At 77.4% G+C, this 57,671-nt stretch carries 51 protein-coding genes and 1 pseudogene (2 of these 52 only partly in view); 36 read left to right on the forward strand and 16 right to left on the reverse strand.

Annotation, left to right across the window (positions count from 1 at the left end):
* From D0Z06_RS09060 to hpf, 11 genes are all read left to right on the forward strand, one after another.
* A protein-coding gene (locus D0Z06_RS09060; RefSeq protein WP_117377046.1) for an SIS domain-containing protein crosses the window boundary here: on the forward strand, positions 1-631 show its 3' portion. Its footprint begins 515 nt before the window's first position; 631 of the gene's 1,146 nt are visible here — the last part of the coding sequence; the start codon falls outside the window, past its left edge; the stop codon is at positions 629-631.
* Positions 632-877: 246 nt separating this feature from the next.
* Positions 878-1,927: a DUF808 domain-containing protein gene (locus D0Z06_RS09065; protein ID WP_117377047.1), complete on the forward strand. Its 1,050-nt coding sequence runs from the start codon at positions 878-880 to the stop codon at positions 1,925-1,927.
* A gap of 65 nt (positions 1,928-1,992) precedes the next feature.
* Complete coding sequence (locus tag D0Z06_RS09070; RefSeq protein ID WP_158579924.1) at positions 1,993-3,351, forward strand: FAD-dependent oxidoreductase; 1,359 nt, start codon at positions 1,993-1,995, stop codon at positions 3,349-3,351.
* Between the two features lie 127 nt (positions 3,352-3,478).
* Positions 3,479-4,654, forward strand: coding sequence for a mannose-6-phosphate isomerase, class I (gene manA / locus D0Z06_RS09075; RefSeq protein WP_117377049.1), 1,176 nt, complete (start codon positions 3,479-3,481; stop codon positions 4,652-4,654).
* Positions 4,655-4,674: 20 nt separating this feature from the next.
* On the forward strand, positions 4,675-5,571 hold the full coding sequence (locus D0Z06_RS09080; RefSeq protein ID WP_117377050.1) for a GmrSD restriction endonuclease domain-containing protein: 897 nt from the start codon (positions 4,675-4,677) through the stop codon (positions 5,569-5,571).
* 232 nt (positions 5,572-5,803) lie between these two features.
* Complete coding sequence (gene ahcY, locus D0Z06_RS09085) at positions 5,804-7,300, forward strand: adenosylhomocysteinase (protein ID WP_117377051.1); 1,497 nt, start codon at positions 5,804-5,806, stop codon at positions 7,298-7,300.
* Positions 7,301-7,564: 264 nt separating this feature from the next.
* Positions 7,565-8,272, forward strand: coding sequence for an MtrAB system response regulator MtrA (mtrA, locus tag D0Z06_RS09090; RefSeq protein WP_458339531.1), 708 nt, complete (start codon positions 7,565-7,567; stop codon positions 8,270-8,272).
* A 211-nt stretch (positions 8,273-8,483) separates the two neighbouring features.
* A complete protein-coding gene (mtrB, locus tag D0Z06_RS09095; RefSeq protein WP_233517550.1) occupies positions 8,484-10,058 on the forward strand; it encodes an MtrAB system histidine kinase MtrB in 1,575 nt (524 codons plus the stop codon).
* Entirely contained in the window at positions 10,055-11,773 is a 1,719-nt protein-coding gene (locus D0Z06_RS09100; RefSeq protein ID WP_117377053.1) for an LpqB family beta-propeller domain-containing protein, read from the forward strand. Before mtrB ends, D0Z06_RS09100 begins: the two co-directional genes overlap by 4 nt.
* Positions 11,774-11,838: 65 nt before the next feature.
* Entirely contained in the window at positions 11,839-12,600 is a 762-nt protein-coding gene (locus D0Z06_RS09105) for a ComF family protein (protein WP_117377156.1), read from the forward strand.
* 34 nt (positions 12,601-12,634) lie between these two features.
* Entirely contained in the window at positions 12,635-13,309 is a 675-nt protein-coding gene (hpf, locus tag D0Z06_RS09110) for a ribosome hibernation-promoting factor, HPF/YfiA family (protein WP_117377054.1), read from the forward strand.
* A gap of 45 nt (positions 13,310-13,354) precedes the next feature.
* Here hpf and D0Z06_RS09115 read toward each other — a convergent pair whose 3' ends face one another.
* Positions 13,355-13,927, reverse strand: coding sequence for a GNAT family N-acetyltransferase (locus tag D0Z06_RS09115; protein WP_199522219.1), 573 nt, complete (start codon positions 13,925-13,927; stop codon positions 13,355-13,357).
* Between the two features lie 4 nt (positions 13,928-13,931).
* On the reverse strand, positions 13,932-14,330 hold the full coding sequence (locus D0Z06_RS09120; protein WP_117377055.1) for a pyridoxamine 5'-phosphate oxidase family protein: 399 nt from the start codon (positions 14,328-14,330) through the stop codon (positions 13,932-13,934).
* A gap of 43 nt (positions 14,331-14,373) precedes the next feature.
* Between D0Z06_RS09120 and D0Z06_RS09125 the strand changes: the two genes are divergently transcribed.
* Together D0Z06_RS09125 and secA are read left to right on the forward strand one after the other, a co-directional pair.
* Complete coding sequence (locus D0Z06_RS09125; protein WP_117377056.1) at positions 14,374-15,075, forward strand: SDR family NAD(P)-dependent oxidoreductase; 702 nt, start codon at positions 14,374-14,376, stop codon at positions 15,073-15,075.
* Positions 15,076-15,141: 66 nt separating this feature from the next.
* The gene (secA, locus tag D0Z06_RS09130) at positions 15,142-18,273 is read left to right on the forward strand and encodes a preprotein translocase subunit SecA (RefSeq protein ID WP_117377057.1); all 3,132 of its coding nucleotides are present in this window, start codon (positions 15,142-15,144) and stop codon (positions 18,271-18,273) included.
* Positions 18,274-18,324: 51 nt separating this feature from the next.
* Here secA and D0Z06_RS09135 read toward each other — a convergent pair whose 3' ends face one another.
* A complete protein-coding gene (locus tag D0Z06_RS09135) occupies positions 18,325-18,855 on the reverse strand; it encodes an Rv3235 family protein (protein ID WP_117377058.1) in 531 nt (176 codons plus the stop codon).
* On the reverse strand, positions 18,852-19,673 hold the full coding sequence (locus tag D0Z06_RS09140; RefSeq protein WP_117377059.1) for a hypothetical protein: 822 nt from the start codon (positions 19,671-19,673) through the stop codon (positions 18,852-18,854). The genes D0Z06_RS09135 and D0Z06_RS09140 overlap by 4 nt, the downstream gene beginning before the upstream one ends.
* 97 nt (positions 19,674-19,770) lie before the next feature.
* Here D0Z06_RS09140 and D0Z06_RS09145 point away from each other — a divergent pair, with 97 nt between their 5' ends.
* A complete protein-coding gene (locus D0Z06_RS09145; protein ID WP_117377060.1) occupies positions 19,771-20,337 on the forward strand; it encodes a hypothetical protein in 567 nt (188 codons plus the stop codon).
* A 10-nt stretch (positions 20,338-20,347) separates the two neighbouring features.
* On the opposite strand, the gene D0Z06_RS09150 is transcribed toward D0Z06_RS09145, so the two are convergent.
* Positions 20,348-20,629 (reverse strand): helix-turn-helix domain-containing protein, encoded by a 282-nt coding sequence (locus D0Z06_RS09150; RefSeq protein WP_233517551.1) that lies wholly within the window; start codon positions 20,627-20,629, stop codon positions 20,348-20,350.
* A gap of 191 nt (positions 20,630-20,820) precedes the next feature.
* Between D0Z06_RS09150 and D0Z06_RS09155 the strand changes: the two genes are divergently transcribed.
* The 4 genes from D0Z06_RS09155 (at position 20,821) to D0Z06_RS09170 (ending at position 25,131) form a co-directional block, all read left to right on the forward strand.
* Positions 20,821-21,759: an SAF domain-containing protein gene (locus D0Z06_RS09155; protein ID WP_117377061.1), complete on the forward strand. Its 939-nt coding sequence runs from the start codon at positions 20,821-20,823 to the stop codon at positions 21,757-21,759.
* A complete protein-coding gene (locus D0Z06_RS09160) occupies positions 21,759-23,057 on the forward strand; it encodes an AAA family ATPase (protein WP_117377062.1) in 1,299 nt (432 codons plus the stop codon). Before D0Z06_RS09155 ends, D0Z06_RS09160 begins: the two co-directional genes overlap by 1 nt.
* A 79-nt stretch (positions 23,058-23,136) precedes the next feature.
* Entirely contained in the window at positions 23,137-24,519 is a 1,383-nt protein-coding gene (locus tag D0Z06_RS09165) for a WS/DGAT/MGAT family O-acyltransferase (protein ID WP_117377063.1), read from the forward strand.
* Positions 24,520-24,618: 99 nt separating this feature from the next.
* Complete coding sequence (locus D0Z06_RS09170; protein ID WP_117377064.1) at positions 24,619-25,131, forward strand: DUF6912 family protein; 513 nt, start codon at positions 24,619-24,621, stop codon at positions 25,129-25,131.
* A gap of 1,236 nt (positions 25,132-26,367) precedes the next feature.
* Here D0Z06_RS09170 and D0Z06_RS27095 read toward each other — a convergent pair.
* Positions 26,368-29,490, reverse strand: a pseudogene (locus tag D0Z06_RS27095) (FtsK/SpoIIIE domain-containing protein); the annotation flags it as partial.
* A gap of 50 nt (positions 29,491-29,540) precedes the next feature.
* On the opposite strand from D0Z06_RS27095, the gene D0Z06_RS09185 reads away from it, so the two are divergent.
* The gene (locus D0Z06_RS09185; RefSeq protein WP_117377065.1) at positions 29,541-29,834 is read left to right on the forward strand and encodes a WXG100 family type VII secretion target; all 294 of its coding nucleotides are present in this window, start codon (positions 29,541-29,543) and stop codon (positions 29,832-29,834) included.
* A 102-nt stretch (positions 29,835-29,936) separates the two neighbouring features.
* Here D0Z06_RS09185 and D0Z06_RS09190 read toward each other — a convergent pair whose 3' ends face one another.
* Positions 29,937-30,878, reverse strand: a complete 942-nt coding sequence (locus tag D0Z06_RS09190) for an MFS transporter permease (protein ID WP_233517552.1) — start codon at positions 30,876-30,878, stop codon at positions 29,937-29,939.
* Positions 30,875-31,363: a hypothetical protein gene (locus D0Z06_RS09195; protein ID WP_117377066.1), complete on the reverse strand. Its 489-nt coding sequence runs from the start codon at positions 31,361-31,363 to the stop codon at positions 30,875-30,877. The genes D0Z06_RS09190 and D0Z06_RS09195 overlap by 4 nt, the downstream gene beginning before the upstream one ends.
* Before the next feature lie 138 nt (positions 31,364-31,501).
* On the opposite strand from D0Z06_RS09195, the gene D0Z06_RS09200 reads away from it, so the two are divergent.
* Positions 31,502-32,008, forward strand: a complete 507-nt coding sequence (locus D0Z06_RS09200; RefSeq protein WP_117377158.1) for a MaoC family dehydratase — start codon at positions 31,502-31,504, stop codon at positions 32,006-32,008.
* A gap of 54 nt (positions 32,009-32,062) precedes the next feature.
* On the opposite strand, the gene D0Z06_RS09205 is transcribed toward D0Z06_RS09200, so the two are convergent.
* Complete coding sequence (locus D0Z06_RS09205; RefSeq protein WP_117377067.1) at positions 32,063-33,055, reverse strand: putative glycolipid-binding domain-containing protein; 993 nt, start codon at positions 33,053-33,055, stop codon at positions 32,063-32,065.
* A 74-nt stretch (positions 33,056-33,129) separates the two neighbouring features.
* Here D0Z06_RS09205 and D0Z06_RS09210 point away from each other — a divergent pair, with 74 nt between their 5' ends.
* From D0Z06_RS09210 to D0Z06_RS09225, 5 genes are all read left to right on the forward strand, one after another.
* Positions 33,130-33,753: a DUF6758 family protein gene (locus D0Z06_RS09210; protein WP_117377068.1), complete on the forward strand. Its 624-nt coding sequence runs from the start codon at positions 33,130-33,132 to the stop codon at positions 33,751-33,753.
* Between the two features lie 131 nt (positions 33,754-33,884).
* Entirely contained in the window at positions 33,885-34,043 is a 159-nt protein-coding gene (locus D0Z06_RS25720) for a hypothetical protein (protein WP_199522220.1), read from the forward strand.
* 33 nt (positions 34,044-34,076) lie between these two features.
* The gene (locus tag D0Z06_RS09215) at positions 34,077-34,772 is read left to right on the forward strand and encodes a PH domain-containing protein (RefSeq protein ID WP_117377069.1); all 696 of its coding nucleotides are present in this window, start codon (positions 34,077-34,079) and stop codon (positions 34,770-34,772) included.
* Positions 34,772-35,629 carry a PHP domain-containing protein gene (locus D0Z06_RS09220; protein ID WP_117377070.1) on the forward strand — a complete coding sequence of 286 codons (858 nt, stop codon included), beginning with the start codon at positions 34,772-34,774 and terminating at the stop codon, positions 35,627-35,629. The genes D0Z06_RS09215 and D0Z06_RS09220 overlap by 1 nt, the downstream gene beginning before the upstream one ends.
* Before the next feature lie 38 nt (positions 35,630-35,667).
* Complete coding sequence (locus D0Z06_RS09225; RefSeq protein ID WP_233517554.1) at positions 35,668-36,510, forward strand: RecB family exonuclease; 843 nt, start codon at positions 35,668-35,670, stop codon at positions 36,508-36,510.
* A gap of 15 nt (positions 36,511-36,525) precedes the next feature.
* On the opposite strand, the gene D0Z06_RS09230 is transcribed toward D0Z06_RS09225, so the two are convergent.
* The 4 genes from D0Z06_RS09230 to D0Z06_RS09245 form a co-directional block, all read right to left on the reverse strand.
* Entirely contained in the window at positions 36,526-37,407 is an 882-nt protein-coding gene (locus D0Z06_RS09230; RefSeq protein ID WP_233517555.1) for an oxygenase MpaB family protein, read from the reverse strand.
* A complete protein-coding gene (locus tag D0Z06_RS09235) occupies positions 37,404-38,369 on the reverse strand; it encodes an alpha/beta fold hydrolase (RefSeq protein ID WP_117377071.1) in 966 nt (321 codons plus the stop codon). The genes D0Z06_RS09230 and D0Z06_RS09235 overlap by 4 nt, the downstream gene beginning before the upstream one ends.
* Positions 38,370-38,401: 32 nt before the next feature.
* A complete protein-coding gene (locus D0Z06_RS09240; RefSeq protein ID WP_233517556.1) occupies positions 38,402-39,505 on the reverse strand; it encodes an outer membrane protein assembly factor BamB family protein in 1,104 nt (367 codons plus the stop codon).
* Between the two features lie 112 nt (positions 39,506-39,617).
* A complete protein-coding gene (locus D0Z06_RS09245) occupies positions 39,618-41,153 on the reverse strand; it encodes a DEAD/DEAH box helicase (RefSeq protein WP_117377073.1) in 1,536 nt (511 codons plus the stop codon).
* A gap of 422 nt (positions 41,154-41,575) precedes the next feature.
* On the opposite strand from D0Z06_RS09245, the gene D0Z06_RS09250 reads away from it, so the two are divergent.
* Positions 41,576-42,232, forward strand: coding sequence for a ferritin-like fold-containing protein (locus D0Z06_RS09250; RefSeq protein WP_199522221.1), 657 nt, complete (start codon positions 41,576-41,578; stop codon positions 42,230-42,232).
* 57 nt (positions 42,233-42,289) lie between these two features.
* On the opposite strand, the gene D0Z06_RS09255 is transcribed toward D0Z06_RS09250, so the two are convergent.
* Both D0Z06_RS09255 and D0Z06_RS09260 read right to left on the reverse strand, forming a co-directional pair.
* Entirely contained in the window at positions 42,290-42,526 is a 237-nt protein-coding gene (locus D0Z06_RS09255) for a DUF3107 domain-containing protein (RefSeq protein ID WP_117377075.1), read from the reverse strand.
* Between the two features lie 96 nt (positions 42,527-42,622).
* Positions 42,623-43,270, reverse strand: coding sequence for a TetR/AcrR family transcriptional regulator (locus D0Z06_RS09260; protein ID WP_117377076.1), 648 nt, complete (start codon positions 43,268-43,270; stop codon positions 42,623-42,625).
* A 185-nt stretch (positions 43,271-43,455) separates the two neighbouring features.
* Here D0Z06_RS09260 and D0Z06_RS09265 point away from each other — a divergent pair, with 185 nt between their 5' ends.
* The 9 genes from D0Z06_RS09265 to D0Z06_RS09305 all read left to right on the forward strand — a co-directional run bounded on the left by D0Z06_RS09265 (position 43,456) and on the right by D0Z06_RS09305 (position 55,710).
* On the forward strand, positions 43,456-44,397 hold the full coding sequence (locus D0Z06_RS09265) for an alpha/beta fold hydrolase (protein WP_233517557.1): 942 nt from the start codon (positions 43,456-43,458) through the stop codon (positions 44,395-44,397).
* 330 nt (positions 44,398-44,727) lie between these two features.
* The gene (locus D0Z06_RS09270) at positions 44,728-45,489 is read left to right on the forward strand and encodes a DUF3152 domain-containing protein (protein WP_233517558.1); all 762 of its coding nucleotides are present in this window, start codon (positions 44,728-44,730) and stop codon (positions 45,487-45,489) included.
* A 78-nt stretch (positions 45,490-45,567) separates the two neighbouring features.
* Positions 45,568-45,762, forward strand: a complete 195-nt coding sequence (locus D0Z06_RS09275; RefSeq protein ID WP_117377078.1) for a hypothetical protein — start codon at positions 45,568-45,570, stop codon at positions 45,760-45,762.
* A 112-nt stretch (positions 45,763-45,874) separates the two neighbouring features.
* On the forward strand, positions 45,875-47,035 hold the full coding sequence (moeZ, locus tag D0Z06_RS09280) for an adenylyltransferase/sulfurtransferase MoeZ (RefSeq protein WP_117377079.1): 1,161 nt from the start codon (positions 45,875-45,877) through the stop codon (positions 47,033-47,035).
* A gap of 94 nt (positions 47,036-47,129) precedes the next feature.
* A complete protein-coding gene (locus tag D0Z06_RS09285; protein ID WP_117377080.1) occupies positions 47,130-47,717 on the forward strand; it encodes a TIGR03086 family metal-binding protein in 588 nt (195 codons plus the stop codon).
* Positions 47,718-47,802: 85 nt separating this feature from the next.
* A complete protein-coding gene (locus D0Z06_RS25725; protein ID WP_199522222.1) occupies positions 47,803-48,798 on the forward strand; it encodes a hypothetical protein in 996 nt (331 codons plus the stop codon).
* Positions 48,795-49,127 (forward strand): MGMT family protein, encoded by a 333-nt coding sequence (locus tag D0Z06_RS09295; protein ID WP_199522223.1) that lies wholly within the window; start codon positions 48,795-48,797, stop codon positions 49,125-49,127. Before D0Z06_RS25725 ends, D0Z06_RS09295 begins: the two co-directional genes overlap by 4 nt.
* 65 nt (positions 49,128-49,192) lie before the next feature.
* Entirely contained in the window at positions 49,193-52,405 is a 3,213-nt protein-coding gene (locus D0Z06_RS09300) for an ATP-dependent helicase (RefSeq protein ID WP_233517559.1), read from the forward strand.
* The gene (locus D0Z06_RS09305) at positions 52,402-55,710 is read left to right on the forward strand and encodes an ATP-dependent DNA helicase (protein WP_117377081.1); all 3,309 of its coding nucleotides are present in this window, start codon (positions 52,402-52,404) and stop codon (positions 55,708-55,710) included. Before D0Z06_RS09300 ends, D0Z06_RS09305 begins: the two co-directional genes overlap by 4 nt.
* 93 nt (positions 55,711-55,803) lie before the next feature.
* On the opposite strand, the gene D0Z06_RS09310 is transcribed toward D0Z06_RS09305, so the two are convergent.
* Positions 55,804-56,640 carry an alpha/beta fold hydrolase gene (locus D0Z06_RS09310; RefSeq protein WP_117377082.1) on the reverse strand — a complete coding sequence of 279 codons (837 nt, stop codon included), beginning with the start codon at positions 56,638-56,640 and terminating at the stop codon, positions 55,804-55,806.
* 57 nt (positions 56,641-56,697) lie between these two features.
* Here D0Z06_RS09310 and D0Z06_RS09315 point away from each other — a divergent pair, with 57 nt between their 5' ends.
* Positions 56,698-57,671 carry the 5' portion of a M20/M25/M40 family metallo-hydrolase gene (locus D0Z06_RS09315; protein WP_117377164.1) on the forward strand. It continues 442 nt past the right edge of the window, so 974 of the gene's 1,416 nt are visible here — the first part of the coding sequence; the start codon lies at positions 56,698-56,700; its stop codon lies off the right edge, out of view.

Here is a 57,671-nt window from a genome sequence, read left to right on the forward strand (position 1 = left end):
GCTGTCCCTCGCCGCCGAGCTCGAGCTGCTCGACCCCGCCGCCGCCGACCTCGGTGCCATCGCCGACGCCCTCGACGAGGTGGCCACCGAGTGCGGCCCCGCTCAGGAGTCGTTCGTCAACCCGGCGAAGACCCTCGCGCTGGAGCTGCTCGACGCGCTGCCGGTGATCGTCGCCGAGGGCCCGCTGGCCGGGACCGCGGCCGCGCGCATCGCCGACCAGCTGGCCACGCTCGCCGGGCTGCCGGCCACCACCTTCCGGATGCCCGACCAGCGGGTGGCCGCGTGCGCGGTCCTGCGCGGCCCGCTGGCCCCGCGGGACGGCGCGGACGACTTCTTCCGGGACCGCGCCGAGGACACCGACCGCCGGCTGCGGCTGCTCACCGTCCGCGACACCCACGGCGGCGAGCACGACGGTGCTGGAGAGCGCGAGCCGCGCTCGGCCCGGGAGGCGCTGCTGGAGGCCCTGCACACGGCGCAGTCGGCCAACGTGCCGGTGAGCGGGCTGGCCGAGCACGGGGAGCCGGAGCGCTACGGCCGGCTGCCCCGCCTGGCCCGGCAGCTGGCGGTCGCGGACTTCACCGCGGTCTACCTGGCGCTGGTCCTGGACGCCGAGCGCGCCCACCCCGGGTGAGCACCCCCGCCGAGGTCGGAGCGCGCGGGCGCCGTCCCGGCGGGCCGGCGCCCGCCGGCTGACCCACCGGCGGGGCGCCGCTGCACCGGACGCCCCGGCCGGGGCGTTCGGGTCCCTGCCGCAGGGGTACCGCCCCCGCCGGGCGCCCGACGGGCGGCCGGGCGCGGCCCCCGCGCGCCGGACGGCCGCAGGGACCACCATCACCGAGACAGCACACCGGTGCTGACCGAACGGAAGGGACCTCCCGTGGCCGGTGGACTCGTGGCCCTCTTCGACGACGTGGCGACGCTGGCGCGGGCCGCCGCGGCCTCCGTCGACGACATCGGCGCCGCGGCCGGACGGGCCAGCGCGAAGGCCGCCGGAGTGGTCGTCGACGACACCGCCGTCACGCCGCAGTACGTGCACGGCCTGGCCGCCGAGCGCGAGCTGCCGATCGTCAAGCGCATCGCGATGGGCTCGCTGCGCAACAAGCTGCTCATCCTGCTGCCCGCGGTGCTGCTGCTCAGCCAGTTCCTGCCCTGGCTGCTCACCCCGATCCTCATGGTCGGCGGCGCCTACCTCTGCTACGAGGGCGCGGAGAAGGTGTGGCACAAGCTGCGCGGCGGGCACGACGACCACCACGCCGCCGCCGAGGGCGCGATGCCGGACGAGGACACCGTCGTCCGCGGGGCCGTGCGCACCGACTTCATCCTGTCCGCCGAGATCATGGTCATCGCGCTGAACGAGGTGGTCGACGAGGCCTTCTGGTCCCGGGCGGTCATCCTCGCGGTCGTCGCGGTCGGCATCACCGTCCTGGTGTACGGCGTGGTCGGCCTCATCGTGAAGATGGACGACGTCGGGCTGAGCCTGTCCCAGCGCCCGGGGAAGGCCGTGTCGCGGTTCGGCCACGGGCTGGTCAAGGCGATGCCCCGCGTGCTGGCCGTCATCACCGTGGTCGGGACCGCCGCGATGCTGTGGGTCGGCGGGCACATCCTGCTGGTCGGCAGCGACGAGCTGGGTCTGCACGCCGTCTACGGCGCCGTGCACCACCTGGAGGAGCTGGCGCACGAGGCCACCGGAGCCCTCGGCGGTCTCGTGGGGTGGCTGGTCAACACCCTCGCCAGCGCGGTCGTCGGGCTCGCCGTCGGGGCCCTGATCGTGCTCGTCCTGAACCTCACGATCCACCGGCGCAAGGCGCGGCCGTCCGGCGGGGCCGCGTCGTCCGGCGGGACCGCGTCGGCCGGCGGGGCCGCGTCGTCCGGCGGGGCCGCGTCGTCCGGCGGGACCGCGTCGTCCGGCGGGACCACGTCGCACTGAGCGACCGCACCCGGCTGTCCCCCGAGCGCCGCCGGGCCGACCGCGCGCGGCTGCCCGAGGAGGTCGTGGACCTCGTGGTGGCCGGCGGCGGGGTCACCGGGGCGGCCGTCGCCCTCGACGCCGCGAGCCGCGGCTTCGCGGTGGCCCTGCTGGAGGCCGCGGACTGGGCGAGCGGCGCCTCGGGCCGGCCCGTCGCGCTGGTCCCGGCCGGGGCGGCGGGGCCGCTGCGCGCCGTCGCCCCGCACCTGGCCCGGCCGGTGCCGGTCCTGCGCCCGTCGGGGCGGGCGGCGCTCGGGGCCGCCGCGGGTGCGCTGGCCGGCCTGCTCGGCGTCGGCGGGGGAGCGGCCGCACCCCGCTGGCTCCCGCCCCGGGCCGCGGCGGCCGCCCTGCCCGGCCTGCGGCCCGAGGTGCTGGCCGCCGGTGCGGTGCGCACCCGCGATGCCCGCGTCGACGAGGCCCGCCTGGCGCTGGCGCTGGTCCGGACGGCCGCCGGCTACGGCGCCCGGGTCCTCACGCGGGCCCGCGTCACCGGTCTCCTCGGCCCCGGCGGGCCGGTCCTGGGGGTGGGCGCCACCGACCGCACCGACGGGTCGGCGTTCCGGGTGCGGGCCCGGGCGGTGGTCTTGGCGCTGGGAGCGGCGGACCTGCCCGGCCTGCCCGGGCCCGGGGCGCGCACCACCGGGGCCGCGTCCCTGGCCCTCCTCCCCGGCGGGGCCGTGCCCGGGAGGAGCGCGGCCGTCGTCGGGACGCCCGGCGGGGAGCTGTCGCTCGTCCCGGCCGACGGCCGCTGGGCCCTGGCGACCACCGGAGCCGGCACCGGCCTCGCCGGGCTGCTGGACCTCGCCGCGCTGGTGCTGCGCCGGCCCCCCGCCGAGGAGGAGGTCCTGGGCGTGCACGCCTCGACCGTCGCGGCCCGGGAGCGCGGCACGCCCGCGCCCGGGCTGGTGCTGCTGCGCGGGATCCCGCTCGCCGAGGTCCGGGGCGCGGCCGCGGAGGCCGTGGACGACGCCACGGCCGGCCTGCCCGGGGTCCCGCCGTCCCGGACGGCGCACCTGCCGCTGGTGGGTGCCCGGGGGGTGGACGCCGTCCACCCGCTCCCGCCCGGCCTGCCCGCCGGGACGTCCGAGCGGCTCCGGGCCCGCCACGGGGACGGCGCGGTCGAGGTGCTCGACCTGGTGCGGGACGACCCGACCCTCGGCCGCCCGCTGCCGGGCGCACCCGGGGTCCTGGCGGCCGAGGTCGTGCACGCGGTGACCGCCGAGGGCGCGCTCGACCTCCGGGACGTGCTGCTCCGGCGGGCCCGCATGCCGCGGCCCACGGCGGCCGCCGCCCGCGCCGCCGCCGCGCTGGCCGCCGGACCGCTGGGGTGGGACGACGGGCGGGTGGCGCGGGAGGTCGCCGCCACGCTTCCCGCGTCGCGGTGACCCGGCGGCACCGCGATCCGGTGACGTGGCGTCACTGTGACGAAGCTCCCCGCCACCCGCGTACCACCACCCGCTCGTGTCACCGGGACACCGCCCGCCGGCGCGTCCGTGAGTAGCCTGCTCCTCGATGTGGCAGATGACGAACGCCGTGCGGCACTACCCCTGGGGGTCGCGCACGGTCATCCCCGAGCTGCTGGGCCGGCCCAGCCCGGCCGAGCAGCCCTGCGCGGAGCTGTGGCTGGGCGGGCACCCCGACGACCCGAGCGTGCTCTCGGACGGGACGCCGCTCGACAAGGCCATCGCCGCGGACCCGGAGAAGCTGCTCAGCCCGCGGGTGCGCGAGCGGTTCGGTGACCGTCTGCCCTTCCTCATGAAGGTGCTCGCCGCCGAGTCGCCGCTGTCCCTGCAGGCCCACCCGACGATCGAGCAGGCCCGCGCGGGGTACGCCGCCGAGGAGGCGGCCGGGGTCCCGGCGAACGACCCCACCCGGACGTTCAAGGACCCCTGGCACAAGCCGGAACTGCTGCTCGCGCTGACGCCGTTCGAAGCGCTGTGCGGGTTCCGGCCGGTGGAGGAGTCGCTGCACTGCCTGGCCAAGCTCCAGGTGCCCGAGCTCAAGCCGACGATCGCCGCGCTCGCCCGCGGGGGCCTGCGCGCCGCCGTCCCGCAGCTGCTGGCGCTCGACACCGAGCACCGCTCGGCCCTGGTCGGCGCCGTCGCGGCGGCGGCGGGCCGGTTCGTGGCCGCGGCCGACCCGGAGTTCATCAACACCTACCGCTGGGCCGCCCGGCTGGCCGACACCTACCCGGGGGACCCGGGCGTGGTGATCTCGCTGATGTGCAACCACCTCAAGCTGGCCCCCGGTGAGGCGGTGTTCCTGCCCGCGGGCAACCTGCACGCCTACCTGTCCGGCGCCGGCGTCGAGGTGATGGCCAGCTCGGACAACGTCCTGCGCGGGGGGCTGACCAGCAAGTACGTCGACCTCGCGGCGCTGATCGAGGTGCTGGACTTCTCCGACGGCCGCATCCCGGTGACGCACCCGGTGCTCGGGCCCGGCGGTCTGCGCTACCCCGTGCCGGTCGAGGACTTCGACCTCACCCGCGTCTCGCTGGACGACGGGTCCGGCGTGCTCACCACCCGCGGGCCGCAGGTGCTGCTGTGCACCGAGGGCCGCGCCGTGCTGGCCTCCGCGCACGACGAGCTGGTGCTCGAGCGCGGCGACTCCGCCTTCGTGCCCGCCGGGACGCCGGTCAGCGCCCGCGGCCCCGCACTGCTCTACCGCACCACCACCAACCTCCGCTGAGCCGGAGGAGGCGCAGTGGTGTGACCTCGACGGGCCGGGTCCGCACCGGGCGGGGTCCCGTGCTCCGCCGGGCCGTGGCGGCGGCGCTGGCCGTGGTCGCCCTCACCGCGTGCGACCCGCTGCCGGGCGGGCAGGACACCGGCAGCCCCGCCCCGGCCGGTGGCGGCGCCGCGCTCGCCGGGGAGGCCCGCCGGGCGCTGGAGGAGGTCCCCGTGCGCGGCCGGGCCCCGCGCACCGGCTACGACCGCGACCGGTTCGGTCCCGCCTGGGCCGACGTCGACCGCAACGGCTGCGACACCCGCAACGACGTGCTCGCCCGGGACCTCGCCGGCGTGTCGTTCCAGCCGGGCACCCGCGACTGCGTCGTGGCCGCCGGGACGCTCGCCGACCCCTACTCCGGGACGACCGTCGACTTCCGCCGCGGCCAGGAGACCAGCGACGACGTGCAGGTCGACCACGTGGTCGCGCTGTCGGACGCCTGGCAGAAGGGTGCGCAGCAGTGGGACGACGGCACCCGGCTGGTCTTCGCCAACGACCCGCTCAACCTGCTCGCCGTCGACGGCGCGCTCAACCAGCAGAAGGGGGACGGCGACGCGGCCACCTGGCTGCCGCCGGCCCGCGGGTACCGCTGCGCCTACGTGGCCCGGCAGGTCGCCGTCAAGCTGGCGTACGGGCTGTGGATGACGCAGGCCGAGCACGACGCGGCGGCGGGCGTCCTCGACGGCTGCCCCGACGAGCCCCTGCCGCAGCCCTCGCCGGTCACCCCGACCGGATCGGCGCCCCCCGGCACACCGGCGGAGACCACCTACGCCGACTGCACCGAGGTCCGGGCGGCCGGGGCCGCGCCGATCCGCCGCGGGGACCCCGGGTGGCGGGACGCCTTCGACGGGGACGGCGACGGCGTCGGCTGCGAGTGACCCCGCCGTTGCGCCGCTGACGGCCGCGCTGCCGACCGGCTGCCCGGCCGGCCGGCTGCCCGGCCGACCGGCGACGGGAGGCGGGTCCGGCCCGGCTGATTAGACTGTCCGGTGGCACGAGCCCCGCCGAAGCCTCGGCATGCTCGCTCTCCCCGCCGCGCGCGGGGATCGCAGCGACCCAGCATCCGACATCGAGGGCCCGGCTCCGGCGCCGGGCCGGACCTGGAGCGACATGACCGCCAGCACTGGCACCCGCCCCCTGACCACCCCGACCGGCGAGGCCGACTTCAAGGTCGCCGACCTCTCCCTCGCCGGCTTCGGCCGCAAGGAGATCCGCCTCGCCGAGCACGAGATGCCCGGCCTCATGGCGCTGCGCGCGGAGTACGGCGACGAGCAGCCGCTGGCCGGCGCCCGCATCGCCGGCTCCCTGCACATGACCGTGCAGACCGCCGTCCTCATCGAGACCCTGACCGCGCTCGGCGCCGACGTCCGCTGGGTGTCCTGCAACATCTTCTCCACCCAGGACCACGCCGCCGCCGCGATCGTCGTCGGCGACGGCACCCCCGAGCAGCCCACCGGCGTCCCGGTCTTCGCCTGGAAGGGCGAGACGCTGGAGGAGTACTGGTGGTGCACCCAGCGGCTGTTCGAGTTCCGGGACGAGCGCGGGGGCGTCGTCGGTCCCAACATGCTCCTGGACGACGGCGGCGACGCCACGCTGCTGGTCCACCTCGGCACCCGCTTCGAGGCCGACGGCGCCGTTCCCGAGGACGTCGACGCCTATTCCGACGAGTACAAGGTCATCCTGGCCGCGCTCCGCGAGAGCCTGGCCCGCGACGGGCGGTACTGGACCGGCATCGGGGAGGCCATCAAGGGCGTCACCGAGGAGACCACCACCGGTGTGATGCGCCTCTACGAGCTCGCCCGCGAGGGCCGGCTGCTGTTCCCGGCGATCAACGTCAACGACTCGGTCACCAAGAGCAAGTTCGACAACCTCTACGGTTGCCGGCACTCGCTGATCGACGGGATCAACCGGGCCACCGACGTCATGATCGGCGGCAAGGTCGCGGTGGTCTGCGGCTACGGCGACGTCGGCAAGGGGTGCGCGGAGTCGCTGCGCGGCCAGGGCGCCCGCGTGATCGTCACCGAGATCGACCCGATCTGCGCCCTGCAGGCGGCCATGCACGGCTACGAGGTGACCACCCTCGACGAGGTCATCGGCAAGGCCGACATCATCATCACCGCCACCGGCAACAAGGACATCATCACCGCCGAGCAGCTCGGCCGGACCAAGCACCAGGCGATCATCGGCAACATCGGGCACTTCGACAACGAGATCGACGTGGCCGGCCTGGCGCGCACCCCGGGCATCGAGCGCACGACCATCAAGCCGCAGGTCGACGAGTGGCGGTTCGCCGACGGCCACACGATCATCCTGCTCTCCGAGGGCCGGCTGCTGAACCTGGGCAACGCCACCGGGCACCCGAGCTTCGTCATGAGCGCCTCGTTCTCCAACCAGGTGCTCGCGCAGATCGAGCTGTGGACCAACCGCGCGGCCTACGAGGGGCAGACCCCCGGCGTGACCGTGCTGCCGAAGAAGCTCGACGAGCACGTGGCCCGGCTGCACCTCGACGCGCTCGGCGTGAAGCTGACCGAGCTCACCAAGGTGCAGGCCGACTACATCGGCGTGCCGGTCGAGGGCCCCTTCAAGAGCGACCACTACCGCTACTGAAAGGACCCCGCTGCCCCCCGCGACACGCTCCGCGCGCCGTGGGGCCCTGCAGCGGGGCCACGCTGCCCCCCGCGACACGCTCCGCGCGCCGCGGGGCCCTGCAGCGGGGCCGTTCCGGCGGGTCACCGCGCCCGCGGCGGGGCCCTGCAGCGGGGCCGTTCCGACGCCGGGGGCACGCCTCCGGGGGACCGGGAGGGCACCCGCCCGGTCGGCAGGCCGGGCGGGTGCCGTCTTTTCGGGCGCGACCAGCGCAGAATGGTCGGCGTGCCACCCACCGCTCCCCAGAACGGGTCCAGCCGCGGCCGAGTCCTCGTGGTCGACGACGACGCAGCCCTCGCCGAGATGCTCGGCATCGTGCTGCGCCGGGAGGGCTACGAGCCCGCGTTCGTCTCCGACGGCAACCGGGCGGTCGGGGTGTTCCACCAGACCCGGCCCGACATCGTGCTGCTCGACCTGATGCTGCCCGGCCGCAACGGCCTGCAGATCTGCCAGGACATCCGCACCCAGTCCACCGTGCCGATCGTGATGCTGACCGCCAAGGGCGACACCATCGACGTCGTCCAGGGCCTGGAGGCCGGCGCCGACGACTACGTCACCAAGCCGTTCAAGCCCGTCGAGCTGGTGGCGCGGGTGCGCGCCCAGCTGCGCCGCGGGGAGAGCGGGCAGGCCGAGAACCTGTCCATCGGGGACGTGCAGATCGACGTCCCGGCCCACCAGGTCACCCGGGACGGCGTCCCCGTCGCGCTGACCCCGCTCGAGTTCGACCTGCTGGTCGCCCTGGCCCGCAAGCCACGCCAGGTGTTCACCCGCGAGCTGCTGCTCGAGCAGGTGTGGGGCTACCGGCACGCCGCCGACACACGCCTGGTCAACGTCCACGTGCAGCGGCTGCGCGCCAAGATCGAGCGCGACCCCGAGAAGCCCGAGATCGTGCTCACCGTGCGCGGGGTCGGCTACAAGGCGGGGCCGCCGTGAGCCACGGGGACCCGCGGTGGGCCGCGCGCCCGTGACCCCCCGGCCGGCGGCCCCCGAGGCCGCTCCCGCACCACTCGCGCCGCCCGCCCCGGGCAGAGAGCGCTCGACCGGGACGGGCGCGCCCGTCCCCGGCCTGACCGCCGCACCGGGGACCGGCTCGCGAGCGGCCGCGCTGCGCCGCCGGGCGCGCCGCCACACCGTCCGCGCCCGCGTGCTGCTGCGCCGCCACGGCGCCGGCCTGGCGCAGGCCTGGCGGTCGTCGCTGCAGCTGCGCATCGGCGCGATCACCATGCTCGTCGCCGGCACCGTCGTGGTGATCGTGAGCATGGTGCTGTTCGTGCAGATCCGCGACCAGCTGCTCTCGGTCAAGCGGCAGGCCGCCGTCGACCAGGCCCAGGCGGGGGTGTTCTACGCGCAGAGCGAGGTCGCCGGCATCGCCACCGGCGACGCGGCCAGCGTCCGCGCGACCCTCGACCGGACGGTGCAGCAGCTGACCAGCCGCAGCGGCTCCGCCGGTGACTTCGACGTGGTCATGGTGCAGCGCTCGGGGTCGGTCGAGCGCAGCGCCACCAGCCGGCGCTACCTGTACCCGGCCATCCCCGCCGACCTGCGCGAGGACGTCGCCGCCGGGGGCCAGTACCTGCGCTACGCCATGGTGCCCAACGCCACGGGGGACCCGCGGCCGACGCTGCTGATCGGCGCCCCCGTGCCGAGCGACGGCTCGTCGGCCGACCGCATCGAGCTCTACTACGCCTTCCCGCTCGACCAGGAGGCGGAGAGCCTCTCGCTGATCCGCAGCACCGTCGTCATCAGCGGGGTGGCGCTCACCCTGCTCGTCGTCGGCATCGCGGTGCTGATCACCCGGCTGGTGGTCGACCCGGTCCGGCGCGCCGCCGGGACCGCCCAGCGGCTGGCCGAGGGTCAGCTGGAGGAGCGGATGACCGTCCGCGGCGAGGACGACCTCGCGCGGCTGGCCACCAGCTTCAACGCCATGGCCGACAGCCTCCAGCGGCAGATCACCCAGCTGGAGGCGCTCTCCCAGCTGCAGCAGCGGTTCACCTCCGACGTCTCCCACGAGCTGCGCACCCCGCTGACGACGGTCCAGATGGCCGCCGAGGTGCTGCACGAGTCCCGCGAGGACTTCCCCGCCCACGTCGCCCGCTCGGCCGAGCTGCTGCACACCGAGCTCGACCGCTTCGAGGCGCTGCTGAGCGACCTGCTCGAGATCAGCCGCTACGACGCCGGCGCCGCCGTCCTGGACTGGGAGCCCACCGACCTCGGCGCGCTGGTCGACCGGGTCGTCGCCGGGATGGCCGCGCTGGCCGAGCGGCACGGCTGCGAGCTCACGGTCAGCGGGCCGCCGGAGGAGGTCATCGCCGAGGTCGACGCCCGCCGGGTGGAGCGGATCCTGCGCAACCTCGTCGGCAACGCCATCGAGCACGGCTCCGGCAAGCCGGTGGAGATCACCTGGGCGGCCAACCGCACGGCGGCCGCGGTCACCGTGCGCGACCACGGGGTCGGCCTGTCCTCGGCGGAGGCGCAGCACGTCTTCGACCGGTTCTGGCGGGCCGACCCCTCCCGCGTGCGCACGGTGGGCGGCAGCGGGCTCGGGCTCTCGATCAGCCTCGAGGACGCCCGCCTGCACGGCGGCTGGCTGCAGGTCTGGGGGCAGCCGGGGGCCGGCGCGCAGTTCCGGCTGACGGTCCCGCTGACCGCCGGCGCCGACCTCACCAGCTCACCGCTGCCCCTGCGGCCGGTGGTGCGCCGGGTCGGGGAGCGGCGGTGAGCCGCCCGGCCGCCGTCCGCGCGGCGGTGCTCGCGGTGCTGCTGGCGGTCCTGACCGCCTGCTCCACGGTGCCGACGGCGTCCCCGACGGTGCAGATCACCCAGCCGCCCACGCGCCCCGACGGCCTCGTCGGCATCGAGCCCCTGTCGCCGGAGCCCGGCGCCGCCCCCGAGGAGGTCGTGCGGAGCTTCCTCGACGCCGCGGCCAGCACCGTGCGCGGCCACCCGGTCGCGCGCGAGCACCTCGCCCCCGAGGCGGCCGGGTCCTGGTCCGACGAGGCCGGCATCACCGTCATCGGGCAGGACTACGCCACGGTGACCACCGACGCGGGCACGGTGGCGGTGACCGCGGACCTGGTCGGCACCATCGACCAGCGGGGGGTGTTCAGCGTCGCCGGCCAGGAGGTCTACACCCGCGACTTCACCCTGCAGCAGGTCGAGGGCGAGTGGCGGGTCACCAACCCGCCGGACGGCCTGGTGATCCTCGAGCCGGACTTCGAGCGGCTCTACGAGCGGCGCGACCTGTACTTCCTCGACCCCACCGGGCAGCGGGTGGTCCCCGACCCGCGCTACCTCATCCGGGGCGAGGCCCAGCCCAGCCAGCTGGTGGGGCGGCTGGTCGACGGGCCGTCGGCGGTGCTCGCCGCCGGGGTGCGCAACGAGCTCGCCGGCGCCTCGCTGCGCAGCACCGTCGACGTCTCCGGGCAGACCGCGACGGTCGACCTCAGCGGCCTCGGCGACCTCTCGGCGGCCCAGGTGGCCGGGTTGTCGGCCCAGCTGGTGTGGACGCTGCGCCCGCTGGCCCGCTCGGTCGAGGTGCGCCGGGACGGCGAGCCGCTGCGGCCCGAGGGGGTCCCGGTGGTGCAGACCGTCGACGACTGGGCCGCCTACGGCCCCGACGGCGTCCCCGTCGACGCGGTCGGCCACTTCCTCCGCGACGGCGCCCTCCTCACCGTCGCCGACGCGCCGGCGCCCGGGCCCGCGGGTGCCGGCGCCTACGGGCTGACCAGCGCCGCGGTGGCCGCGGACGTCCGCACCGGTGAGCTCACCGAGATGGTCGGCACCGCGGTGGCCGGCGACCAGGTGACGCTGCTGGCCGGCGACTACGGCGGCGAGCTGTCGCCCGTGCTGTCCGGGGGCAGCTTCACGGCGCCGACGGTGGCCGCCATCCGCTCGGAGTTCTGGCTCGTCCGGGACGGCGCCGCCGTCGTCCGGCTGCCCGCCGACGGCACCCCGCAGGCCGTGAGCGCCCCGACCCTCGCCGGCCTCGGCCGCACCACGGTGCTCCAGCTGTCCCCCGACGGGGTGCGGGCCGCCGTCGTCGTCGCCGGGCCGCAGGGGGACACCCTCTACGTCGGCACCGTGGTGCGCGCCGAGGACGGCCCGGTCGCCCTGCGGGACCTGCGGGCGGTCGCCCCCGGCCTCACGCAGGTGGTCGACGTGTCCTGGCGGACGGCGGGCAGCCTCCTGCTGCTGGCCGGCGACAGCGCCGAGGGGCGGGTGGTCCCGTACCTGGTGGGGGTCGACGGCTGGGACCTGACCAGCGTGGCCACCGCGGGGCTGCCCAGCCCACCCGGCCGGGTGGCGGCGGCTCCCGGCCGGCCGCCGCTGGTCAGCGCGGACGGGACCATCTGGCAGTTCGTCAACGGCACCTGGGTGACCATCCTGCGCGGGCAGCAGCCGCTGCGCGGCGACGAGCCCTTCTACCCGGCCTGAGCCCGCCGTCCACAGATCCCGTGCGGGCCTGGCCCGGCTCCCGGCCGGTGGGGACGCTGCCCGCCGTGCGGACGGGGCTGGCGGCGGCGCTGGCCGACCTGCTCCTCCCGCGGGTCTGCGCCGGGTGCGGGGTCCCCGGCGCGGTCCTCTGCCGGCCGTGCGCGTCCTCGCTGGCCGTGCCGCACCTCGCCCAGCCGCGCCGCTTCCCGGCCGGCTTCCCGCCCACGGTGGCCGCCGGCCGCTATGCCGGCCCGGTCCGCCCGGCGGTGAACGCCTTCAAGGAGCACGGCCGGGCGGAGCTCGCCCGGCCGCTGGGCGCGGCGCTGGCCCTGGCGGTCGCCGCCGTCCGCTCCGGCCTCGACGACCCCGGCGCGCCGGTGCTGCTGGTGCCGGTGCCCAGCAGCGCCGCGGCCCTGCGCGCCCGCGGCCGCGACCACGTCCGGGAGCTGGCCGCGCGGGCCGCGACGGAGCTGCGCGCCGCGGGGGTGCCGGCCTCGGTGGCGCGGCTGCTGCGGCGCGTCGGCCGGGCCCGCGACTCGGCCGGGCTGACCGCCGCCGAGCGCCGGGCCAACCTGGCCGGGACGCTCCGGCTGCGACCCGGCGCCCTGCCGCCCGGCGCCGCCCTCGTGGTCGTCGACGACGTCGTGACCAGCGGCGCGACGCTCACCGCGGCGGCCGGCGTGCTCGCCCCGCTGGCCGCCCCGGGCGGGCCGCCGGTGCTCGCCGCGGTGGTGGCGGCGACCCCGCGACGCACCCCGCGCGGCACCTCGCCGGGGAAGCCGCACCGGGCTCGAGATCGACTGTCGGGGCAGGGGGGCGGCGACTAGCGTGGACCAGATCACAACCCGACCGGGAGGTCTCATGGAGATCGTGGTCCGTGGCCGCAACGTCGAAGTGCCCGAGCACTACCGACAGCACGTGGAGGACAAGGTCGGCTCGCTCGAGCGGTTCGACGGCAAGCTGAAGATCCTGCGCATCGACGTGGAGCTCTTCCACGAGAAGAACCCGCGCCAGTCCGAGAAGTGCCAGCGGGTGGAGATCACCCTCCGGGGCAAGGGCCCGGTCGTCCGCGCCGAGGCGGCCGCGGCGGACTTCTACGCCGCGCTCGACCTGGCGACCGGCAAGCTCGACCACCGGCTGCGCAAGGCGGCCGACCGCCGCCGCGTGCACCACGGGCGGCGCACCCCGGCCACCGTCCGGGTCGGCGGGGGCGGTGACGCCGGCGTCCTCGAGGCCCTCGACCGGGACCGCCGGCTCGCCGAGGGCCCGCACGTCACCGACCTCGACGAGCACCTGCCGGGGCGGATCGTCCGGGAGAAGCACCACCCGGCCACCCCCATGACCGTCGACCAGGCCCTCCACGAGATGGAGCTGGTCGGCCACGACTTCTTCCTCTTCCAGTGCGCCGACACGGGGCAGCCGACGGTCGTCTACCGCCGGCACGCCTACGACTACGGCCTCATCCGGCTCGTCGACCCCGCGCTCGACGGGACCGGCGCGCAGCGTGCGGCGCAGCCCGCCGCCGCTCCCCTCTGACCGGCCGGGGCGGGCGCGCCGGCGGTGCGCCCGCCCCGGTGACCGTCACCCGCCGGGCAGCCGCCCGTAGAGCACCGCGTCGGCCCGGCCGCCGCCCCGGAGGTCCAGGGCCGCGCGGACCACGCCCTCGCGGACGAACCCGGCGCGCACCGCCACCGCCTGCGACGCGGTGTTGCCCACGTCGACGAACAGGTGCACCCGCGGGGCGCCGAGCCCGAGCGCCCAGTCGGCCAGGGCGTGCGCGGCCTCGGCCGCGTAGCCCCGCCCGCGCGCCCACGGGGCGGTCCAGTAGCCGATCTCCGGTCCGAGCCGCCCCTCGCGCAGGTGCACGCCCGCCGAGCCGACCAGCCGGCCCCCGGCCTCGACGACGACCGGCATGCCCCGCCGCCCGGCGCGCTCGGCCGGGGCGGCCTCGGCCACCCACGCCCGGGCGTCGGCCCGCGTGTAGGGCACCGGCAGCGCGCTGAGCCAGCGCTGCGTCTCGGGGTCCTGGCAGGCCGCGAGCACGGCGTCCTCGTCGTCCGGCCGGTGGGGGCGCAGCACCAGCCGCGCGGTGCGCACCACCTCGGTCGTGAGGTCGATGCCGTCGAGGTCCACGCCGCCGGGGTCGAGGGTCACCCGGTCATGCTCCGGCGTTGCCCAGGACCCGGTCGACCGATATCTCCAGCACCACCCGCGCCGGGTTCTCCCGCGGCTGCCGGTACCGGCGGGCGTAGCGCTCCTCGGCGTCGGCCACGGCCGCCGGGTCGTCCCGGACCACCGCCGTCCCCTCCAGGGTCAGCCACCGGCGGCCGTCGACCTGGCAGACGGCCACCCGGGAGCGCCCGCCGCGGACGTGCCGGGCCTTGGCCGAGGTGCCCGAGGTGATGACGCGGGCGGTGCCGGTGTCGGCGTCGTAGGTGACCCCGACCGGCACCACGTGCGGGCTCCCGTCGGCGCGCAGGGTGGTCAGCGTCGCCAGGTGCCGCTCGGTGAGGAAGTCCAGCGCCGCGGGGCCGAGGGTGCGGGGGTCGGAGGCCACGGGGACGAGATTAGATCGTGCGCCACCTGGGCATCCGGCGGTCGTGGAGCTCTCGGGTGCACGGGTCCTCGTGGCCGGGGCCACCGGGGCGCTGGGCGGGGCGCTGGCCCGGGGCCTGCACGGCGCCGGCGCGCGCGTGGCGCTGACCGGCCGGGACGCCGGCCGGCTCCGCGCCCTGGCCGACGAGCTGGGCGGGGCGCCCACGGCCACCGCCGACGTCGTGGACGTGGCCGCGGTCCGCGCCGCGGTCGAGGCCGGGGTGACGGCGCTCGGGGGGCTGGACGCCGTCGTGGTCGCCTGGGGGGTCGTGGCCTTCGGCCCCGCGGCCGAGGCCGACGACGCGGTGACCGAGGAGCTGTTCGCGGTCAACACGCTGGCGCCGATGAGCCTGGTGCGGGCGGCGCTGCCGCACCTGCCCGACGGCGGGGCGGTGGTCCTGCTGTCCGCGGTCGTGGCCGACGCGCCGACGCTGCAGATGGCGGAGTACTCGGCGAGCAAGGCGGCGCTGTCGGCCTGGGCCGGGGTGCTGCGCCGGGAGGTGCGCGCCCGCGGGGTGGGCGTGCTGGACGTCCGGCCGCCGCACATCGACACCGGCCTGGTCGACCGCGCGCTCGCCGGGCGGCCGCCGCGGCTGCCGCCCGGGCACGACCCGGAGGAGCTGGTCGGCGCGGTGCTCGAGGCGCTCCGCCAGGGCAGCCGGGAGGTCGTGCTCGACCCGCGGGCGGGGCAGTTGGTGCACCGCTGAGCAGCGCCGGGCGCGACGCCGGTCCGGCGTCGGCAGCCCGCGGCCCCGGCCGCCTACTCTGGACCGGTGGTGTTCTCGAAGATCCTGCGAGCCGGTGAGGGCAAGCTCCTCCGACGACTGAACAAGATCGCCGACGCGGTCGAGTCGCTGGCGGACGACGTCGCCGACCTCACCGACGCGGAGCTGCGGGCCAAGACCGACGAGTTCCGCGAGCGCCTGGACGAGGGGGAGACCCTCGACCACCTGCTGCCGGAGGCCTTCGCCGTGGTCCGCGAGGCGGCCACCCGCACGCTCGGCCAGCGCCACTTCCGCGTGCAGGTCATGGGTGGCGCGGCGCTGCACCTCGGCAACATCGCCGAGATGCGCACCGGTGAGGGGAAGACGCTCACCGGCGTCCTGCCCGCCTACCTCAACGCCCTGACCGGCGAGGGCGTGCACGTCATCACGGTCAACGACTACCTCGCCCGGCGCGACGCCGAGTGGATGGGCCGGGTGCACCGCTTCCTCGGGCTGTCGGTCGGCACCATCCTCTCCGGGGAGAAGCCGGCGCACCGCCGCGAGCAGTACGCCTGCGACATCACCTACGGCACGAACAACGAGTTCGGCTTCGACTACCTGCGCGACAACATGGCCTGGAGCAAGGCCGACCTGGTCCAGCGCGGGCACCACTACGCGATCGTCGACGAGGTCGACTCCATCCTCATCGACGAGGCCCGCACCCCGCTGATCATCAGCGGGCCGGCCGAGTCGGCCGGGAAGTGGTACGTCGAGTTCGCGCGGATCGTGCCGCTGATGCGCCGCGACGTGCACTACGAGGTGGAGGAGGCCAAGCGCACGGTCGCGGTCACCGAGGAGGGCGTGGAGTTCGTCGAGGACCAGCTCGGCATCGAGAACCTCTACGAGGCGGTCAACTCCCCGCTGATCAGCTACCTGAACAACGCGCTGAAGGCCAAGGAGCTCTACCACCGCGACCAGCAGTACATCGTCACGAACGGCGAGGTGCTGATCGTCGACGAGTTCACCGGCCGCGTGCTGGCCGGCCGCCGCTACAACGAGGGCATGCACCAGGCCATCGAGGCCAAGGAGCGGGTGCAGATCAAGGACGAGAACCAGACCCTCGCCACGATCACCCTGCAGAACTACTTCCGGCTCTACGAGAAGCTCTCCGGGATGACCGGCACCGCCCAGACCGAGGCGGCCGAGCTGCACCAGACCTACAAGCTGGGAGTCGTCAGCATCCCGACGAACCGGCCGATGATCCGCGCGGACCGCTCCGACGTCATCTACAAGACCGAGGCGGCGAAGTTCGACGCGGTCATCGAGGACATCGCCGAGCGGAACGAGGCCGGCCAGCCGGTGCTGGTCGGGACGGCGAGCGTCGAGAAGTCCGAGGTCCTCTCCAAGCTGCTGGTCCGCAAGGGCATCCCGCACGAGGTGCTCAACGCCAAGAACCACGCCCGGGAGGCGCACATCGTCGCCCAGGCGGGGCGGCTGGGCGCGGTCACCGTCGCGACCAACATGGCCGGCCGCGGGACCGACATCCAGCTCGGCGGGAACCCCGAGTTCATCGCCGACGAGGTGCTGCGGGCCCGCGGGCTGTCACCGGCGGAGACCCCGGAGGAGTACGAGGCCGCCTGGGACGCCGCGCTCTCGGAGGCCAGGTCCCAGGTCAAGGCCGAGCACGAGGAGGTCACCGAGGCCGGCGGTCTCTACGTCCTCGGCACCGAGCGGCACGAGAGCCGGCGCATCGACAACCAGCTCCGCGGCCGCTCGGGCCGGCAGGGCGACCCCGGTGAGTCGCGGTTCTACCTCTCCCTCGGCGACGACCTCATGCGCCGGTTCAACGGCCCGATGCTCGAGTCGATGATGACCACGCTGCGGGTCCCCGACGACCAGCCCATCGAGTCGAAGATGGTCACCCGGGCGATCCGCTCGGCGCAGACCCAGGTCGAGCAGCAGAACTTCGAGGTCCGCAAGGACGTCCTCAAGTACGACGAGGTGCTCAACCGGCAGCGCACCGTCATCTACGACGAGCGGCGCACGATCCTCGACGGCGAGGACCTCGCCGACCAGGTCCAGGCCATGGTGGACGACGTCGTCGGCGCCTACGTCGACGGCGCCACCGAGACCGGGTACGCCGAGGACTGGGACCTCGACCAGCTGTGGACCGGCCTCAAGGCCCTCTACCCCGTCGGGTTCACCGTCGACGAGCTGCTCGACCGGGTGGCCGACGGCGAGCAGGCCGCGCTGTCGGCGGAGGACCTCAAGCGCGCGCTGCTCGACGACGTGCACCGGGCGTACGAGGAGCGGGAGACCACGCTCGGCCCAGAGGTCATGCGGGAGCTGGAGCGGCGGGTGCTGCTGTCGGTGCTCGACCGCAAGTGGCGCGAGCACCTCTACGAGATGGACTACCTCCGCGCCGGCATCCACCTGCGCGCCATGGCCAACCGCGACCCGGTCGTGGAGTACCAGCGCGAGGGCTACGACATGTTCAACGTGATGCTCGACGGCATCAAGGAGGAGTCGGTCGGCTTCCTGTTCAACCTGGAGGTCAAGACCAAGGAGCAGCAGGAGGCCGAGGCGCGGGCCAAGCAGGCCGAGGCCGAGGCGCGCGCGCTGGCCGCCGCCCAGGCGGGCACGGCGCGGGTCCGGGCCCGCCAGGCCGCGCAGGCGCAGGCCGCGGCCGCGCAGGCCGCGCAGGCGCAGGCCGCCGCGACTGCCCCGGCCCCGGCCGCGCCGGCACCGGCCGCCCCGACGGGGGTCCCGGGCGGGCCGGCCCCGGTCGCCGCGGAGGGTGACGACCGGCCCACGGCGTCGGGGTCCCCGGCGGTGGCACCGGCGTCCCCGGAGAAGGCCCCGGCGGCGTCCCCGGCGGCGTCCCCGGCGAAGGCCCCGGCCGCCCGGCGGTCGAGGGGGCGGCACGCCGCCCCGGAGCCGACGGCGCCGGCCGCCGAGGAGCCCGCAGCCGACAGCGGCCCGCAGCTGTCGGTCGCGGGCCTCGAGGAGCCGCGGCGTTCGGCCGAGCAGCTGACCTACTCGGCGCCGAGCCTGGACTCCTCCCCGGCCGAGACCGGCCGGGCGAAGGCCGCCAAGACGGCCACCGTCACGGGCACCAAGGAGCCCGCGCGCAACGCGCCGTGCCCCTGCGGGTCCGGCAAGAAGTACAAGGCCTGCCACGGGGCGCCCTCGCGCTCCTGAGCGAGGACCGTCCTCCCCGCCCCTCGCCGGGGGCGGGGAGGACGAGACCGGTCAGCCCACCTGCAGGGCGGTGCACCGCCACCGGCCGTCCACGCCCTCCAGGCGCGCGGCGACCGCGTGCGCCCGGCCGGACCGCCGGGCCACGGCGCTGACCTCGGCCACGCCGTCCACCGGCTCGCAGACGTGCACCGGGCCGAGCAGCACCGGGGCGGTGCCCCCGGCGCACCACCGGGGGCGCCGGCCCCGGGTGAGGGCCGCGTGCACGCCGACCGATGTCAGCCCCTGCACGTGGGCCAGGGGGCGCAGGCCGGCCAGCCCCTCCAGGGTCAGGACGAACAGCTGCCGCCCGGTGCGTGCGGGGTCGGGCAGGTCGGCCCGGGAGGACCACGTGTGCTCGGGGTCCCGCTCCTCGTCGCGCGGCCGCGGGCCGGGGCGGTGCCGGGGACGCGGCACCGGGGCCCCGGGGACCAGCAGCCGGAGCACCGGCTCGGGGCTCAGCGGCGGCTGCGGCGTGGGGACGACGGCCAGCCGGAGGGTGGCGGTGCGCAGCGGGGTCTCGGCGGGGGTCGGGGTCGCGGTCATCGGCCGTCCTCGGGTCGTGGCGGTTCCGGGTTCCCGGGCCGGTGCAGCACCTGGCCCGGCAGCAGGAGGTCGGGATCGGGCCCGATGACCGCCGCGTTGAGCCGCCACCACGCGTGCACGGCGGCGGCCACCTCGGCGGCGCCGGGGGTCCGGCCCGAGCGGGCGAGCAGGTCCGCGGCGGCGATGTCCCAGAGGCAGTCCCCGCGGAGGACGACGTGCTCGCCGCGCACCGGACCCGGCGGCCCGGGCGCCTCGGTCGCCGGGACGGGCGGGGTGGCGGGGGGCGCGGGCCCGGCCGCGGGCGGTCCGGCCCCCGGCCAGTCGGGCACCGGCCCGGTCGTGGGGACCGCGGGCGCGGGCGCCTCCGCGGTGGCCGGCGCCGGCGACCCTGCGGTCGTCGCCACCGCGGGGACGGCGGCCACGGCGCGGGGCGCGGGGCCCGTCCCCGTCGCCGGTCCGCAGCCGGCCAGCACCGGTCCCCCGGCGAGGAGGCCGACGCCCAGGGCCAGCGTCGCGGCCCGTCGCGCGCCCGCGGGGAGGACGACGCGGGTCAGCCCCCGTGCCACCCCGCCGAGGACCCCGGGCAGCGCCGACAGCGCGGTGAGCGCGAGGCCCAGCGCGCCCCAGGCCCACGCCGTCCACGCCAGGCCGGCCACGACCGACAGCAGCAGGTGGTCCGGGCCCACGACGTCGGCGGCTCGCCAGGGGCCGGTCGCGGCCGCGGTGGTCACCCAGGAGAGGTCCGGGGTGACGGCCCGCAGCACCAGCGCCAGCAGGCCCATCGCGGTCGTCGTGGCGACCAGTCGGCGCATCGACATGTCGGCTCCTCGCTCGGGACGGGATGGTGACCAAAGCATGCAAATGCACGCAAATGCAAGAGTTGGCACCCTCTAGGCTGTGGACGGAGGTGTGCCGATGCGCTGGCAACGACTGTTCGCCGACCTGCAGGCGGAGTTCGAGGAGGCGGCAGCCGCGGCCGAGCGGGCCGAGGACGGCTCGCGGCGGCGGGCGGAGGTCGGCGGGGTGCGGCTCGCCGAGCGCCTCGCCGGGGCGGTCGGCCAGCCGGTGGCCGTGCGCTGCCGTGGCGCCGGGGAGGTGACCGGGCTGGTGCTCGACGTCGGGGCCGACTGGCTGCTGCTCCGCGACGACCAGCACCGGGAGGTGCTCGTCGCGGCGGGCGGGGTGACGGTGGTCGGCGGGCTGACCCGGCAGACCGTGCCCGCCGCGGCGGTGGCCGTGCGCGCCCGGCCGGACCTGCGGCGGGCGGTGCGGGCGCTGGTGCGCGACCGGGCCACGGTCCAGGTCGTGCTCGACGACGGGACGGCGCTGCTCGGCACCCTGGACCGGGTCGGCGCGGACTTCGTCGAGCTGGCCGAGCACCCGGCCGACCGGCCACGGCGGGCCGCGGAGGTGCGCGGCGTCCGCACGGTCGCGCTGGCGGCGGTGGCCGTCGTCCGGACGGTGCCGCCCTCGACCGGGTGACCGGGGGAGGTCAGCGCCGGCGGCGCCCCCCGGCCTCGGCCGACGGGCTCTCCACCGGCACCTCGACCGGCTCCGGCACGTCGGGGACCTCCGGCGGCACCTCGCCGCGCGCCTCGGCGTACTTGCGCGCGATGAAGCGCTCGAGCTCGTCGACCTCGACCCGCCACTGACCGCGGCCGCCGATCTGGATGGCGATGAGCTCCTTGCGGCGGACCAGCGCGTAGGCCTGGGACCACGAGACGGCGAGGATCTCCGCCACGTCGTCGAGGGTCAGGAAGCGCGGTGTGGGCATCGGTGGTCTCCCGTCCGGTCCGGCCCAGTCTGGCAGCCCCGTCCGGGTGGTGTGCGCGCTGTCCACACCCGAACGTGTGGACGGCGAGTGCACGCGTCTGCACGCATGTCGCATCATCTGCGTCCTGTTCCCCCCGTCGGACGGCGGATCGCCCGCCGGTTCCGCCTGCCCGATCGAGAGGACCGCCCGCCGTGAGCGCGACGCGCACGACGACCGTGCCGCCGGAGACCCCTGCGGCGACCCCGCCGGCGCCGCGCCGGGTGCGCCCGCCGCGCTGGCTGGACCTGCGCCTCGTGCTCGGGGTCCTCCTCGTGCTCGGGTCGGTCCTGGTGGGCGCCCGGGTCGTGGGCGCGGCCGACGCGACCGTCCCGGTGTGGGCCGCGGCGGGCGACCTGGCCCCCGGCACGGTGGTCGACGAGGCGGACCTCGTCGCGGTCGACGTGCGGCTGGACGACGCGGCGGGCGCCTACCTGGCCACCAGCACCCGACCCGGGGGGCGCACGCTCGCCCGCGCGGTCGGCGCCGGGGAGCTGCTGCCCCGCTCGGCGCTCGAGGAGCCGGCCCGGCTCGTGCAGGTGGCCCTGCCGGTGCAGGCGGGGTTCGTGCCACCGGGTCTGGACCGGGGGCAGGTCGTGGACGTGTACGCGGTGGCCGACCCGGCTGCGGGCGCGGTGGCCGCCGGTGCCCCCGGCGTCTCGCTGGTCGTCGGCCTGGCACCGGTGCAGGCGGTCTCCGGTCGCTCGGAGGGTGTGCTCTCGACGGCGACGACGACCGTCCAGGTGGTCGTCTCGGTGGCCGAGGACGACGCCGCGGCGGTGCTGGCCGCGATCGGCGGCCGGCCGCTCGTCGTGGTCGTGCACGACTCCGTCGACGCCGGCGAGGGGGCACCCCCGGCCGTGGGCGCGGCGGCCGCGCCGACCGCCGGGGCGACGTCGCGCGCCCCGGCCACCGGCGGGGCGGCCGCCCGCAGCGGGACGTCGGCGGCCCCGTCGACCGCCCCGTCGACCGCCCGGTCGACCGGCGGCGGGTCGGCCCGCACCGGGTCCCCGACGACCGCCCCGGCCGCGAGCGCGTCCCCCGCCCGCACCGGGACGTCCGCCCCGGCGAGCACCACCCGGCCGGCGGGCTGATGGGCGTCCGGGTCTTCACCGCCGTCAGCGGCGGTGGCTGGGAGTCCGAGCTGGTCGGGGAGCTGGACCGGGCCGACCACGGGGTGACCGTCGTCCGGCGCTGCGTCGACCTGGCCGAGCTGCTCGCCGCCGCTGCCACCGGCACGGGCCAGGCGGCGCTGCTGTCGGCCGACCTCCGCCGGCTGGACGGGGATGCGGTGGCCCGGCTGGCCGCCGCCGGCGTGGCCGTGGTGGGGCTGGTGGAGCGGGGCGACGAGCGCGCCGCCGAGCGGCTGCGGGCGCTGGGGGTCGAGCGGGTCCTGCCGGCCGACGCCGCCCCCGAGCAGATCGCCGCCGCCCTCCGCGCGGCGGTGGCCGGGGAGGTGCCCACCGGCCGGGACGTCGCGGACCCGCTCGCGGCGCTGCCGGCCGCGCGCCGCCCGCGCGAGGAGCGGGACGCCGGGCCGGCGACGGGCCGGGTCGTGGCGGTGTGGGGCCCCACGGGTGCTCCTGGCCGCACCACGGTCGCCGTGGGGCTGGCCGACGAGGCGGCCCGCCTCGGGGTGCGCACGCTGCTGGTCGACGCCGAGGTCTACGGCGGGGTGGTCGCCCAGGTGCTCGGGCTGCTCGACGAGTCGCCGGGGCTGGCCGGTGCCGCGCGCCAGGCCGCCGCGGGCGCCCTGGACACCGCTGCGCTGGCCCGGCTGTCCTGGACGGTGCGCCCCGGGCTGAGCGTGCTCACCGGGCTGGCTCGTGCGGACCGCTGGCCGGAGCTGCGCCCCCAGGCGCTCGCCGCGGTGCTGGCGCAGGCGCGCCGGGCGGCTGACCTGGTGGTGGTCGACTGCTCGTTCAGCCTGGAGGAGGACGAGGAGCTCTCCTTCGACACCGCGGCGCCCCGGCGCAACGGGGCCACGCTGACGGTGCTCGAGGAGGCCGACACCGTGCTGTGCGTGAGCGGCGCCGACCCGGTCGCCCTGCAGCGCAGCATCCGGGCGCTGGGTGACCTGCGCGACGCCCTGCCCGACGTCGAGCCGGTGGTCGTGGTCAACCAGGTGCGGCGCGGCCCCGTGCCGGGCGACCCCCGCCGGGAGATCGCCGCGGCGCTGGAGCGCTTCACCGGCCTCGGGGTCGCCGCCTTCCTGCCGGCCGACCGGCGGGCGACGGACGCGGCGCTGGCCGGTGGCCGGACGCTGGCCGAGGCGGCGCCCGGGTCGCCGCTGCGGGCCGCGCTGGGCGACCTCGCCGCCCGGATCGCCGGGAGCCCCGCCCCGTCGGCGCGCCGGGGACGCCGGCGGGCCGGGGTGCGCCGGTCGGTGTGACCTCGCTCCGGGCGCGCCGTCCGGGTGCCGCGGGCAGGGCGGGGGCCGTAGCGTGGCGGGCCCGATCGGGAGGAGGCCGATGGCCGAGCGGTTGACCACCCTGGACGCGTCGTTCCTGTACCTGGAACGGCCCGGGAGCCCGATGCACGTCTCCGGGGTGCTGGTGCTCGACCCGCCGCCGGGCGGTGTCGACGACGTCGCCGCGCTCGTCGAGGCGCGCCTGCCGCTGGTGCCGCGCTACCGGCAGCGGGTGCTCGAGGTGCCGGGGCACCTCGCCGACCCGGTGTGGGCCGACGACCCGGACTTCGACGTCGAGTACCACCTGCGGCGCTCGGCGGTGCCCCGCCCGGGCGCGCAGGTGCAGCTGCTGGACCTGGTCTCGCGCGTGACGTCGCGGCCCCTGGACCGGAATCGACCGCTGTGGGAGGTGTACCTGGTCGAGGGGCTGGCCGACGGCCGCATCGCGGTCATCACCAAGACCCACCCGGCCCTCGTCGACGGTCTGGGCACGGTCGACATCGGGCAGGTGCTGCTGGACCCGGCGCCGGACGCCCCGGTGCCCGCCCCCGAGCCGTGGCGCCCGCGACGGCTGCCCAGCGGGGTGCAGCTCGTCGGCGAGGCGGTGGGGGAGTACGTGCAGCGCCCGTCGGCGGCCTGGGACGCGGCCCGGGCGGCGGTCACCGACGTGCGGACGACGAGCGCCCGGGTGACCCGGGTGGCCGGCGGGGTGCTGCAGGCGGCGCGGTCGGCGCTGTCCGCCGCGCCGCACAGCCCGCTCAACGCCGGCCGCGGCAGCCAGCGGCGGGTCGCGGTGGCGCGCGCGGACCTCGACGACGTCAAGGCGGTGCGCAAGGCGCACGGCGGCACGGTCAACGACGTGCTGCTGGCCGTCGTCTCGGGCGCGCTGCGCGACTGGTTGCTCTCCCGGGGGGAGGCGGTCCTGGGGTCCACGACCGTCCGCGCGCTGGTCCCGGTGTCGGTGCAGGGCGAGGGGGAGGACGCCCCCGGCAGCCGGGTCTCCAGCTACCTGGTCGACCTGCCGGTCGGCGAGCCCAACCCCCGGGTCCGGCTGGCGCGGCTGAGCTACGCGATGCGCGGGGTCACCCACCACGGCCGGTCCGTGGGGGCCGAGACGCTCATCGCCCTCACCGGGTTCGCGCCGCCCACGCTGCACGCGCTCGGGGCCCGCGCGGCCCGGGGGCTCAGCCGGCGGGTGGCCAACCTGGTCGTCACCAACGTCCCCGGCCCCCAGCTGCCGCTGTACGCCGCGGGCGCCCGCATGCGCGAGGTCTTCCCGGTCATCCCGCTGGCGCCCGGCCAGGGGCTGTCGATCGGCATCACCAGCTATGACGGCCGGGTCTTCTTCGGCCTGAACGCCGACCGGGACACCGTGGGCGACGTGGACGTGCTGGCCGACCTGCTGGAGCAGGAGGTCGGCGTCCTCGCCGGCACCGCGGGCTGACCCTCGGCCCCCGGGCTGACCCTCGGCCCCCCGGCCGCTCGAGGACCCGGGATACCGTCGTCCGTCCCGAGTCCGTCCCGTGATCGAGGAGTCCCCCGGGTGCGCGTGTACCTGCCTGCCACCACCACCGCGCTGCGGACCCTGGTCGACGACGGCCGCCTGCCCGGTCCGCACACCGCCTTCGCCGTGACGCCGGGCCTGCGCTCCTCCTACCCGGTCAGCGACGCCGAGGCCGACACCGAGGAGCTCGAGTACGCCGCTCTGCTGGCGGCCGCCCGTGCGAGCCTGCGGCTGGTCGACGTGGACCCCTCGGCCGCCCGGCGGAGGGTCGTCGTCGCCGCCGACGTGCCGGACGCGCGCGTCGCCGAGCTGACCGACCCCGACGTCGACCACGGTGCGGTCCGGGTGGAGGACGACATCGCGCTCGGCGACGTCGCGAGCGCCCACGTCGACGGTGCCGAGGCCGAGGCCGACGTCTCGGCCGCGGTCGCGGTGGTGCTCGAGGCCGACCTCGGCAGCGAGGACGCCCAGTTCGTCGTGGACCAGGCGGAGGGGCACGAGCTCGCCTGGTACGCCCGGCAGGAGATCGGGGCCGTGCTCGAGCTGCTGTGATGCCGGCGGCGGCCGTGCCGGGCGGTCGTCGGCCGGGGACCGCCCGGCGCCCGACCGCCGGGCCACCTGCACGCGGTGGACGGTCCCGGCGCTGACCAGCCACCCGGACCCGGGGCGCACCGGCAGCAGGGTGCGGGGCAGGCGCACCCCCAGCAGGTCGCCGTCGGCCGGGCCGCCACCGAGGAACAGGCCGCTGCGCCGGCGCCGCAACGCCGGGACCGGCCCCTGGTAGCCGGCCGCGAGCGCACCGGCCGAACCGCCCACGAGGAACCCCAGCCGCCCGTCGAGGCCGCGGTCCGCGCCGAGCGCGAGCACCGGCGCGTCGCCGAGGGCGTCCAGGTCCTCCACGACGACGAGGCCCGGCCGGCCCGCGAGGCCCTCCAGCCAGCTCCCGAAGGCGGCGGTGTCGTCGGCGGGCACCTCCCGACCGGCGCCCGAGCCGCCCGCTGTCCCCGCGGCCGTGCGCACCACGCGGAGCGTGGGCGTCCCGAGCGCGGCGGCGTGGGCGGCGAGGTGGCGGACGGCGGTCCGCCGCCCGCTCCCGGGCAGACCGGCGACCAGCAGGCCACCCCCGTCGGCCAGGTCGACGCCGAGGACGGTCCCCTCGTCCCCGCCCGGCCCCACCGGAAGCCACGGCAGCTCACCTGCGGCGCGGGCGTCGTCCCCGGCGGCCGTGCTCCCGCCAGCCGCGTTCCCGGTGGCCGCGCCCCCGGTGGCCGTGCGCCGGGCGTCGGCCGGCTCCCGGGGCAGCGGCAGCACCGGCGCCGGGGGCAGCTCCGCCACGTGGAGGGCGTCCGGGTGGCGGCCGCGCCGGCCGGCCTCCGGCAGCGACCGGGGCAGCGCCAGCTGGCACTCCAGGCCCTCCTCGCCCAGCAGCGCTCGTCCGGGCGGGCGGTGCCCCGGCACGGCCCGTGCGGGGACCCCGGCGAGCACGTAGTCGGCCCGGTCGGCCAGCGGCAGCAGCAGCCGGGTGCCGACCGCGGCCGCCAGCCGGCTCCCGGGTACGAACCGGTCACCGGTGAGCAGGCAGGTGAGGCCGGCGGCCGCCCCCTCCCGGACCAGCCGGGTCAGGGACGCGGCACCGCGACCGGGATCCCCGTCGTCGAGCTCGGCGCCGAGCGCCTCGACACCGTCCACGAGCAGCAGCAGCGCCGGGCGCGCCCGGTCCGGGTCCGCTCGCCGCGCGGCGACCTCCTGCCCCAGCCGCTCCACCAGCCGCACGGTGCGGTGCACCTCCCCGCCGCGCACCACGGTGCCCGCGTGCGGGAGGCCGGCGGCGTCCCGGGCCAGCCGGCCACCGCCGTGGTCGAGCACGTGCACGTGCAGCTCCTCGGGGGACCGGGCGGTGACCGCCTCGGCCAGGACCGCGCGCAGCCACGTGGTGCGGCCGCTGCGGGGACCGCCGACGGCCAGCCAGCTGCCGCCGCGGTCCGGGTCGAGCTCCAGCGGGTGCTGGGACTGGGACGCCGGGTGGTCCACCAGCCCGATCCGCAGCGGGCGAGCAGCCCCGGCCGGCTCCCCGAGCGGCAGGGCGGCCAGGTCGTCGGCCTGCACGCGGTCGGGCAGCGGCGGGCGCCAGGGACGGTGCGGTGGGGGGAGGCCCTCCTCCCGCGCCCGGCGGGCCAACGCGGGCACCGCCCGTGCCAGGTCGGAAGGCCCTCCGGGCTGTTCCGCGGCGGCCGCCGGGGGGCGGTCCGGCCACCGCCACGGGGCCACCCGGACGGCGCCCCCCGCGGTGGGCGGGTGGCCGGCGACCCGCGCGACCTGCACCAGCTCGGGGGCCGCGCCACCCACCCGCACCAGCGCCCGGCCGGGGACGTCGGCGGGCAGCCACGCCGCGGCGGGCAGGCCGAGCACGTCCCGGGACTCGGCCTCGTCGGTGGTGCGCAGGCAGATGCGCAGGGAGCAGTTGGCCCGGATCTCGGGGGAGACCACGCCGGCCGGGCGCTGGGTCGCCAGGACGAGGTGGACGCCCAGGGAGCGGCCGCGCTGGGCGATGCCGACCAGGCCCGGGAGGAAGTCGGGCTGGTCCTCGGCCAGGCCGGCGAACTCGTCGACCACGATCACCAGCCGGGCGGCGTCGACGTCGGCCGGGAGCGCGGCGAGGTCCGCGACCCCGTGCCGGGCCAGCAGCCGCTCGCGCCGGGTCAGCTCGGCACCCAGCGACCGCAGGGCCCGGGTGGTCCCCGCCGAGTCGAGGTCGGTGACCACCCCGACGGTGTGCGGGAGCCGTGCCGCCTCGGCGAACGCGGCGCCACCCTTGTAGTCGACCAGGAGGAAGGCGCACCGGTCCGGCGGGTGGGCCAGGGCGAGCCCCAGGACGAGCGTCTGCAGGAGCTCGGACTTCCCGGAGCCGGTGGTCCCCGCGACGAGCGCGTGGGGCCCGTCCCGGCACAGGTCGAGCGCGAGCGGGCCGGTGGTGGTGCGGCCGAGCGGGAACACCAGCGACCGGCGGTCGCGCGGCCACGTCCCCCCGGTGCTCCCCCCGGCCACGGGCGTCACGCCCGGCCGGGGCAGGTCGAGCAGGCGGACCCCCCGGGGCAGACCCCCACCCACCCGGGCCGGCTGCAGGGCGGCGAGCCCCCGGGCGACCTCGCCGGCGACCGCCGTCGCGAGCCGGTCGACGGTGACGCCGGCCCGGTCGGCGGCGTCGGGCACCGCGAGCAGCCCCGCGGACCCCGTCTCGCCCTCCAGCCGCAGCCGGGCGCCGGGGACCACCGGTGGCTCCCCGCCCGCACCCGCCCGGGCGAGGGTGAGGACCCGCCGCGACCGGGCCTCGCACAGGGCCGCGCGGGTGCGGGGGCCCAGCGGGCCGTCGACCACGACGACCGTCCAGCCGACCTGCCCGGGGGCGCCGGGGCCGGCGCCGCCCAGGGCGGTCACCCAGGCCAGGGCGGCGTCCTCGCCGGTGGCGGTGTGGACGGCCCCCGCCGGCAGGTGGGGGAGCCAGCGCAGCCACGACCACGAGTCCAGCCTGGGGCGCTCGACCAGCAGCGCCAGACGGAGCTGCCCGGGAGGGAGCAGGACGGCGAGCTGGGTGACCAGCGCGGCGACCACCCCGGTCGCCACGGGTTCCGGGCCGCTCACCCCCAGGCCCCCGGCGGCCGCGAGGTCCACGGTCACGGGCCGGCGGGCCGAGGCGGCGGGCCGCCGCTGTCCGTCGGCCTCCACGAAGGTGACCCGCGACGCCCCGGGGGCGCTCCCGATCCGGACCACGACGGCGTCGGGGTCCTCCGCGGCGCGCTGCCACAGCGGGGCTGTGCGCCGGCGGACGGCACCGCAGACCACGGCGAGGTCGGGGTGCTCCCGCTCGGCCGCGCGGTCGTCGTCCGCGACGGCCGCCGCGACGCGGTCCTCGGCCTCCTGCAGGGACGCCGCGTGCGCGCGGGCGGCGCGGCGTCCGGTCCGCCGCCCCGCCGACCGGTCGGCCAGCCAGGTGCCCACCCCGACGAGCGGGCCGAGCAGGCCGAACAGCAGGAGGACGGGTGACGACAGCACCCAGGCGAGGGTCAGCCCGGCGGCGCCGGGCAGGACCAGGGCGACCCAGGGGAGGCGGCGCGGCGGCGCCACGCCGGGTTCGGCGGGCAGGGCGACCTCGACCGGTTCACCGCCGGGTGACGTCCGGGGCACCGGGTCCACGCGCACCCGCCCGCCCGGTGCCGGCGCGAGCCCGACCGGCAGGCCCTGCGGGCCGGCGACGGTGAGCGTGCTCGCCCCCACCCGCAGGAGCGCACCAGGCGGCCAGGCCCGACCCGCGGGGCCGACCGGGTCGCCACCGAGCGAGGTCCCGTTGGTCGACCCGAGGTCGCGCACCACCGGCCCGTCGGCACCCACCTCGACCAGCGCGTGGCACCGCGAGACGTCGGGGTCGTCGAGGGCGACGGTGGCCCCCGCCCCCCGGCCGACCAGGTGGCGGCCCCGGGTCAGCGCGGTGGTCTTCCCCGCCGACGGCCCGCCCACCACCCGCAGCTCCAGCGCGCTCACGGCCTCCGGCCGGCACGCGCCGGCGGCGGGACCGCCGAGGCCGAGCACCGCCCCGTGCGCGAGGGCAGGGTGTTCGAGGAGCGTCTCCGGGGGGAGCCGGGTCGGCCCGCTCCAGACCTCGCCCGGCCCGCTCCCGGGCAGCGACCCGAGCGCGGCCACCACGGCGTCGAGCCGCTCGCCGTCGTGCGCGGTGACGACCACGTCGTGCGGGCGACCGCCGACCACGAGGGTCCAGCACCGGGTGACGGGCGGGGAGGAGGGCGGTCCGGCAGGCACGCGCCCACCGTGCGGCCCCGGCCCCGGGGCTGCGGCGCCCGGGACCCGGCTGTGGACGGGCGGCCGCGCTGTGGACGGGGCGCCGGCCCCCGGGGCCACCCGCCCTAGCGTCCGGACGACCGGGAGGTGCCCGGGCAGGAGGAGGACACGTGAAGGTCGACATCGCCACGCTGCAGTCGATGGCGGGCCGCTGCCGCGCCGAGGCGGCCGACACCGCAGGTCGGCACGCCGCGCTCTCGGCCGGGCTCGACGGGTCGGTCCTGGACGGGTGGACCGACAGCCAGGCCGCGCTGCGGTTCGCCGAGCTGCACGAGCGGTGGCGGGCCAGCGCGCAGGGGGTGAGCGACGCGCTCACCGGGATGGGCACGCTGCTCGAGGGGGTGGCCGCGTCCTACCAGCAGCACGAGGCGGAGGTCGCGGCCCGCATCGGTGCGTTGCTGTGACCGGCCACGGCCCCCTGCCCCGGCTGCCCTGACCGGCCACGCCGTCGGCGTGCCCGTCGACCGCGTCGCCGGGGCGCCGACGGCCTCCCCGCGTCCGCCGGGTCAGCCGGGGGGCGCGGCCGTCCTCGGCGTCCCGGCGGTCGTCCGGACCGCGGGCACCCGCTGCCGGACGGCCCCGGTGAGCTCGGGCAGCCGCTCCCACGGCAGCAGCGCGAGGATCGCCACGCAGTGCGGCAGGAAGATGATCCGGACGCTGGCGAAGACGGCCACGTGGAAGCCGAGGAGGAACACGACCAGGGCGATGCGGGCACGGTCGGACCGGGCCAGCAGCATCAGCGGTGCGGCGAACTCGAGGACGACGATCGACCACTGCGCGGCGACGAGCAGACCGGGTACCTCGAGGGTCCAGTCGGAGAACACCGTCCCGCGGCGGACGATGGCGCGGGCCAGCGTGGACCCGGTCGCCCAGTCCCAGCCGCCGAAGCGCATCTTCGCCCAGGCGGCCAGGAAGTAGGTGAGCATGATGGCCACGAAGACCGCGGCCACGGCCCAGCCGGCGGCCTCGGACGACCGGCGGTCCCGCCAGCGCGCCCGGCCGATGGTGGGCAGGACGGCGAGGACGACGAGGTAGGCGATGCGGTCGTGGTCGACCTTGCCGTAGCTCATCGCGATGACCATCCACTCGAGGTACAGCAGGAAGACCGCCGACCCCAGGAGCCGCGGTGCCCGCCCGGTCGCCGCGGCCAGCGCCGCGGCGAGGAGCGCCCACTGGACCACGTGCACGACGGTCGACGTGGGTGTCGGCAGCGGGAGCAGCTGACCGATGGTGAGCGGCTGGTAGTACTCGGTGGGGACGTCGGCGTGGGCGCGCACCCACGCGGTGGTGAGGAAGACGTCGACCGGGATGAACAGGTAGGCGATGGTCCGGATGGCCGCGATGCGGGCGAGCGGCACCGGCCGGAACCACCAGGCCCACAGCCCGTGCGCCAGCGCCCGCCCGGTGCCGCCCCCCGGCCGCTCGACCGGTGCTGACGTACGGCTCACGCGGTGCCCTCCAGGTCCTGGGCGACGAGGACCCGGTCGGTGGCCTCGCCGGTCCGCCGGCCGCCGGCGAGCTCGTAGCGGCGCTGCACGATGCGGACCTCCACGAGCTCCTCGGCGCCGGGGTGGTGCTCGGCGTAGGACTCCGCCAGCAGCGTGAGCAGCTCCGGCCGCTCGACCAGCCGCGGCAGCTGGCCCTCGAACTCCGCCCGGCGCAGCCCGACCTCGCCCCCGGAGAGCCGGACCTCGGCCCCGCTGTCGGTCACCCCCACCACCCGCGTGGAGACCACGGGCGCGTTCGGGTCGGCCCGGGTGGAGTACATGCGGAACGGGCCGAAGGGGAAGTCGGAGTCGGTGCCCCAGACGGTCCCGGCGAGCAGGAGGGCCAGGACCAGGGCGGTCGCCGCCATGCGCACCCTGCGGCCGACGGGGGACAGCGCCAGGACCCCGGTCTCCGCGGGGCCGCGCTCGGGAGGAACCGGTACCACCGGGGCATCGTAGGATCAGCGCCCGTCCAGGTGGGTCACCGACGCCGCATCGTGGGCACCCCGGCCCACGCGCTCGGGGCCCCGCGCCCGCCGTCGCCGGGGTCCCGCGTCCGCCGTGTCGTCCCGGGGAGCGAGTTCATGCAGTTCGGTCGTTACTACGAGGAGTTCGAGGTCGGGGCGGTCTACAAGCACTGGCCCGGCAAGACGGTCACCGAGTACGACGACCACCTGTTCTGCCTCATCACGATGAACCACCACCCGCTGCACATGGACGCGCACTACGCGGCGGAGACGACCGACTTCGGCGAGAACGTCGTGGTCGGCAACTACGTCTACTCCCTGCTGCTCGGCATGAGCGTGCCCGACGTGTCGGGGAAGGCCATCGCCAACCTGGAGATCGAGTCCCTGCGGCACGTCGCCCCGACCTTCCACGGCGACACGATCTACGGGGAGACGACCGTCCTCGACAAGACCGAGTCGAGGTCGAAGGACGACCGCGGGATCGTGCACGTCGAGACGATCGGCTACAAGCAGGACGGCACGGTCGTGTGCGTCTTCCGGCGCAAGGTCATGGTGCCCAAGCGGTCCTACGGCGAGAGCCGCGGCGGCGAGCAGCCGGGTCGCCCGGAGCCGGTCCGCCGCTGACCGGGGCCGCCACCCGGCCGGGCTGCCCCGAGCCGGTCCTCCGCGGGGCGGTCCTCACGGGGCGACCCGGGTCGCGAACCCGGCGTAGTCGAGCACCAGGCCCCCCGCGTCGACCGCCAGCTCGAAGGCGCCGTGGGCATCGTCGCGGTACTCCCACCGCCGGTCGGCCAGCCGGCGGTAGGTCTGGTCCACCCGGAGCACCCGCAGCCCGGGGACCTCGACCCAGGCGACGGCCGAGGTGACCGCGTCCCCGACCGGCAGCGACGCCAGCCGGTTGATCGGGAAGGTGTTGGTCAGCGGGGTCGCGGCGACGTCGACGTCCGTGCAGCCGTCCAGCTCCGGGGCGCGCACGCCGTCGCGCCACCACCGTCGCCCGGTGTCGGCGGTCAGGCCCACCCGCCGCTCCCCGCCTGCGGCGAGCGACCAGACCTCGACGGCGCGGGTGGTCCAGCCGGGGTCCAGGTCGACGCGGAAGCCGCAGGCGAGCAGCGTTCCCGGTCCGGCCAGCACCTCGGTGCCGTGGCAGGTCCAGCCGTCGGCCCGCCGCTGCACCCGCGCCAGGCTGTGGCCGGCGTCCTCGTCGACCCGCCGCCAGGCGACCACCCGCACCCCGGGTTCCGCGGCCGGCAGCGCGCCCCACCCCTGCAGCGTCTGCACCAGCCGCGGTGTGCAGGGCAGCCGGTCCAGGGCGGCAGCGTCGGCCCAGGTCACGTCGTCGGCGTCGTCGCCGGCCGCGGGCGTGGCGGCGTCGTCGACGGGCGTGCAGGCGAAGTCGGTGACGTCGTAGACGACGGCACCGGAGGGGATGCGCACCGAGCCGACGACGTCCCCGACGTGCACGAGAAGCCCGGTCTCCTCGCGCACCTCGCGGGCGACGGCCTGCTCGAGCGTCTCGCCGGGCTCGACGCGGCCACCGGGCAGCGACCACAGGCCGCGGCCGGGCTCCTGCCCGCGCCGGACCAGCAGCAACCGGCCGGAGGCGTCGAGCACCACCGCACCGACGCAGGGCACCGCGGGTGGCTCCCCGCCGGACGGGTCAGCGGTCATCCCCGGGAGCGTAGGGGGCGACCGCCACGCCCCGCGCTTGACGAACACCCCTCCGGCCAGGACGGTGAGTCGCGATGTCTGCCTCCACGGTGTGCCCGCGCTGCGGGGAGCGGCCGGTCGTCCGCCCCGGGGAGGCAGGCCAGGCCTGGTGCCACGTGCACGGCGCGGTGACGCCCCTCCACCACACCCTGCTCGTCGCCCACGACGCGATCAGCGCCGTGACCGCCGACGCGCGGGTGCCGGCCTGGGTGCCCGACCCCATGCCGTCGGGCTGGTCGGTGACCGGCATGGCCTGGGGCGGCGAACCGGGCGCGCGGGCCATCGTCATGGACTGCGCCGGCCCGGCGCCGCTGGGCGGGGCGGCCGAGCTGGTGCTCGTGGCCGAGGAGCCGGGCACCGGCGTGGGGTGCGGGTACGCGGGGCTGCCGGGCCTGGACCCCGGCGACGTCATCACCGGCCCCTCCTCGGCCGACGTCGAGGCCGCCGGGCAGCGCGCCCCGCTCTGGGCCGTGCCCACCAGCGACGACCGCGCGGCCTTCGTCGGGGAGGCCTACGGCGTGTGGCTCTGGCTGGTCATGTGGCCGATGTCGGCGGCCTGGCTGCTCGCCGAACGCCTGGTGCTGCTCGACCTCCGGGACCGGGTCTACCCCGACCTGCCCCTCGGGCCGCCCAGCGAGCACCTCCTGCCGGGCCGGTAGCCGGCCCCGGCCCGCGCCCCCCCGGTGCTGCGGCGTGTCCCCGTGGAGGACCCTGGGACGTGTGTTACCCATGGGGCTCGCCCGGTGAGGACGGACCGCCCGGCCTGCCCACGACGCACCCGGAGGTGACGGTGAACCTGAAGAAGGTCCTCACCTGGCTGGTCGTGGCCTTCGTCCTCTTCTACCTGATCCAGGCGCCGGAGAGCTCCGCCGACCTCGTGCGCAGCGCCGGGGAGGCGCTCGGTGCGGCCGCGACGTCGCTGGCCACGTTCGTGCAGGGCCTGGTGTGAGCGCGGCGTCGGGCCGCGGCGCCTGACGGCGGCGTGACCGGGCCGGGCGCACCCGACGGGGGAGGCGGGCGCCGGCCCCGGTGGAGCAAGGACGCCGACAAGTACCTGCTCCCGCACGAGCAGCCCCCGGTGGTGGCCACCCGCCGGCACTGGGCGGTGCTGCTGCTCCCGGTGACCAAGGCACTCCCCGCCCTCGTCGTCGGCTGCTGGCTGCTCCTGCTGGACCCGGACAACCGGGTCTCCAGCAGCGCCGGCCTCCTGGTGCTCGTCGGTGCGCTGGGCTACCTGGTCCTGCGCGCGGGGGAGTGGTGGATGCGGCACTTCATCGTCACCAACCGGAGGGTGCTGCTCACCACGGGGATCGTCGTCCGCACCGTGGCGCTGCTGCCGCTGCGCCGGATCACCGACCTCACCTACAAGGAGACGCTGCTGGGCCAGCTGCTCGGCTACGGCACGTTCCGGTTCGAGTCGGCCGGCCAGCAGCAGGCGCTCTCCGAGATCACCTTCCTCCCGCACGCCGACGTGCTCTACCGGGACGTCAGCGACCTGCTCTTCGGCCCCGACGGCGCCGATGCCGGCGACGACGAGGGCAACGCCGACGCGCCCCGGCCGCCCGCCGGGGCAGCTCCCGGGGGCCGGCGGGACACCGAGCCGATCCCGCGGGTCCGCCGGCAACCGCCCGGCACCCGGCGGGTGGCCGGCCGCCGGGTGGGGCAGGGTGACCGCTGATGCTGATCGACCTGCACACCCACTCCTCGGTCTCCGACGGCACCGAGTCACCGGCCGACCTCCTGGCCGCCGCCCGGGCGGCCGGGCTGGACGTCGTCGCGCTCACCGACCACGACACCACGGGCGGCTGGGCGGAGGCCGAGCGGTCCCGCCCCGCAGGGCTCACGGTCGTCCCCGGCATGGAGCTGTCCTGCCGCTGGTTCCCGTCCGGGGCTCCGCCGATCAGCGTGCACCTGCTGGCCTACCTGTTCGACCCCGACCACCCCGCGCTGGCCGCCGAGCGCGCCCGGCTGCGCACCGAGCGGCTCGACCGGGGGGAGCGGATCGTCGCCGCGCTCGCCGCGGCCGGGTACCCGGTGGTGTGGGAGGAGATCGTCGAGCGCTCCGGCGGTGGGGTGGTCGGCCGGCCGCACGTCGCCCGCGCCCTGGTCGAGGCCGGCGTGGTCGAATCGGTCGACGCCGCGTTCTCCGACCTGCTGCACCACCGCAGCCCCTACTACGTCGCCAAGGCCGACACCGACGTCCTCGACGGCATCGCCCTGGTGCGGGCCGCCGGCGGCGTCCCGGTGTTCGCCCACGGCCTGGCCACCCGGCGCGGTCGGGTGGTGGGCGACGAGGCGATCGCCACCATGGTCGCCGCGGGCCTGCTGGGCCTCGAGGTCGACCACCCCGACCACACCCCGGAGGAGCGCGCCCACCTGCGCGGGCTGGCCGCCGACCTGGGCCTGCTGGTCACCGGCTCCAGCGACTACCACGGCACCAACAAGACGACGCCGATCGCCGCGTGCACCACCGACCCCGCGGGGTGGGAGGCGGTGCAGGCGGCCGCGACCGGCGCCGCGCCGTACCGGGACTGACCCGCCGGCCCGCCGGGGGGCGCGGCTAGCGTGGCGGCGTGGGGAGCGCACAGCTGGAGATGCCGGGCATGCCGCGCCGCCTGTTCCCGGCCACGCCGAGCAAGCTGGCGACGTTCAGCGACTGCCCCCGGCGGTACCGGTTCGCCTACGTCGACCGGCCGACGCCACCCCGCGGCCCGGCCTGGGCCCACAACAGCATCGGGGCGGCCGTGCACGCCGCGCTGCGTTCCTGGTGGGAGCTGCCGGTGCCCCGGCGCACGGCCGGCGCCGCCCGCCAGCTGCTGTACACGGCCTGGTCGCCGGCGGGTTTCCGGGACGCCGAGCAGTCGGACCGGTGGCGGGCGCGGGCGGCCGGCTGGCTGACCGAGTACGTGGCCGGTCTCGACCCCGCCGACGAGCCGGTCGGCACCGAGCGGCAGGTCGCCGCCACGACCGAGCGGCTGGCGCTCTCCGGGCGGATCGACCGCATCGACCAGCGCGGCGACGAGCTGGTCGTCGTCGACTACAAGACCGGCCGCAGCGTGTGCACCGACGACGAGGCGCGTGGCTCGGCTGCGCTCGCGGCCTACGTGCTGGGGGTGCGGCGGACGCTGCGCCGGCCCTGCCGGCGGGTCGAGCTGCACCACCTGCCCAGCGGGACGGTGGCCGCCTTCGAGCACACCGACCGGTCCCTGGCCAACCACGTCCGCCGCGCCGAGGACGTCGCCGCCGACATCGGCGCCGCCACCGCCGCGCTGGCCGAGGGGCGGAGCCCGGACGACGCGTTCCCCGCGACCCCGGGCCGCCAGTGCGGCTGGTGCGACTTCCGGCCGAGCTGCCCCACCGGCCAGGCGGCGACGCCGGCGCGGGAGACGTGGAGCTTCCTCGCCGACGAGGCCTGACCGTCCCGGGCTGCCTCAGGCGCCGACCGGCCGGGCCCGGGCGACCCGGTCGAGCGCAGCCCGGACGATCGGTGACCACCGGACCCGTTCCGGCAGCGCCGAGAGGGTGGTCCGGAAGGCCCGCAGCGCCCGGGTGGCGGCGGCGTCGGTGACCGCCAGACCCGGCATCGAGAAGTGCTGCCGCGCCCAGGCGGGCAGCAGCGCGAAGCCGAGCGTCGCGAAACCGCCCCAGGCCGGCCGGGCCGGGGTGAGGACCTGGACCCAGCCGGGCATCGGGGGCAGGAAGAGCCGGCGGACCCCCTCGACCGCCGCGGGCGTCGCCCGGAGCGCCGGCCGGATCGCGGTGAAGTAGGCGTCGAGCTCGGCCACCGACCGGGGGACCAGCGACGGGGGCACCCCGACCAGCGCCGCGGACGCCGCCTGCTCGGCCACGTAGCGGTCGGCGTCGCGGCCGGTGAGCGGGACGCCGGCCCGCCGCGCCGTCGTCAGCAGCGACTCGACCTCGCAGTTGTGCACCCACTGCAGCAGGTCCGGGTCGTCGACCCGGTAGGCCCGCCCGGTGGTCCCCTCCACCCCGGACATCGTGCGGTGCAGGCCGCGGACCCGCGCCGCCGCCCGCCGCGCCTCGGCGCGCGTCCCGAAGGTCAGCGTCTCGACGTACTGGCCGGTGCGGGTCATCCGCATCCACCACTCGTCGCGGAAGCCGGCGGAGTTGCGGGCGACGCCGTCCATGGCGACCGGGTGCAGGGCCTGGAGCATGAGCGCGCGCAGGCCTCCGACGGAGTAGCTGGGGTCGAGGTGGATGCGCCAGGTGACGCTGCCCGGGCCGTAGAAGCCGGTCCGGTCCTGCTCGGCGGTCCACTCGTCGGGGGAGGGGAGCGGGGCCAGCCGGCTCACGGCCGCACACCCACCGAGGCCCAGAACCCGACCAGCACCTCGACGGTCCGCACCGGGTTCTCGACGGCGGGGGAGTGCACCGCCCCGGGGATGACCGCGTAGCGGGCACCGAGCCGGGTGGCCATGTCGGCCTGCGCCGCGGGTGCCCAGGCGTCGTCGGCGGACCCGTGGGCCACCAGCACCGGCACCCCGGTCGCGGCGAGCTCGGCGACGCGGTCGGGCTCGGCCGTCATCGCGTCGGCCATCCCCCGCAGCCCGGCCTCGCTGTTGCGCAGGAAGCGGCGCGCGAGGAACTGCCGGGTCGGTTCGGGCACCAGCTGCGCCTGCGGGTCGGTCATCGCCAGCTGGTCCAGGGTCTCCTGCACCAGGACCAGCCCGCCCACGTCCAGCAGCGGGGCCAGGTGGGTGAGCAGGTCGGCGCGCGGGCCCACCAGCCGGGACGGCCCGGACCCGAGCAGGGTCAGCGAGCGGAACAGCTCCGGCGCGGTCAGGACGGCGGCCCGGCCGACCAGCCCGCCGAAGCTGTGCCCCACCAGGTGCACGCCCGACGGCGACCCGACGTCCAGCTCCCGGCCGACCGCGACCACGTCGCCGGCCAGCTCCTCGACGCCGTACCGGGCGGGGTCGTCGGGGCCCGGCGACTCGTACTGGCCGCGCTGGTCCAGGGCCACGACGCGGTAGCCGGCCGCGCGGAGGGGGCGCAGCAGCGGGGCGAAGTCCTCCTTGCTGCCGGTGTAGCCGGCCACCAGGAGGACGGTCCCGGCCGCGGCGTCCCCACCGGTGTCCAGGCCGGCCAGCGGCCCGGCGCCCCCGGTGAACGTCCGGTGCCGGGCGTCGTGCTCGGCCAGCTGCCGCAGGTCGTCGGGCGCGATGGCGAGGCCGCCGTCGGCGGCGGTGACGAGGCCGCCGTCGGCGGCGGCGGTGGCGAGGTCCTCCTCGCCGGGGCTCCCTGGCAGTGGCATGCGCCCAGTCAACCCCGCGCAGGCGCCGCCGGTCAGCCCCAGGTGGTGACGCGGTCCGCCTGCCGGGTGAGCAGCACCGGGCCGAGCCGGTCCACCAGGCCGGCACCGGCCAACCCGGGCGCGGCCGAGCGGCCGGTCTGCGCGCCGCCCGCGAGGTCGCGCAGCACCACGGCGCCGGCCTCGGGCACGGCGACGACCCCGTCCGCGGGCGCCTGCGGGCTGGGGGACGGCAGGCCCTCCGCCGGTGCCTCCCAGCGCACCGCGCCGGCCGGGTCCACGGCCGAGACGGTGCCGTCGGCCAGCACCAGGGTGGTGTCCCCGACCGCGGAGACGAGGACGTCGTCCCCGCCGGCGTCCAGGGTCCCGGTCGGGCTCCCGTCGGGGGCGGCGAGGAACTCCACGCCGGTGTCCCCGGCGACCACGACGAGCTCGGAGACGGCGGCCAGGGTGCTCGTCGGGTCGGTCAGGTCCCGGGTCCAGCGCGGCGTACCGTCGAAGGCGTCGAACAGCCGCAGCTGCGGGGGCGCCGTCCGGTCGCAGTGCTGGAGGACGACGACGCCGGCGGGGCCCGCGTCCGCCCCGCCCACGGTGCACCCCTCGGGGGTCGACTGCCGCCACCGGGTGCCACCGGCACCGGGGTCGAGGGTCACCACGCCGGTGCTGCCGACGGCGAGGACCACACCCCCGGTCGCGTGCAGCCGGACGCCGGCCTCGTAGGTGACGTTGCGGGTCCAGGCGCGCACACCCGTGCCGGCCTCCAGGGCCACCGCCTCGTCGCAGCGGCCGGTGGTGCGGAAGACCGCGACCACCCGCCCGTCGACGACCACGGCGTCGCACAGCCGGGCGTTCGCCCGCGTGTAGCGCCACGCCTCGGCGCCCGTGACCGGGTCCAGTGCCCGGACCCCGTGCGGGCCGGCGACCAGGGCGCGGGCGCCGGCGACGTCCACCGGGCCGGTCGCCTGCGCGGTCCAGCGGACGCCGAGGGTCGCCGGCAGGTCGCCGGCGGGGGCCTCCACCGCGGGTGCGGTGGTGCTGACCGTGGCCGCGGCGTCGGACCCGCGCCAGAGCAGGGCGGCCGCCACGACCAGCGCCAGCGCCGCCGCCGTCCAGGCCCACACCCGCAGCGGCGGTCGCATCACCGACCACCTCCACGTGACCCGTTCCGAGCGGGCAGGAACTGACGGGCGACGGCCCCCCTGCGGGGGCCCGGCGCGAGCTCGCGAGCGACGGGGGGCAGGGGGGCCTCCGTCAGGCGGCGGGCTCGGCCGAGCCGCGACCGGCCCCGCCGCGGCGGCGGCGCCGGCGGCGACCCGAGCGCTCCGAGCCCTCGCCGGAGGAGCCGGAGGGCGCGTCGGCCCCGGCCGGCGGGGCACCCTCGGGGGCGTCGGACCCGGTGCCGGCGGCCGCGGCGGCCGCGCCACCACCGCGGGTGCGGCGGCGCGGGCGGCCCGAGCGCCCGCCGGCCGGCTTCGCGTCGTCCTCGCGCGCGGGGCCGCGGCTCCCGGAGCGGGTGCGCTTGCCGGTCTCCTCGAGGTCCTCGACCACCTCGGCGTCGAGCCCCTCGCGGGTGCGCTGCGCGCGCGGCAGCCGCCCGGTGGCGCCCTCGGGCACGTCGAGGTCGGCGTAGACCCACGGCGAGGTCGAGTAGGTCTCGGCCGGCTCGTCGAAGTCCAGGTCGAGCGCCTTGTTGATCAGCTGCCAGCGGGGCACGTCGTCCCAGTCGACGAGCGTGACCGCGACGCCCTCCTGCCCGGCGCGGCCGGTGCGGCCGATCCGGTGCACGTAGGTCTTCTCGTCCTCGGGGCACTGGTAGTTGACGACGTGGCTGACGCCGGAGACGTCGATCCCGCGGGCGGCGACGTCCGTGGCGACCAGGACGTCGACCTTGCCGCTGCGGAAGGCGCGCAGCGCCTGCTCGCGGGCGCCCTGGCCGAGGTCGCCGTGCACGGCCGCGGCGGCGAAGCCGCGGTCGACCAGCTCGTCGGCCACCTTCTGCGCGGTGCGCTTGGTGCGGCAGAAGACCATCACCAGGCCGCGGCCGCGGGCCTGCAGCACCCGGGCGAGCAGCTCGGGCTTGTCGAGGTTGTGCGCCCGGTACACGTACTGCGTCGTCTGCGGGACGGTCGAGCCCTCGTCGTTGCCGTGCGCGCGGATGTGCGTCGGCTGGGTCATGAACGCCCGCGCCAGGTTCACGATCGGGCCGGGCATGGTCGCCGAGAACAGCATCGTCTGCCGCTGCGCCGGGACCATGCCGAGGATGCGCTCGATGTCGGGCAGGAAGCCCAGGTCGAGCATCTCGTCGGCCTCGTCGAGGACCAGCGTGCGGACCTTGCCCAGGATCAGGTGGCCCTGCTGGGCGAGGTCCAGGAGCCGCCCGGGGGTGCCGACGACGACGTCGACGCCGGACTGCAGCGCCTGCACCTGCGGCTCGTAGGCGCGGCCGCCGTAGATGGCCTGCACGCGGGTGCCGCGCCGCGAGCCGGCGGTGGACAGGTCACGGGCGACCTGCACGCACAGCTCGCGGGTCGGGACGACGACCAGCGCCTGCGGGACGCCGTCGCCCCCCTCGGCGGCGGGGACGACGCGCTGCAGCATCGGGACGCCGAAGCCGAGGGTCTTGCCGGTGCCGGTGCGGGCCTGGCCGATGAGGTCGTTGCCGGCCAGGGCCAGCGGGAGCGTGAGCTCCTGGATGGCGAAGGTCCGGGTGATGCCGACGTCGGCGAGGGCCTCGATGATGCCGGGGTGGACGTCGAAGTCGCTGAACAGCGGGGCGTCCTCGGTCACCGGGGCGCCGCCGAGCTGCTCGACGGCCTGCTCGAGCTGCTCGGGGGCCGGCGCGCCGGTCTCGGCGTGCTCGAGGTCGGGGGTGCTGGGGGTGTGGTCCTGGTTCAGTGTTCTCGCCTCTGGTCTGCTGGGGGACGCCTCCGCGGCGGGCGGGGTCCGGCCGCCGGAGCACGCGTCCCGGTCGGGTGTCGCGGGAGCGGTTCCAGCGCCGACGCGGCCAGCAGACCGGGCGTCACGCGCCCGGGAGACAGCCCTCGGGGCGTCGTCCAGCGGTCGTCAGCGCACAGATACACGAGCGGACCCGGGGGCCCGCGCATTCCCATGGTAGCCGGTGCAGCCGATAACCTCGGCGCGCCGCGCTGCCTCCCCCCGCGGGACCACCCGTCCGGGGCAGGCGCGGCCATCCACGGGGAGGGAGACCGGTGACCGAGCATGCGGTGGACCAGCGTGCCGTCGTCGACCTGCTGGGCGTGCTGGCCTACGCCGAGCTGACGGCCTTCGACCGGCTGGCCGAGGACGCGCGGCTGGCGCCGACGCTGGAGGGGCACGCGGCGCTGGCCCGGATGGCCGCCGCCGAGCTCGGGCACCACGGCCGGCTCACCGCGCGGCTGGCCGAGCTGGGTGCCGACCCCACCGCCGCCATGACCCCCTTCGTGCGGGCGCTGGACGCCTTCCACGAGAGCACCCGGCCGCGCACCTGGCTGGAGGGGCTGGTCAAGGCCTACGTGGGCGACGGGCTCGCCGCCGACTTCTACCGGGAGGTCGCCGCCTTCCTCCCGGACCCCGACCGCGGCCTCATCCTCGAGGTGCTCGCCGACACCGGGCACGCGGACTTCGCCGTCCGGGAGGTGCGGGCGGCCATCGCCTCGCACCGGACGGTCGCCGGCCGGCTGGCCCTGTGGGGCCGGCGGCTGGTCGGCGAGGCGATCAGCCAGTCCCAGGCCGTCATCGCCGAGCGCGACCAGCTCGCCGAGCTGATCATCGCGGGCACCGGCGACCTCGCCGGGGTGGCCCGCCTCGTCGACCGCATCACGGCCGCGCACACCGAGCGGATGCGCACCCTCGGCCTCAACCCCTGACCGGAGTGGATCCGTCGGCGTCACGCCGACGGATCCACTCCGCTCACGGGTGCGGGCTCAGGCCCCGGCGATGAAGCCGACCCTGCGCTGGTCGGCCTGCGCGATCTCCACGTAGGCGATGCGGTCGACCGGGACGAGGACGCGCCGGCCCCGCTCGTCGACCAGGGTGAGCAGGCCGTCCTTCGTGGCGCCGGACATGGCCTTGGCCACCTCCGCGGCGATCTCGTCGGGGGTCTGCGGGCTGTCGATGACCAACTCACGGGGGGAGTGCTGGACACCGATCTTGACTTCCACTCGGGATGCCTCCTCGGGTTGCGCGGCTGCCGACCACGCTAGTCCAGCGCTCCCCGGGGCGACCCGGCACGCGCCTGCGCCGTCAGCGAACGGCGCTCAGCGCCCGGGCTCGCCGTCCCCGAGCCGGGGGAAGCGGGAGATGCCGCGCCACGCCAGCGCGGTCAGCAGCTCGACCGCCTCGTCGCGGGAGACGCTGCCCTTGTTCGGCAGCCACCACCGCGCGCTGCTCTCGGACAGCCCGGTGAGGCCCGAGGCGAGCAGCAGCGAGCGCTCGCGGTCCAGCCCGGTGTCGGCCTCGATCACCTCGGCGATCGCCTCCACGCAGGCGCGGTGCCCGCGGTCGGCGAGCTCCCGGACGTCGTCGTCGTTGCGCAGGTCGGACTCGAAGACCAGCCGGTAGGCCTCGCCCTCGGCGTCGATGAAGTCGAAGTAGGCCCCGACCGCGCCGTTGACCCGCGTCCGGTTGTCGTCGGTGCCCGCCATCGCCGCGCGCACCCGCTCGGTCAGCGCGGTGACCTGCTGCTCCAGCAGCGCCAGGTACAGCTCCCGCTTGCCGGGGAAGTGCTGGTAGAGCACCGGCTTGCTGACCCCGGCGCGGTCGGCGATGTCGTCCATGGCCGCGGCGTGGAACCCCTGGGCGACGAAGACCTCCTGCGCCGCCTGCAGCAGCTGCAGCCGGCGGGCGCTGCGCGGCAGGCGCGAGGACCGCCGGACGGGCGCGGGGATGGACCGGGGCAGCTGCATGACGCGCAGATGTTACCGGCGGGTCACCCGGAGCGCGGCCCGGCGGGTGCTCACCTACCGTCGGCCCCGTGCCCGAGGCCACCCCACCCGGAGCGCGGGCCGGCCCCGGGAGTCGTCCGGCGCGGTTGTCCGCCACCCGGCTGCCGCGGCCCGGCGCGCTCCCGCCACCGTGGCCGGGAGGGCCGGTGCGCGTGCGCGGCGGCGAGGTCTTCGTCCGGCGGACGCCGTGGACCGGGCCGGTCGTCCAGGCGGGGGACGACGCCCCGCGGGAGCGGGCGCTGTACGTGCACGGCCTCGGCGGCGCGTCGACCAACTGGACCGACCTGGCCGCGCTGCTGGCCGTCCGCTTCGACGGGTGGGCGCTCGACCTGCCGGGCTTCGGCCGCTCGCACCCGCCGGCCCGCCGGTCCTACTCCGTCCGCGGTCACGTCGCGGCGGTGCTCGACGTCCTCGGGTGCGTCGCCGCCGAGCCGGGGCCGGGCGAGGGCCGGCCGGTCCACCTGGTCGGCAACTCCCTCGGCGGGCTGGTGTCGCTGCTGGCCGCCGCCCGCCGGCCCGACCTGGTCGCCACCCTGACCCTCGTCTCGCCGGCGATGCCGGTCTACCGGGTGCCGGAGGCGTTCAGCCGCGAGCTGCTGCTGCTCCTCCTCCCCGGCGTCCCGGCGCTGGCCGACCGGCGGATGGCGCGGGTGACCCCGGAGCAGCAGGTCCGCGGGATGGCGCAGATGTGCTTCGGGGACCCGCGCCGCATCCCGCGGCAGCGGCTGCAGCAGGTGCTGGAGGAGATGCGCGAGCGCACGGAGCAGCCGTGGGCGACGGCGGCGCTGACCCGCAGCATGCGGGGGCTCATCCGCTCCTACCTGCGCGTCGGCCCGGCCGGGGCGTGGCGGACCGCCGCGCGGCTGCACCTGCCGAGCCTGGTGGTGTGGGGCGACCGCGACCGGCTGGTCAGCCCCGCCCTGGCGCCGCGCCTGGCGGCGGCGCTGCCGGACAGCCGCCTGCTGCTGCTCGAGGGCGTCGGGCACGTGGCGATGATGGAGGCGGCCGAGCCGACCGCCCGGGCCGTCCTGGCCCTCGCGGAGGACGTCGCGGGAGGGGGCGGCGCGCCCCGGCCGTCGAAGTCCTGACGGGTCATCACCGAGACGAGTCGGTCCAGCACGCGCCGTGTGGAACGGGTCTCCACGGGAGCCCGTCGTCCGTGAGAGCCTGGGCCGGTGACCCCCGCGGACGCAGCCGCCGACCGGGGGCCGGCCCAGCGACGGGGGACGCCCGGGCGGCGGCCGGCCGTGCAGTCGGCGAGGCCACCGGTCCCGCCCTCAGCGGGCCGCCGGGGAGCGGGTGAGCGGCCCGCGCCGCCACCGCCCCGCCGTCCCGCCGGTCGCCCGCGGCCGCCCGGCCGGGCCCGCCGGTTCGTCCACCGCTGGGGCTGGCGCGCCTACGCCATCCCGCTGCTGACCGTGGCCACCGTCCTGGCCCTCGCGGACCTCGCCCTCGGCGGCCGGGGCGCCGGCGGGGTCGCCGACGCGGGCACCCCCACGGCGACGGCGGCCGCGACGCCCCCCGCGGAGGTGGAGGCGGCCGGGACCACGCCCGCACCCACCGCCGCGAGCGCCTCCGGCACGGCCGAGGGGGATGCCGGGCCGACCGCGACCGAGGCCCCGCCGTCCGGGGGGCCCGCCTACGTCGAGCAGGGGGCCGGGACGGTCACCGTCGTCCCCGGGAGCTCCGGGGTGTACGGCAGCGGCCCGCTGCAGCGCTTCGTCGTCGAGGTGGAGGACGGCACCGGCGTGGACGGCGCCGCGTTCGCCGCCGCGGTGGAGGCCACCCTGGGCGACCCGCGCTCGTGGGGTGCCGGTGGCCGGATGTCCTTCCAGCGGGTCGGGCCCGAGCAGGTCGCGGCCGGGGAGTACGACTTCCGGGTCAGCCTGGTCAGCCCCGGCAGCATGGAGACCTACTGCCCCGGCGTCGGCACCGGCGGGTACACCTCCTGCCGCTACGGCGAGCGCGCCGTCATCAACCTGGCCCGCTGGGAGACCGCCGTCCCGCACTACGACGGCGACGTCGCGACCTACCGGCAGTACGTGGTCAACCACGAGGTCGGCCACGCGCTCGGCAACGGCCACCAGCCCTGCCCGGGCCCCGGCCTGCCGGCCCCGGTGATGCAGCAGCAGACCCTCGCCCTGGAGGGCTGCACGAAGAACGCCTGGCCCCACCCCTGACGCCGCCCGACCCGTGACCCCGGCGGCGCACCGGCCGGGGCATGTGCCGGGAGCGCCGGCGGCGGGTAGGGGGACGGCATGGACACCATCTCCCTGGGCAAGTCGGGACTGAAGGGCTGGCGCGCACGCGTCGCCGACACCGTGGCGCCCCCGGTGGCGCGGCGGGCCGGGGTCGCCGACGACGACGTCCGCGCGGTCATCGGTGCGCTGTTCTTCGCGCTGTCGGTCGTCTACGTCGTCGGCACGGTGAAGCGGATGGCCGCCCGCAGCTGAGCCGCCGCGGGCCGCGGACGGGGCCGCCCCGGGAATCAGGCGGGGCAGCGCGCTGTTGTGCCCACGAACGCTGGCCCCGCGGGCCGATGTCGAGGAACCCAAGGAGCCGCTCGTGTCCCTGCCACCCCTGGTGGAGCCCGCCGCCGACCTGTCGATCGACGAGGTCCGCCGCTACAGCCGGCACCTGATCATCCCCGACGTCGGGATGGAGGGTCAGAAGCGCCTGAAGAACGCCAAGGTGCTGGCCGTCGGCGCCGGCGGCCTGGGGTCGCCGGTGCTGATGTACCTCGCCGCCGCCGGTGTCGGCACGCTCGGCATCGTCGAGTTCGACGTGGTCGACGAGTCGAACCTGCAGCGCCAGATCATTCACGGCGCCTCCGACGTGGGCCGGTCCAAGGCCGAGAGCGCGCGCGACTCGATCCGGGAGATCAACCCGCTGATCGACGTCCGGCTGCACGAGACGCGGCTGGACAGCGACAACGTGATGGAGATCTTCGGCCAGTACGACCTCATCGTCGACGGCACCGACAACTTCGCTACGCGCTACCTGGTCAACGACGCCTGCGTCCTGCTCGGCAAGCCCTACGTCTGGGGCTCGATCTACCGGTTCGACGGCCAGGTGTCGGTCTTCTGGGACGAGCACGGGCCCAACTACCGCGACCTGTACCCGGTGCCGCCGCCGCCCGGGATGGTGCCCAGCTGCGCCGAGGGCGGCGTGCTCGGGGTGCTGTGCGCGACGATCGGGGCCATCCAGGCGACCGAGGCGGTCAAGCTGATCACCGGCGTCGGCGAGACGCTCCTGGGCCGGCTGATGGTCTACGACGCCCTGGAGATGACCTTCCGCACCATCACGGTGCGCAAGGACCCGGAGGCCGAGCCGATCACCGGGCTCATCGACTACGAGACCTTCTGCGGCGTCGTCTCCGACGAGGCCCAGCAGGCGGCCGCCGGCTCGACGATCACCGTCGACGAGCTCAAGGACATGATGGACGCCGGCAAGGACTTCGAGCTCATCGACGTCCGGGAGCCCAACGAGTACGAGATCGTGTCGATCCCCGGCGCGACGCTCATCCCCAAGGACGAGATCCTCTCCGGCCGGGCCCTGTCCTCGCTGCCGCAGGACAAGCCGATCGTGCTGCACTGCAAGACGGGGGTCCGCTCGGCGGAGGTGCTCGCCGCGGTCAAGAACGCCGGCTTCTCCGACGCGGTCCACGTGCAGGGTGGCGTGACCGCGTGGGCCACGCGGATCGACAAGACCCTGCCCACCTATTGATCATCGGCCCCGTCCCTCCCCGCGGCGCGCGGAGCGCGTCGTGGGGAGGGACGCGGTCCTTTCCCCGGGGGCCGGGGTGCGTGTGACTGACCGCATGCCCGAGCCCGGCCACGCCGGCCTCCTGCTGCTGTTCCAGCGCGCCCAGGCCCAGTTCACCGACCGCGTCGACGCCGTCGAGCCGGGGGAGTGGGAGGCCCCGGCCCTGCCGGGGTGGAGCGTCGCCGACCTCGTCGCGCACCTGACCGGTGAGCAGCTGTGGGTGCCGCCGCTGCTGGCCGGGGAGCGGGTGGACGACGTCGCGCCGCGCATCCCCACCGGCACCGGGCAGTTGCTCGGGTCCGACCCGCTGACCGCCTGGGAGAGCGCGGCCGACACCGCGCTCGCCGCCTGGGCCGACCCCGCCGTCCTGCACCGCACGGTCGGTCTCTCCTCCGGCCCGACGCCGGCCGCGGCGTACCTGACCGAGATGACCGCGGACCTGACCGTGCACGCCTGGGACCTCGCCCGGGCGGTGGGCGGCGACACCCGCCTGGACCCCGAGCTGGTCGCGGCGGCCACCCGGTACGCGGAGGAGCGCCTGGGACCCGACGGGATCCCGGGCCTCGTCGGCCCCCCTCTGCCCGCCCCGCCCGGCGCCGACGCGCAGACCCGCCTGCTCGCCCGGTTCGGCCGCCGCGGCTGACGGCGGGCGACCCGGCGGGGCGGGTCGGCGGTACGACGCCCCCGCTTCGGCCTAAGCTGCGCGGACGTCGACAGGAGGGGACCCCATGAGTCAGCCACCGGGCCAGGGCCCGCACGGGCAGCCCGGACAGGGTGGGTGGGGGCAGCAGCCTCCCGGGCAGGGTGGCTGGGGCCAGCCCGGCCAACCGCAGCAGCCGGGGCAGCCCGGCCCGTACGGGCAGCCGCAGCCCGGCCCCTACGGCCAGCCGGGTCAACCCGGGCAGCCGGGCCAGTACGGCCAGCCGGGTCAGTACGGGCAGCCCGGCCAGCCCGGCCAGTACGGCCAGCCCGGCCAGTACGGACCCACCGGGCCCGGCGGCCCGCCCGGGCCCTACGGCCAGCCGCAGCAGTACGGCGCGCCGCCCGGACCCGGCGGCGGCGGGGGCAGGCGCGGGCTGGTGATCGGCATCGTGGCCGCCGTCCTGGTGGTCGCGGTGGTGGGCGTCGTCCTCTGGCTCACCCTCGGGGGCGACGACGGGGAGCGGACGGCCACCACCGCCACGCCGAGCGCCACAACCGGCGCCACCACCAGCAGCGCGGCACCGACGACCACGACCGCACCGCCGCCGACCACCACCGCGCCACCGAGCGAGCCGATCCCGGGCAACACGGACTTCCTGGGGATCCTCCCGGCGGACTTCACCGACTGCGAGCTCGCCGACCCGGCCGGTGACGGGGACCTCGCGCACGCCACCTGCGGTGCCAGCACGACGCAGCCGGGGCCGCAGCAGGCCGAGTTCTACCTCTACCCCGACCAGCAGACGCTGGACACGGTGTTCACCAACGACGTCTCCTCCGCCGGGATCACCGACATCCCGCAGGGGCAGGACTGCACCACAGCGACCGGCGTGACCTCCTGGCAGTCGGAGGACAACACCGGTCTGGTGGGGTGCACCATCGACTCGGAGAACGGTGCGGTGGTCATCTACTGGACCGACGACGCCGCGCTGGTCGAGGGCATCGTCGCCGCGCCGGGCACCACCCAGGCCGACCTGGCGGCGCTGTACCAGTGGTGGACGACCAACAGCAACTACCTGCTGTGAGCCCGGCGGAGGCGCCCGGCGGACCGCGGTCCCCGGGCGCCTCCGCGCACCCGGAGGACGTCGACGAGGCCGTGTTCGACGCCGTCGAGCGGATCCCGGCCGGCCGGGTGAGCACCTACGGGGCCGTCGGCCGGCTCGTGGGGGTGGGGCCGCGCCGCGTGGCCCGGGCCCTCTCCCGGGGCGGTGCGGCCGTCCCCTGGTACCGGGTCGTGCGGGCGGACGGCACCGCGGCCGAGCCGGTCCGGGCCCGCCAGCTCGAGCTGCTCGCGGGCGAGGGTGTGCCGGTGCGGGGGAGCCGGGTCGACCTCGCCGCCGTCGGCTGGCCCTGAGCCGTCCGCCACACGCCGGGCCCCGCGTCCGCCGAGCGTCGGCCACCCGTGCTCCAATCGCGGGCGTGGTGCATCGGGGGGAGACGGCGGGCGGGACCGGGCCGGTGCGCCGGGACCCGGCCGCGCCGGTGTACCGGCTGGTCCACCCCGCGACGGCCCCGGCCGCACCGCCCCGGCTCGACGCGACCCAGCAGGCCGTCGTCGACCACCCCGGCGGCCCGCTGCTGGTGCTGGCCGGGCCGGGCACCGGCAAGACCACCACGATCGTCGAGGCGGTGGCCGCCCGCATCGACCGCGGGGTCGACCCCGAGCAGGTCCTCGTCCTCACCTTCAGCCGCAAGGCCGCCGCCGAGCTGCGCGCGCGGGTCACCGCCCGCGTCGCCCGCACCATCCGCGAGCCGCTGGCCCGGACCTTCCACTCCTACGCCTACGGCGTCCTCCGCCGGGCGGCGCTGCTGCGCGGCGAGGCCCCGCCCCGGCTGCTCACCGCGGCCGAGCAGGACGCCGTGGTCGCCGCCCTGCTGCGCGGGGACCTCGAGGAGGAGGGGGCGGTGCGCTGGCCGGCCACCCTGCTGCCGGCGCTGGGCACCGCGGGGTTCCGCGCCGAGCTGCGCGACCTGCTGCTGCGCGCCACCGAACGCGGCATCGGCCCGGAGCTGCTGGCCGCCTGGGGTCGCGAGTCGGGGCACGAGGCGTGGGAGCACGCGGCGGCGTTCCAGGAGCAGTACGAGGCCGTCACCGCCTTCGCGACCGCCGGGCGCGGGGACGCCTCCGGCTTCGACCCGGCCGAGCTGGTCCGCGAGGCGATCGCCGAGCTCGCCGCCGACCCCGAGCTGCTCCGCCAGGAGCAGGAGCGCGCCCGGTGGCTGTTCGTCGACGAGTACCAGGACACCGACCCCGCCCAGGTCGAGCTGCTCGACCTGCTCGCCGGTCGCGGCGGGAACCTGGTCGCCGTCGGCGACCCGGACCAGGCCATCTACGCCTTCCGCGGCGCCGAGCCGCGGGGCATGACCGAGTTCCCCACCCGGTTCCGGCACGTCGACGGCCGCCCCGCCGCCCGGCTGTCGCTCGGGGTCTGCCGGCGGATGGGGCCCGAGCTGCTCCGCGTCAGCCGGGTGGTCGCCGACGGGCTCCCGGGCCCGTGGGGGCACCGCCGGCTGCGCGCGGCCGGGAGCGGGCCCGAGGGCGCCGCCGAGGTGCACGTGTTCGGGTCCGCGGCGGTGGAGGCGGCCTACCTGGCCGACGTCCTGCGCCGCGCGCACCTCCTCGACGGCGTCCCGTGGGGGGAGATGGCCGTCGTCGTCCGCACCGCGCAGGCGCTCGTCCCGCTGCGCCGTGCGCTGACCTCCGCCGGGGTGCCGGTGGAGGTCGCCTCCGACGAGCTGCCGCTGTCGGCGCAGCCGGCCGTCGCGCCGTTCCTCACCGCGCTCGACGCCCTGCTGCCGGACGCCGACGGCAGCCCGCCCGGCCTGGACGAGCCCGCCGCCGAGGCGCTGCTGACCTCGGCCCTGGGCGGCGCCACGGTGCTCGACCTGCGCCGGCTGCGCCGCGCCGTCCGGATCGCCCTGGCGCAGCAGGGGGTGGACGCCGCCGAGCGCGGCGCCCCGCTGGCCACCGCCGTCTCCGACGAGCTGCTGCTCGACCGGCTGCCCGAGCACGTCGCCCGCCCGGCCCGGCGGGTCGCCGGCGTGCTCGCCGCGGGCCGGGTCGCGCTGGCCGCCGACGGCTCCGCCGAGGACGTGCTGTGGGCGATGTGGCAGCGCAGCGGGCTGGCCGGGCGCTGGGCGCGGGCCAGCGCGGCCGGGGGCGCCGCGGGCGCGGTGGCCGACCGGGACCTCGACGCGGTGGTGGCGCTGTTCGACGCCGCGGCCGGCTTCGTCGACCGGCTCCCGTCGGCCGACGTGCGCGCGTTCCTGGCCCACCTGTCGGCCCAGGAGCTGCCCGGCGACACCGGCGCGGCGCGCGGGCGGGCCGAGACGGTCCGGCTGCTCACCGCGCACGCCGCCAAGGGCCTGGAGTGGGACGTCGTCTGCGTCGCGGGGGTGCAGGAGGGGGTGTGGCCCGACCTGCGGGAGCGCGCCTCCCTGCTCGGCACCGAGGTGCTCGTCGAGCGGGTGGCCGGGGTCGACGCCGCCGCCGTCGACCGGCGCAGCCTGGCGCTGGCCGAGGAGCGCCGGCTGTTCTACGTCGCGTGCACCCGGGCCCGCGCCCGCCTGGTCGTCACCGCGGTGCAGGGCGCCCTGGACGGTCCGGACGCCGGGGCGGCCCCCTCCCGCTTCCTCGACCTGGTCGTCCCGCCGCCCGACGACGGGCGGCCGCTGACCGAGCTGCCGCGCTCGCTCACCCTGCCGGCCCTCGTCGCCGAGCTCCGCCGGGCGCTCACCGACCCGCACACGCCCGCCGGGCGCCGGTCGGCGGCGGCCGCGGTGCTGCGCCGGCTGGCCGCCGAGGGGGTCCCGGGCGCCGCACCGGCCGACTGGTGGGGCCTGGCCCCGCTGTCGGACGACGCACCCCTGGTGCCACCCGCCGAGCTGGTGCGGGTGCGCCCGTCGGCCGTCGAGACCTACCAGCGCTGCCCGCTGCGCTGGGTGCTCGGCGCGGTCGGTGCCGAGGCGTCCCCCGACACCACGCGGACCGTCGGCTCGGCGGTGCACGCGGTCGCGCAGCGGGTCGCCGAGGGGCTGCCCCCGGCCGAGGCGGGCGACGCCCTGGCCGCCGAGCTCGACCTGCTCGACCTCGGCCCCGGCTGGGCCGACCAGCGGCAGCGCACCGCCGCGCAGGAGATGCTCGACCGGTTCCTGCGCTGGCACGCGGCCAACCGCCGCGAGCTGGTCGCCGCCGAGGCCGACGTCGACGTCGTCGTCGGCCGGGCCCGGATCCGCGGCCAGGTGGACCGGCTGGAGCGCGACGAGCAGGGCCGGCTCCTGGTCGTCGACCTCAAGACCGGCCGCACGGCGGCCAAGGACGTCGAGCAGCACGGCCAGCTCGCCGCCTACCAGGTCGCGGTCGCCGCCGGCGGGTTCGCCGAGCACGGCACGGTCCCCGGCGGTGCCGCCCTGCTCCAGGTGGGCACCGGGGCGAAGGCCCGCGAGCAGCGCCAGGAGCCGCTGCCGGCCGACGTCCCGCTCGAGGTGACACCGGCCGGGCAGCTGGTCGCCGAGGTCGGCGAGGGCATGGGCGCCGCGGCCTTCGAGGTGCGCTCCGGCGCGCACTGCCAGCGCTGCCCGGCCCGCCGCAGCTGCCCCCTGCACGAGCGCGGCCGGCAGGTGACCGGGTGAGCCAGCTCTCCTTCGACGACCTGGTCGCCGGGGAGGCGCCGTCCCCAGCCGAGCCGCGCCGGCTGCTCACCCCCGCGGAGGTCGCCGCGCGCTGCGGGCTGTCCTACGCCCCGTCGGAGGAGCAGGCCCGCGTGGTGGCCGCCCCCGCCGACCGGCCGCTCGTGGTCGTCGCCGGCGCCGGGTCGGGGAAGACGGAGACGATGGCCGCCCGGGTCTCCTGGCTGGTCGCCAACCGGGTCGTCGAGCCCGACGCGGTGCTGGGGCTCACCTTCACCCGCAAGGCCGCCGGCGAGCTCGCCGAGCGGGTGCGGCTGCGGCTGGCCGCCCTGGCCCGCCACCCCGACACGGAGCCGGAGCTGCGGGAGCGGCTCGCGGTGGCCCAGCCGACGGTGTCCACCTACCACGGGTACGCCGCCTCGCTGGTCGCCGAGCACGGCCTGCGCATCGGCGTGGAGCCCGGCGCGGGCGTGCTCGGCCCGGCGATGTGCTGGGGCCAGGCGACCGGTGTGGTCACGGCCTGGACCGGTGACATGGCCGACGTCCCCTTCTCGCTGCTCACCACGGTCGAGGACGTGCTCGCCCTCGCCGCGGAGATGGGCGAGCACGACGTGACGCCCGAGGCGCTGCGGACCTGGACCGCCCGGCTGGAGGCGCGGCTGGCCTCCTACCCCGACGCCCCGCGCAAGAAGGGCCCCTACAAGGACGTGCTCGACGTCCTCGCCCGGCAGCGTGCCCGGGTGGCCCTGCTGCCGCTGGTGGAGGCATTCGAGGCGCGCAAGCGGGCGATGGGGTCCATCGACCACGCCGACCAGGTCGCCTCCGCCGCCCGGGTCGCCGTCGCCGCCCCGGAGGTGGGCCGCCGGGAGCGGGCCCGGTGGCGGGTGGTGCTCCTCGACGAGTACCAGGACACCAGCGTCGGCCAGCTGCGCATGCTCGAGGCGCTCTTCGGCGGCGCCACCGGCCACCCCGTGCTGGCCGTCGGTGACCCCCGCCAGTCGATCTACGGTTGGCGGGGCGCCTCGGCCGGCACGATCGAGCGCTTCGCCCGTACCTTCCCGGGCACCCCCGGGCGGCCCGCGGAGCGGCTCACCCTGGCCACGAGCTGGCGCAACGACGCGGCCGTCCTCGCGGCGGCCAACGCCGTCTCCGCGACCCTGCCGGAGCCCGAGAACCCGCTGCCGGACCTCGCACCGGCCCCCACTGCCGGGCGCGGCGCCGTGACCGCGGGGCTCTACGCCACCGTCGCCGAGGAGACCGCCGCCCTGGCCGACCGGCTGGCCGCCTGCTGGCACGGCACCGACCCGGTCGTCGGCCGGCGACCGGACGGCCGGCCGCCGACGGTCGCCGTCCTCGCCCGGACCCGCAAGCAGCTGCCCGGCATCGCCGCGGCCCTCCGCGAGCGCGGCCTGCCGGTCGAGGTGGTGGGGCTCGGTGGCCTGCTGGAGGTCCCGGAGGTCTCCGACGTGGTGGCGACCCTCACCGTGCTGATCGACCCCACGGCCGGTGACGCGCTGGGCCGGCTGCTGACCGGTGCCCGGTGGCGGGTCGGCCCCCGGGACCTGGCCGCGCTGGAGGCCCGCGGTCGGGCGCTGGTGCGCGCTCGCCGCGCAGCCCCCGGGGAGCCCGCCGAGGGGGAGCCCGCGGCGCCGCCCGAGCGCGGCAGCATCGTCGAGGCGCTCGACGACCCGGGGGACCCCGCCGCCTACTCGCCGGCCGGCTACGCCCGGCTGCGCCGGCTGGGCGCCGAGCTCTCGGCCCTCCGCGGCCGCCTCGGCGAGTCGCTGCCCGACCTCGTCGACGAGGTGGCCCGCACCCTCGGCCTGGAGACCGAGCTGGCCAGCGCCCCGGAGGTCAGCCCCGCCGGGGCGCGGGCGCACCTCGACGCGCTGCACGCCGTCGCCGCCGACTTCACCGAGCTGGCCGACCTGCCCTCGCTGCCGGCCTTCCTCGGGTACCTCCGCGACGCGGAGGAGCGCGAGCGCGGCCTCGAGCCGGGCGAGGTCGCCGTCAACCCCGAGGCGGTGCAACTGCTCACCGCGCACTCGGCCAAGGGGCTGGAGTGGGACGTCGTGGCCGTCCCCGGCATGACCGCCGACCAGTTCCCGGCCCGCTCGCAGGCCGGTGACTCCTGGATCAGGGACCCCGGCGCGGTGCCGGTCGACCTGCGCACCACCGATCGCGCGGAGCTGCCGCAGTGGCGGCTGCCCGTGCCCGGGTCGGGCGACCAGGCGGCGGTGAAGGCCTCCCTGGAGGAGTACGTCGAGGAGTGGAAGGCCTTCGGCCTCGGCGAGGAGATCCGGCTGGGCTACGTGGCGGTGACCCGGGCCCGGCACCTGCTGGTCTGCTCCGGCAGCTGGTGGCGCGAGGGCCTGCGGCCCAACGGGCCGTCCACGCTGCTGGAGACGGTGCGGGAGGCCTGCGAGGCCGGCGCCGGCACGGTCGTCGCCTGGGCGCCGGCGCCGGAGGAGGGCGCGGAGAACCCCGCGCTGGCCGAGTGGCCCGTCGGGGTCTGGCCTGCCGACCCGCTGTCGTCCGGCCGGCGCCGGGCGCTCACCGCCGCGGCCGAGCTGGTCGCCGGCACCCCGCCGCACCCGCTCGACGCCGAGGCGGCGCTCGGCGGGGACCCCGTCGTCGAGCAGTGGGTGCGCGACGCCGACCTGCTGCTGCGCGAGCGCGCGGCGGCGGCCGCCCCCGCGGTCGACGTCCCGCTGCCGGCGCACCTGTCGGTCTCCGCGCTGGTCACCCTCCGCCGCGACCCGGCCGAGCTGGCCCGCCGGCTGCGGCGCCCGATGCCCGCCGCGCCGGCCCCGCAGGCCCGCCGGGGGACGGCGTTCCACACCTGGCTGGAGGAGCGCTTCGGCGCCGCCCGGCTGGTCGACCTCGACGCGCTGCCCGGCTCCGGCGATGCGCTGGCCGCGCCCGACAGCGCGCTGGCCGAGCTGCAGGAGGCCTTCCTCGCCGGCGAGTGGGCCGACCGCCAGCCGCTGGAGGTGGAGGTGCCCTTCGAGACGCCGCTGGGCCCGCTGACCCTGCGCGGGCGGATCGACGCGGTCTTCGCCGACGGGGACGGCGGGTACGAGGTGGTCGACTGGAAGACCGGCCCGCCGCCGACCGGCCGGCAGCTCGCCGCCGCCGCCGTGCAGCTGGCCGCCTACCGGCTGGGGTGGGCGCGGCTGACCGGGGTCCCCGTCGAGCGGGTCAGCGCCGGCTTCCACCACGTGGCCGCGCGGGTCACCGTGCGGCCGGTCGACCTCCTCGACGAGGCCGGCCTGCTGGCGCTGGTCACCGGTACCGCGGAGGAGTGAGCGGCCGGCGGACGGGCCGGGGTCAGCCGTCGAGGAGCAGGTCGGACTGCCGGACCGGCGCGCCCCCGGGTGCTCGGGGCGCGGCCGCGGGGGTCACGCCGAGGCGATCCGGTCCAGGACGGCGGCGGCGAGCGCGTCGGGGGCCTCCTCGGGGATCCAGTGGCTGACCCCCGGCAGTGCGACGAAGCGGAAGTCGCCGGTCACGCAGCGCCCGCACCCCTCGGCGGCGGCGCGGCCGATGGCGACGTCGCCGTCGCTCCACACGTAGGTCGTGGGCACCGCCACCGGGTCGACCGGCGTCCCCGTGCTCATCGCGCGGTACCAGTTGAGCGCAGCGGTCAGCGCCCCGGGCGCGGACAGCACCGCCACGTACTGGTCGGCCGCCTCGGCGGGCACCGCGTCGCCGAGCATGCGGCGCAGCCGCCGCGCGCCGTCGGCCAGGAGCACCTCCTCGGCCTTGCCCTCCTGCCAGAACAGCCGGATGTAGCCCGAGCGCTCCTTCTGCTCGGGGTCGGTGCGGTAGGCCTCGGTGAACGCGGTCGGGTGCGGCACCGACACCGCGGTCAGCGACCGCACCCGGTCGGGGTGCCAGGCGGCCAGCGCCCACGCGGCGTTGGCGCCCCAGTCGTGCCCGACCACGTCGGCGACCGGCACCTCCATCGCGGTCATCAGGTCCGCGGTCACCTGGGCCAGGTTGGGCAGCGCGTAGGCCTCCACCTCGGCCGGCCGGGCACCGGGGGAGTAGCCGAGCTGGTCGACGGCGTAGGTCCGCAGCCCCGCCTCGGCCAGCCGGGGCGTCACCGCCGCCCACGACAGCGACGTCTGCGGGAAGCCGTGCAGCAGCACGACCGGCCGACCGTCGTCCGGACCGTCGGCCCGGACGTCGAAGGTGAGGTCGCCGACGTCCACCTGCAGCAGCTCTCCGGGCATGGCCGCGACGCTAGCCCCGGCGGACGACGTCCGCGCGCGCCGCTACCGTCGGACGCCGTGGCCAGCCCTGAACGCGACTTCGTGACCGCGCACCTCACCGACCTGCACGCCGACCTCGACGCCTGGCTGCGCATCCCGTCGATCTCCGCCGACCCGGCGCACTCCGGCGACGTCGCCGCCAGCGCCGCCTGGCTCGCCGACGCGCTGCGTCGCACCGGGTTCCCCACCGTCGAGGTCTGGGAGACCCCCGGCGCGCCCGCGGTGTTCGCCGAGTGGCCCGCCGGTGACCCGGCGGCCCCCGTGGCCCTCGTCTACGGCCACCACGACGTGCAGCCGGTCGACCCGCTCGAGCTGTGGGAGCACCCGCCGTTCGAGCCGACCCGGGTCGAGGGCCCCGACGGGCCGGAGCTGCACGCCCGCGGGGCCATCGACGACAAGGGCAACGTCGCCTTCCACCTGCTGGGCATCCGCGCCCACCTGGCCGCGACCGGGCGCACCAGCCCCGCCGTCACCGTCAAGCTGCTGGTCGAGGGGGAGGAGGAGTCCGGGTCCCCCCACTTCGCCGCCCTGCTGCGCGAGCGCGCCGACCGGCTGCGCTGCGACGTCGTCGTGGTCAGCGACACCGGGATGGCCGCGCCGGACGTCCCGAGCGCCGTCGTGGCGATGCGCGGGCTCGCCGATGCCGAGATCACCCTGCGCGGACCGGCCGTCGACCTGCACTCCGGCTCCTTCGGCGGCGGGGTGCCCAACCCGCTGCACGCGATGGCCCGGCTGATCGCCGCGCTGCACGACGACCAGGGGCGGGTCACCCTGCCCGGCTTCTACGACGCGGTCCGGCCGCTCACCGACCGGGAGCGCGAGCTCATGGGCCGGGTGCCCTTCGACGAGGCCGCCTGGCTGGCCGGCCCGGCCGCCTCGCGCACCGCGACCGGCGAGGCCGGGTTCAGCACGCTGGAGCGCATCGGCGCGCGGCCGACCGCGGAGGTCAACGGCATGTGGGGCGGCTACACCGGCCCCGGCCACAAGACGAT

It is taken from the genome of Geodermatophilus marinus (genome assembly GCF_003428645.1).
Classification (GTDB): Bacteria; Actinomycetota; Actinomycetes; order Mycobacteriales; family Geodermatophilaceae; genus Geodermatophilus.

Coding starts and splice junctions, on each gene's coding strand:
- manA (WP_117377049.1), top strand. CDS start 3,479: ATGTGGCAGATGACGAACGCCGTGCGGCACTACCCCTGGGGGTCGCGC.
- ahcY (WP_117377051.1), top strand. CDS start 5,804: ATGACCGCCAGCACTGGCACCCGCCCCCTGACCACCCCGACCGGCGAG.
- hpf (WP_117377054.1), top strand. CDS start 12,635: ATGGAGATCGTGGTCCGTGGCCGCAACGTCGAAGTGCCCGAGCACTAC.
- D0Z06_RS09135 (WP_117377058.1), bottom strand. CDS start 18,855: ATGACCGCGACCCCGACCCCCGCCGAGACCCCGCTGCGCACCGCCACC.
- D0Z06_RS09140 (WP_117377059.1), bottom strand. CDS start 19,673: ATGTCGATGCGCCGACTGGTCGCCACGACGACCGCGATGGGCCTGCTG.
- D0Z06_RS09145 (WP_117377060.1), top strand. CDS start 19,771: ATGCGCTGGCAACGACTGTTCGCCGACCTGCAGGCGGAGTTCGAGGAG.
- D0Z06_RS09150 (WP_233517551.1), bottom strand. CDS start 20,629: ATGCCCACACCGCGCTTCCTGACCCTCGACGACGTGGCGGAGATCCTC.
- D0Z06_RS09160 (WP_117377062.1), top strand. CDS start 21,759: ATGGGCGTCCGGGTCTTCACCGCCGTCAGCGGCGGTGGCTGGGAGTCC.
- D0Z06_RS09165 (WP_117377063.1), top strand. CDS start 23,137: ATGGCCGAGCGGTTGACCACCCTGGACGCGTCGTTCCTGTACCTGGAA.
- D0Z06_RS09200 (WP_117377158.1), top strand. CDS start 31,502: ATGCAGTTCGGTCGTTACTACGAGGAGTTCGAGGTCGGGGCGGTCTAC.
- D0Z06_RS09205 (WP_117377067.1), bottom strand. CDS start 33,055: ATGACCGCTGACCCGTCCGGCGGGGAGCCACCCGCGGTGCCCTGCGTC.
- D0Z06_RS09210 (WP_117377068.1), top strand. CDS start 33,130: ATGTCTGCCTCCACGGTGTGCCCGCGCTGCGGGGAGCGGCCGGTCGTC.
- D0Z06_RS09220 (WP_117377070.1), top strand. CDS start 34,772: ATGCTGATCGACCTGCACACCCACTCCTCGGTCTCCGACGGCACCGAG.
- D0Z06_RS09235 (WP_117377071.1), bottom strand. CDS start 38,369: ATGCCACTGCCAGGGAGCCCCGGCGAGGAGGACCTCGCCACCGCCGCC.
- D0Z06_RS09240 (WP_233517556.1), bottom strand. CDS start 39,505: ATGCGACCGCCGCTGCGGGTGTGGGCCTGGACGGCGGCGGCGCTGGCG.
- D0Z06_RS09260 (WP_117377076.1), bottom strand. CDS start 43,270: ATGCAGCTGCCCCGGTCCATCCCCGCGCCCGTCCGGCGGTCCTCGCGC.
- D0Z06_RS09275 (WP_117377078.1), top strand. CDS start 45,568: ATGGACACCATCTCCCTGGGCAAGTCGGGACTGAAGGGCTGGCGCGCA.
- D0Z06_RS09285 (WP_117377080.1), top strand. CDS start 47,130: ATGCCCGAGCCCGGCCACGCCGGCCTCCTGCTGCTGTTCCAGCGCGCC.
- D0Z06_RS25725 (WP_199522222.1), top strand. CDS start 47,803: ATGAGTCAGCCACCGGGCCAGGGCCCGCACGGGCAGCCCGGACAGGGT.
- D0Z06_RS09310 (WP_117377082.1), bottom strand. CDS start 56,640: ATGCCCGGAGAGCTGCTGCAGGTGGACGTCGGCGACCTCACCTTCGAC.